This window comes from Pseudovibrio sp. POLY-S9, assembly GCF_001431305.1.
GTDB lineage: Bacteria > Pseudomonadota > Alphaproteobacteria > Rhizobiales > Stappiaceae > Pseudovibrio.
In genome coordinates this window covers 104316-161986 of the sequence record NZ_LCWX01000166.1, presented here as the reverse complement: position 1 = coordinate 161986, position 57671 = coordinate 104316, and the positions used below count along the sequence as shown (strand labels likewise).

The window sequence follows — 57671 nt, the reverse complement described above, 5'->3', positions numbered from 1 at the left end:
ACATGCTTGGGAATGATGTAATAGCCGCGCCGCATGGAGATGAAGGCCTTCTCCCCCAAGACACCCGCATCACAGGCAATATCACAGCCGGAGTTGCCAGCTCCAATCACCAGAACCCGCTTACCGTCAAACTCACGAATGTTCTTGTAAGTCTGGCTATGGCGGATCTCACCATTAAAGGAGCCTTGCAGCTCCGGCATGTTGGCCTGCCATTGCGAGCCCGTAGCGCAGACCACAGCCTTATATTCGCGGCACTCACCGTTGGAGAGATGAACCTGCCAGCGATCCTTCTCGGTCTTGGTCAGTTTTTCGATCTTAGTTGAGAAGGTAATCTTCTCACGCAGTCCATAAGCCTCTGCGAAGTCGTGCAGGTACTTCAGGATCTCGGTGTGCTTGGGATAATCTGCGAAATGGTCTGGCATCGGAAAATCCGCAAAGCCAGACAAGCTGCGAGAGCTGATAAAATGCGCGCTCTCATAAATGGCTGTACCATCGTGCTTGATGTCCCAGAGACCACCCACATCCGGGTTTGGGTCAAACTGATCCCATTCAATGCCGTTGTGCTGTAATGCCCGGGCCATCACAAGCCCCGCCGGGCCTGCACCAACAATGCAGACCGCGTCACCCCTATCTATAATCTCCACCGTTCCCTCCCCGAACTGTGAAAATCTTACCCTACGGCAAGAGGAGGCAAGTTTAGAAGGACATATACGGACGTAGGGCGGACAAATTCGGTCATATCTTGCGGTCACTCCCGTGTTTCCGTAGCATGACTGCATTGGGAGAGGGCATGCATTCTGAATTTGGCCAGTTGGCACCGCCAGAAGTGGCGCAGCATTCAAAGGTTCCACCGCACCTGTTGCGCTATCTGTTGCAGGAGCTGGAGCAGCGCGGCATCGCCGCAGGAAAGGTGCTGCCTCATACATTCCTGGGCCAGAATACTGACCCTTCGGTGTTTCTGTCTCACGAGGCCCGCCTGACCTATCAGCAAAGCCGCCTCATCATCCTCAAAGCACTGGCGTTGACGGGAGATGAAAGCCTCGGCCTTGCTGTCGGCTACCGTCAGTCCATCACCTCTCTCGGGCTCGTCAGCCTTGGCGTTATGGCAAGTGCAACGGGAAGAGCAGCCCTTGAGTTCGGCATCAAGTACCACCGCCTGACCGGAAGCATGCTGGAGATTGATCTGGAACCTGCAGCCGATAATGCGCTCACAATGATCGCGCGCAGTCGGTTCCATGAGCCAGTATTGCTCACGTTCTTCGTGCAGGAACTGTTTGCCGCCATGGTAGGCGTTGTCCGCTTCACAACAGGAAGCAAGCAAGCCATTCAGCGTATTGAGATTATGCAGGCACCACCAGCAAAGAAAAGCCTCTATCAGGAGGCACTTGGATCATCTGTCAGGTTTGATGCGTCACGAAATGCAATATTTTTTGACGCAGAGCACCTGCAACGTCCACTGGCAACCGCAGACAGGTTTGTTGTGCAGGAAGTTGAAACACTTTTGGCAGGCATGATGCAGGAAGAAAGCAACCGTCTGGGCTTCCTTAAAACCGTGGAGGAAGAAGTCCGCCGTGGCCTGAAAAACAACCCATCTATCGAAGAAATTGCGGGTGGGTTCTCCATGAGTGAGCGCAGTTTTCGGCGAAAACTAGCCGCTTTTCAAGTCTCCTTCCGCGATATCCTCTCGCAGATCCGCCAGTCGCAAGCCATGGAGCTGCTCTTATGGTCGCGCTTGTCATCCGAACAGATCGCAGCAGAGCTTGGCTACTCGGATCCAAGGGTGTTTCGAAGGGCATTTAAGCAATGGACAGGGGAGACACCTAGCCAGTTTAGAAAGTCCGCAACTCAACTGTGAATGGTACATACCGCACCAAAAGTCCCATTGGGTATCTCAACGTTATTTTATATTCTCCGAAAATTCCTTATAAAGGCGCAGGAAGCACATGTTGCGCTGCGCAATTCCGAAAGACAAAGAGTGGCTTTCGGTGAGGTCGCGCAAAGACATAAGTCTGAAAGCACAGGCACAGATCAAAAACCAATAATAATAGGCGTACGCCGGTTTGATGCTGAACGGACTGGCAATGAGTGCGCGGAATAACAAAGAATGAAGGCAGTTGGATTGCTCCAGACAAAGGGCCAGCTGCTTTGGATGAACGAAACGGGCACCTAAAACAATGTCTCATACATCTGCGACTCGGCGGAAAACCATTAAAGACATCATGAAGGCAAAAGGCCATCACAAGCTGGTCTGCCTCACGGCCTACACTGCACCAATCGCACAGATGCTGGATGAGCACTGCGATCTGCTGCTGGTGGGCGACAGTGTCGGCATGGTGCTCCACGGCTTGCCAGACACGACAGCAGTCACGCTGGACATGATGATCATGCACGGCAAAGCCGTTATGCGTGGCTCTCAAAACGCACTTGTTGTCGTTGATATGCCTTTCGGCTCCTTTGAAGAAAGCCCACAGGCCGCATACCGCAATGCATTGCGTGTGATGCAGGAAACCGGCTGTCAGGCCGTCAAGCTGGAATACAATTCCGCAGCGTCAGAAACCATCCGCTTTCTCGTAGACCGCGGTATTCCCGTGGTGGCTCACATCGGCCTGCGCCCGCAGTACCTGCATGTGGAAGGCGGCTATAAGGTTGCTGGCAAAAGCGAAGAAAGCCGCAAAGAACAGCTGGAATGCGCACGTCAGGTGGCCGATGCAGGTGCATTCTGTGTTGTCGTTGAAGGCACTAAAGACGAAGTCGCCCGCGAAATTTCTGACAGCGTGCCAATCCCGACCATCGGTATCGGTGCTTCTGTTGACTGCGACGGCCAGATCCTTGTCACCGATGACATGCTTGGGATGTTCGACAAGACGCCAAAATTCGTACGCAAGTACGCTGAACTGAAATCTCAGATCGAGCAAGGTGTAAAGGCGTTTGCAAATGACGTTCGCCGCGAGCAATTTCCGGCTGAGAACGAAACTTACTAAGATCGAAGACCGCCGTCGGTACCAATAGCACCAGCTGGATTGTGTGCAGGTCCTGACGGCTTTGCTCCCCAAAATTTGGAAATGTCAGACCCCCTCAGCAGCATGATATGGTGTGGGAACTGGCATGTCTTGGCTTGGGGGAGCAAACGGTGCTTATTCTGGTTTTAGGAGCTTTACTTTGCGTGGCAGCACTTGCTGCCTATACCTTTTGGGGTGTCCTCAACATTCAAACGCCAACCAACGGCCCGTCGATCATGTTCGAAGGCCGCAGAGGCACTGCGCTGCTGGTGATTGATGTTCAAGTGACTTCACCAAGAAAACAAGCTCTCGAAGTTGGGAGCCCGACTATTTGCAAGCCCGCCTCAACTACATAAACGCGCTTGGTGAGCTGGCACAGCAAAAAGGCTGGCCCGTCATCTCCATCCGGCAAGTTTACAAGGGATGGTACACCAACCTTCTGGTCCGCCTGTTGGGAGGAGGTTTGGGGGCAAAAGGCTCTGATGGCCTAAAGATGGATCCACGCATAACTATTGAGCCAGATCTGGATCTCGTGAAATCAAAGAGTGACGCTTTTGGCGAGCCGGCACTCTCTGAGTTCCTGAGAGATCATGAAATTGACCACCTGATCATGACAGGTCTGGACGGTAATGCCTGCGTCAAGAATACAACAATCGGTGCGCTTAACAGAGGGTACCGCGTCGAACTTTGCGACCCCGCCATTCTCGCCCAAAATCAGAAGGCATGGAAACTGCTGAAGGAGGCACTGCAGGAAATGGGCGCTGCCGTCTCATGGAATATTGTTGAGAATGAAGCTAATCTCATAACTGAGAAAGACCCAGCCTAATCAATCAGTTTGCCATCCTTATCAAAGAATGGGTGTTGACCACCAAAACCGCCGATAAAACTCAAATGGTTGATCAGTTCGCCCTCGGACCAGCGGAACACACGCACCGCTGGTGGGTCCATAACAAAGCCAGGTTCCCCGTCCGGATCCAGATCAAGCGTGACCTGATGGCCTGAAGCAGGGCAGATGCTCACCGGAATGCCGCTCTTGAAGACCTCGATTGCCCGGTGAACATGACCACAAGCAATCTGTCGGATTTGCGACTGCCCTGTAACCACAGGCCAGAAATCCTCGTCAGCGCGCATCAGCATGATGTTATCCATGTGCTGAATACCAGTCTTGAACGGCGGGTGATGCATGAACACCAAAGTCGGCTGATCTTTATGTGCGTCCAGTTCATCACGCAACCACGCTTGCTTATCAGCATCAAAATGGCCGTCATGCTTGCCCGGAATGGTCGTATCCAACCCGATAATGCGCAGGCCGTCTTTCTCAATGGAAAACTGAAGTGCACCCTCTGAAGTCAGGTAGTCATGATCCGCAAACGCATCCCGCATTGCATCCCGGTGATCGTGATTACCGGGGATCACATAAAACGGCATATCCAGCTGGTCGATCTCTTGCCGGAACAGCTCATACTCATCCGTATTGCCCAAATCCACTAAATCGCCGCTGATCACCACAAAATCAAGTCGTGGACGAAACGCGTTGAGGTGCGAAACGGCCTGACGCAAATGAGAAAGCGTATCAACACAGTTGTAGGCGAATTTTCCGCCAGCCTTGATGTGAATGTCGGTAAGCTGCGCGAAGATCATGTGTGGTACCCCAAAAAATAGGCTGCAAGTCAGAATAAACTCTAAGCGATGAATAAGCCTGCATCAGCGGAAATTGCGCTGCTGACTAATCCGTCTGACCTCAAACAACAAGTGAACTTTTCATGACAGGGGAATGGTTGCAAGACATCACTCCGAACAATCTGAAGGAGCGGGCAGGCGTCAGGCGCAATACAACCAAAGGCCGTCCACATATTAGCATTGCCTTGATTTGCTCATTTTCGCCAGTTTTAGGCAATAAAATCGCCTAACTGCGGGTTTTGACGCATTGAAAGGATTTTTAAAACATATCACAGTACACCCCTGAAATATGAGAGGCGAATTTTCGGGAGATATTCGGCTCCGGATAGTTTCGAGCCGTAGCGGAGGAGGAACCGCGAGCGGTTCATTGGGAGAAGGGCGTGCTATGGGGATAGCACGCCCTTATTTTTGCTGGGTCTGTTAAATGATCAGACTTCTTAAGGCGTAAGAGACCACTGCGATGGAGGCAACGCCTGCCACCCAAAGGGCTGCAAACCAAAGCAACCGCTTCCATAAAGGTTGGTCAATTTCGCCGGTTTTATCGAGGCTCATTAGTGATACCCTTCCGTTGATTTGATCTTGCCACGGAACACGTAGTACGCGTAGGCCGTATAGGCGAGGATCATCGGGATGAGGATGACCGCTCCCACAAGCAGGAATTTCAGACTGCTGTCAGGCGCAGCTGCTTCCCAAAGGGTGTAAACATTTGGCACCACATACGGGAAGATGTTGATCCCCAGCCCCACATAAGTCAGCAGGAAGATCACAAGTGACGCGAGGAATGGCGTGTAATCCGCATCGCTCATCAAAGCCCGCCACAACACCAGTGTGGTGACCGCAACAAGAAGCGGAACCGGGAATGTGTAAAGCAGATACGGGAAGCTGAACCACTTCTCCATAATGCTCTCATTGATGAACGGCATCCACATGCTGACCAGCAGAAGAAAACCAATCAGGACAAGAGCGGCATATTTTGAGACGCGGCGGAAATGAGCTTGCGGCATACCTTCCAGCTTCATCACCAGCCATGTGGCCCCAAGCAGGGCATAGCCGGAGATTACGGCAAAACCGGTCATGACAGAAAATGGTGTCAGCCAGTCCCACCAGCCGCCAGCATAAGTCCGGTCAACCACTTCAATGCCTTGCACAAGCGTTCCAAGCACCAGTCCCTGACAGAACGCAGCAACGATAGACCCTGCAAAGAAGGATATATCCCAGAACGGTCTGCGCTCGACAGATGATTTAAAGCGGAACTCAAAGGCGACGCCTCTGAAGATCAACCCGATCAACATGCCGATAATCGGTGCGTAGACTGCAGGCATGATGACTGAATAGGCGAGCGGGAACACGGCAAACAAACCACCGCCACCAAGGACGAGCCAGGTTTCATTGCCATCCCAGACGGGAGCAACACTGTTCATCATCAATGTGCGTTCATCAGCGTCTTTGGTGGTCGGGTATAAGATCCCGATACCAAGATCAAAGCCATCCAAAATCACATAGGCGAAGATCGCGACTGCAATGAGAAAACCCCAAATGAGTGGATAATCAAGAATCATGGGAACGATCTCCCTCATGTGGTTGAAGGGCCTGTGCAGGAGTGATGCCTGCGGTTCTGACAGGTACGCCTTCCTCAACGCCCTGGCTCGCATCCGGAGACTTCGCCATGGACCGGAAGATGTAGAAGATACCAACGCCAAAGACGATACAGTACACCGCTACAAAGATGACCAGCGAGGCCCAGACGGCAGGTGCTTCAACGGGTGAAACGGATTCTGACGTCTTGAGCAACCCGTACACGGTGTAAGGTTGGCGACCAACTTCCGTTGTTGTCCAGCCTGCGATGACAGCGACGAAACCAGCTGGCCCCATAACAATGGAAGCTCGCTGAAGCCATTCACTCTCATGAAGCCGGCCACGGATCCGAGACCATAGGCCCCAAACGCCAACCAGCAACATCAAGACACCAATACCAACCATGATGCGGAATGACACAAACACGATGGCTGCCGGTGGCCAGTCTTCCCGTGGGAATTCATTCAAACCAGGGACAACACCATCGAGGCTGTGGGTCAGAATAATGCTCGAGAGATAAGGGACCTCAATCTTGTACTTTGTTTCTCCAGCTTCCACATCCGGCCATCCAAAGAGGATGAGCGGGGCAGGGCCTTGGGAATCAAAGTGCCCCTCCATAGCAGCAACCTTGGCAGGCTGATGCTCCAGAGTGTTGAGACCGTGATAGTCCCCGGCAAGCATCTGGATTGGCGTGACCACAATCATCATCCACATGGCCATGGAGAACATCACCTGCGCCGCCGCATTAAAACGGTTCTTCAGCAGATGATAGGCACCCACGGCACCAACCACGAAGGCTGTGGTCAGGTAAGCTGCCAGCACCATGTGCACGAGCCGGTAGGGGAAGGAGGGGTTGAAGATAATCGCCCACCAATCCGCAGGTACAAACTGGCCCACGTCATTCATTGCGTAGCCTGTTGGTGTCTGCATCCAGCTGTTGACGGAAAGGATCCAGAAAGCGGAAAGAGCGGTGCCAATGGCAACAACCACAGTGGCAAAGAAGTGCAACTTCTTGCCCACGCGGTTCATACCAAACAGCATAATGCCGAGGAAACCTGCTTCCAGGAAGAAGGCCGTGAGCACCTCATACCCCATGAGCGGTCCAATGACCGATCCGGTTTTGTCTGCAAAGGCAGACCAGTTGGTGCCGAATTGATAAGCCATGACGATGCCGGAAACGACACCCATAGCGAAGGAAAGTGCGAAGATTACGAGCCAGAACTTGAAGACCCGCAAGTATACATCACGTCCTGTCCATAGCCATAAGCCTTCAAGGACAGCAAGAAAACTTGCCAGACCTATAGTAAAAGCCGGAAATATGATATGGAACGCGATTGTAAAAGCAAATTGGAATCGAGCTAGATCAACTGCTAAACTGTCCATGTGACCACCTGTCGATGGGATGTGCTAATTTTAAATCATGGAATTCCGTAGCGGAACACTGTTAATAATTATGTTTTTTCCGCGATCCATGACCAGTGCACCCCAAAAGATAGGGCACTTGTCTTTGCTGTAGTAACTGTTTCCTTGAAAAAGTGAGTTGCATTAGGAGCTATGCGCTATGCAAAGTGTCGCATAATTTCTGCTTATGCCCGATCCGACACGGCACTATCCAGTTTGTATTAATTCTAATTCTAATATTTCGTTTTGCCATGGAATGGTGGCTGCACAAACCAGTAAAGCAGCAACAAACCGCCTAGAATCGGTATGAAAGCGATGAGCAGCCAGAAGCCGGATCGATTGATGTCATGCAGTCGCCGTACGGCCACGGCCAGATTAGGCAAGAAGAATGCGATGTTCAAGATGGAGCTTAACGGAGCACCATCCTGCACACTCCCCGTGGGCAATCCCAGAGTAGGGGCGATCACAAAGTTATCGATAAGGTAAGCTGCGATCATCACTATGAGCACGAAGAGTACCCACCACCAAAACTCGGAGCGAGGCGCACGCCCAGTGAACTGCACATACTTCTTGAAACAGGTTCTGATGGCGCTTTGAAAACTAACCACGCTACTCTCCAAGTTTTTGTAGGGACGTTAGACCGCACATGCTGACCAGAACGTCGAGGTTGGCTGTCTAACGATGTGCCAGAGAGCAAAGAACTGAGGTCTGTGCTCCTGTTTTGCGTGCGTACCTTTTGCCTTAGCTGAGTTTGAGTGTTTACTCGTAATTGGCGTTGACGGTTTGCCTTGAAGGAAGCAGATGCCAGTACAATAGAAGCAATGCCCCAAAAAACGGGATCACCGTAATGAACACCCAGAAGCCGGAACGATCAACATCGTGAAGACGACGAACGGCTACCGTTAGTGTTGGTAACAACAGGAAAAGCGTAACAATCATTGTGAGGATGTTGGGCAGGAACATACCGACTGCCACTGCAGTTCCAGAAGTACCTGATGATTGCTGAAGCTCTGAGATGCCCAAAATAAGACCACTCATAACCAGAATATCAAAAAGAACAGCTACGGTGATGACAAGCGCATTGAACAAAAACCACCACCAGTATTCAGCGCGTGATGCACGACCATAAAAGTTAAAGTAGTTCTTCAGGCATGAGATGATGGCATCTTTGAAACTAAGTTCATCTTGTGAGTGCATGTAGGCCATTGAGCGCTCCTTTTGCAGGAAAGGCTAGAGCGCGCTTTCTCACCAGAAAGTTGAGGGCATAGGCTAAATGCAAAACAGGAGAGCAAAGAACGGGTCTTTACTCTCCTGTTTGTGTTTATTTGCTTAAGCAGAGCTTATTGTTTGAGCTGATACTGAACCGTCGGCGCAAAGCTGCATCCCCCACAGGAGCTTGCACAGCTACTGGAGGCGGAGCTTGAAGAGCATCCCACTTCCTCAATGCGCCCCAATGCTTTGAGTTGGGAGACCATCGCCATGGCAAAGTCACTTGAGATGTTCATATCCTGAGCGATCTCGCCAACAGTGGCACCGCCACGCTTTGCCAAAACACCTTCGATCTGCTGCAACATTTTATTCTGCGGCCTCCAGTGCTGCCTGATGCGCAATGGTGCTCTCTGCTTTCTGGCGCATGAAGACCAACACACTGACAATTGCAGCCAGCAGCCCAATGATCCAGAGCGCAGAAGATGTTGGGTGGCGAGCGAAGGTGCCAATCTGATAAGCCAGAGAAGCGCCGGAGTAGGCCAGTAAAGTGGTCCAGCCTGCCGCAAACAGAGCCCAGTTGCGCCCAACCTCTCGCCAGATCGTGGCCAAAGCTGCAGTGCATGGAATGTAAAGCAGGACTGCAATCATGTAGGCAAATGCGCCTACTTTTCCGTCAAAGTGCGCCGCAAGTGCGGTGAACAGGCCCACCTCAACCTCTTGCTCTTCAGCAGCCACGTTATAGCTGGAGGTATCACCAATATCGATGCCAAGTGGATCAAGCATCTGCGAGGTCAGATCCACAATGCTGGTCGTGAAGATATTGATGGCCTCTTGTGCAGTCTCCAGCGGCGCAGGAGCCCCACCTTCTTCATCAGTGGTGACGTAAAGCGTCTGCAAGGTACCAACCACGGCTTCTTTCGCAAAGATGCCAGTGACCAGACCAACCGTGGCAGGCCAGTCATCTTCACTCAGGCCCATAGGAGCGAAGATTGGTGTCACTTGTTTGGAAACAACAGCCAAAACAGAGTTGCCATTGGCCTCGTTGCCAACGTTTCCTTCAAAATCAACGGAGTTCAAAATAGTCAGAACAGCCACCACCGTGACAATAATCTTACCAGCGCCAAACAGGAAGATCTTCAGGCGCGTCCAGACCAGCTTCATCACCTGGGCAAACTGCGGCATCTGGTAGGTCGGCAGCTCAATAGCAAGGCTGGTGGATTGCCCTTTGTAGAAGGAATTGGACAGCGCCCAGCCTGTAAAGATAGCCACGCCAACGCCAAGCAGATAAAGCGCAAACACAATGTTCTGGCCGTTGACCGGGAAGAACGCCGCTGCAAACAATGCATACACTGGCAGGCGTGCGCCGCAGGACATGAACGGCGCCATCATGGATGTCACCACTCGCTCGCGTTCCGTCTCCAGCGTACGGGTCGCCACAACAGCGGGCACAGTACAACCAAAGCCCAGAATAAGCGGCAGAAAGGCACGACCGGGCAGTCCGATCCGGCGCATCAAGCCATCTGCAACCACCGCTGCACGAGCCATGTAACCGCTCTGTTCAAGGAAAATCTGACAGAGGAAAAGCAAACCGACGATAGGGGCGAACGTACCGACAGTCTGTAAACCTCCGCCAAGCGCTGTGATCAGCATTTCCAGTGCACCGCCCTCAAGCCCAACTGCATAAAGCAGGCTCAGGGGTGCCTGAATAAACAAGGCATCTCCCAATCCATCAAACAGATCGATGAAGTAGGAGGAAACATTAATCGCGATGAAGAACATCGCATACATCGCGCCAAGGAACACAAACGGGCCAGCCCACTTGGAAAGCACAAAGCGGTCAATCTTATCTGAGAAGCTGCGCACATCCTGTGGCTCAGGCAGTTCCATCAGTTGCGCGAGGGAATAAGCCCGATTGAAGTAACTCGTCGCCATCACCAACTCAGTTGGGTCTTGCAGGCGAAGCTCACATCTATTGGAAACGGCTTGAGCCTTCTTCAGCACAGCAGCAGGCACCATCTCACGCGCCAGCTTGTCTCCTTCCATCAATCGATGCGCCAATGGCATGGATTGATCTGACAAGGCCGGAGCCAGTCTGGCGATCTCATCTGCGAGTTCTTTGACAGGCTCAATCAGATCAAACGGATCTGTCAGCAAACGGGAGGGGACATCTGGTGAGCGAACAGCAGTTGACAATTCATCACGCAAACCAGCCAGAGAATGCTCATCGTGCACGGAAGTTGCGATCACCGGCATAGCAAGCGCAGCTGAGAGGCGATCCGCAGCAGCCTGCAAAACTCCGGCAGGCCACAAATCTGCTTTGGTCATCACCGCTACAATCGGCACATCAAATGCGAGTGCTTGCAACAAAATAGCGAGAGAACGCTCCAGCGCAATCGGATCAAGCACAACGGCCAGTGCAGCCGGGCGATCAGACAAAAGCGCCTGACGGGTAATGCGTTCGTCAATGCGGTCATCTTCAGGAGAGGAAAGCGTTGCAACGCCGGGCAAGTCCAGCAGTGCCAGTGCGGTGGTCTGCGTTTCACAAATGCCAGTCTTGCGGTCAACAGTAACACCCGGCCAGTTGCCGATAACCTGACTGCGGCCAGTCAGCTTGTTAAACAGGCTGGATTTGCCGGAGTTGGCAGTTCCAAGCAAATGGACTTGGGGTTTGTCTTCACAGCGGCAAGAGCCAGTGTCGTGGCAGCTCATTGGCTAACCTCTTCCACCAGAATAGTGTCAGCCAAGTCAACACCAACAGCCACGCGCTGAGAGCCGATAGAAAGGATACGTGCCCGTGATCCGCTGCCTTCAAAAATGGAAAGCGGACGATCACTGGTCAAACCAAGAGAACGCAGCTTCAGGGCATCTGCCCGGTTGCGTCCAAGGCGAACAACCTTCAGCTCAACACCTGCACGTGCTTCTGTCAGCGGCATAGCCTGTACAGGTGGAACGAATGTTTCGCGATAAGGTGCGAAGACTTCTTTGTGGGGTGCTTGCTCGAATGTTTCTCTGGCTAGCAAAGACATCAACGTCTCCAAAAATCTTATTTCTTGAAGACATAAAACTGCAACTGCGAATGACTTGCAATGACGGGAATCAAACAAAAAAGGAACATTGCTGCGTTATAGAGTACTGCTATCACTTTGGAATTATTATAAAAAATGGAATACTACTGTAACTGAGACAGCCCTGTCACTCTACGTGCTTGTTCTAAAACAGCTTCTTTGGATTTAGCGCTATCCAGCCTAACCCAGTGAATCTCGCCCAGGTCGTAACTTTGCTGCATCCGCACCACCTTAGAGTCTGCATCTGATGCGTCGCCGTGTCGCGCATCAACACGGTTGATAAGCGTCTCAACGTCAGCCTCCAGCCAGATCCCCTGAAATTCTGCACCTGTCTTTACGGCAAGTTGCTCAACCGAGTCTCTTTCTGCCGGCTTGCTATAAACCCCATCGATAATGACGGAGTGCCCGGCTGCCAGCACCACTTCAGCCCGATCCAGCAACTCAGCGTAGACCTTGGCTGAAAACTCTGGCGTGTACGTTTCCTTGCCAGCGGTTTCGACCTCACCGAGATCCAGCATCTCCTTACGCAAAACATCTGTGCGCAGATGTATGGCCCCTGGCATGCGTCCCAGTAAAGGTGCTAGTCCTTGAGCGAGTGTGGTTTTACCAGTGCCGGAAAGGCCACCAATCACACAAAGCACGGGCGGAGTTGGCTCAAGTGCTCTCCGGCAAACCTTAAAATACTCTTGTGCCTGATACTCGGTCTTCCGCCGTGTTTCACCCTCTTGGTGCAATGACGCCGCTGCCCCGATCTTGGCGCGGATCGCAGCTCGCATCATCAGGTAGAACCTTAATACGCGGAGGTCTTCCAGATGCTTTGGCTGTCGCGCCAACTGGAGATAGGTATTGAGCACCACATTAGCTGCTTCAGGCTCTTTCCGTTCACATAGGTCTAGGAGCAAAAAAGCGAGATCATAAAGAACATCTCCCGTCGCGATTGCATCATCAAACTCAACCGCATCAAACAGAAGCGGTTTCCCGTCATGCATCACTATATTGGCAAGGTGAGCATCGCCATGATTTAGACGCACGAGCCCCAACTCGCCGCGGTCCCGGATCATGCCCTCGATATGCTCGTGCTCTTTGCGGGCGGCTTCGTCCAGCGCCAACACTTGGTCACTGGGAAAGAACTGCGGGAACTCCTGAAATGCCTCAAGGTTTTGGTTGGTGTAATTGAGCAGATCATCTATCCACGGCTGGGCTTCCCGCTGTGTTGTCCGGCTATGGGCGTCTACCATCAGTTTCGCTAAGTCTACCGCCAGCTCTCTGCTGATACCCTTTTCCTCAGCAACTCTGTCCAGCCCGAGGTGCTCGTTAAAGCGGTTCATATGGACCACCCATTCAACGACAGCGCCATGACCGGCGAGCTCCAAAGAGCCATCCCGCTCCAACGTGATGGGCAGGGTGCTGCGGTAAATCTGCGGGGCATACTGACTGTTGAGCTTGATCTCGGCTTCACAAGCCGTTTTCCGCTTTTCTAGCGTGGAATAGTCAAGGAATGGAAACTTCACATCCCGCTTCATCTTGTAGGCATCATTTCCAACCAGAAAGGCAATATTCGCATGTGTGTCGATGCGCTTGACCTCTTGCCCCCGGTGCGCCTCCGGAGAGGTGAAAAAGCTGATGATGTCGCTTTGGGTCAGAGTATCCACGTCAAAACTGGCGGCGGTCATGGGTCCATCCATCGAAACTACGCAAAAGCAGAAATACCTGGAGATGTTGTGCACCTTCAAGCTGCAATTGCCAATCTATCAATCGGGCTTAGGACTTATTCTAGGGCGAGAGACTTTGCCTTGCAGTGAAAAACAAGGGTAACTCAACAAACTACTCAATCTGTCATGCAGGCTTCATCATTCACACTGTGTTTTGCCCAGTTCATTCCATTTAGGAATAATAAAGAGAAATACTGCAGATTTTCACGAGAGCATAATCCGCGTATCTTCGCCTCAATCGAATTAAGACTGGAGTGAGGGATGAGCCAGACAATGCGGACCGGTGGTCAGTTAATCGTGGATGCGCTGGAAGATCAGGGCGCCGAACGTGTCTTCTGTGTGCCGGGTGAGAGCTATCTTGCTGTTCTGGACGCACTTTATGATGCTTCCGTTCCAATCACCCTGTGCCGTCAGGAAGGCGGCGCGGCCATGATGGCAGAAGCTTGGGGTAAAATGACCGGCAGGCCGGGCATCTGCATGGTGACACGCGGTCCGGGCGCAACCAACGCATCTGCCGGCGTGCACATTGCGCAGCAGGATTCCACACCGATGATCCTGTTTGTTGGCCAGATTGCCCGCGATATGCGCGAGCGTGATGCCTTTCAGGAAGTCAACTACCGTCAGATGTTTGGCAGCATCGCCAAATGGGTGGCTGAGATTGATCAGGCTGACCGCATCCCGGAAATGGTCTCTCGCGCTTACCATGTCGCAACATCAGGCCGTCCCGGTCCTGTCGTTTTGGCCCTGCCAGAAGATATGCTGATCGAGCTGGCAGAAGCGCAACGTGTTCCGGCTATGCGCCCAATTGAAACTCATCCGTCCAATCATCAGATGGAAGAGTTCCAAGAGCTGCTGGAAGGTGCAGAACGCCCATTCTTCATTCTGGGTGGTTCCCGCTGGTCAGAAGAGACCTGCGACACCTTTAAGGCGTTTGCTGAAAAGACTGGTTTGCCAGTTGGCGTGTCGTTCCGTCGCCAAATGCTGTTTGACAACGTCCATGCTTGCTACGCTGGTGATGTTGGCATTGGCATCAACCCGAAACTCAAAGCACATATTGAGAACTCGGACCTTATTGTCCTGCTCGGCGATATTCTCTCCGAGATGCCAAGCCAGTCTTATTCCATGCTGAACATTCCAGTACCGGCACAAAAGGTCGTTCACATCCATCCGGGAGCAGAGGAACTTGGGCGCATGTACCTGCCAACGCTGGGCATCAACGCCAGCCCTGTTGGTTTCTGCAAAGCTCTGGCAGAGTTAGACATAAAGCAGCAAACTGGCTGGAAAGCCCAGGTTGAAGAAGCGCATGCTGATTATCTGGCATGGTCAGGCGCTCGCCCAATTGTGACGGGTGATCTACAAATGGCTGAAGTGATGAAGTGGATTGAGAACAACCTCGACGACACCACCATCTTCACTAATGGCGCAGGCAACTACGCCACATGGGTGCACCGCTTCCATCGCTTCCGCAAATACAACACGCAGCTGGCCCCAACCTCCGGCTCCATGGGCTACGGCCTGCCAGCCGCTGTTGCAGCAAAGCTGAAATTCCCAGAGCGTGATGTGGTTTGTTTTGCGGGTGACGGATGTCTGCAGATGACCATTCAGGAGCTGGGCACTGCAGCTCAGGATGGTGCGAACATCATTGTGGTCGTTGTCGACAACGGCATCTACGGCACAATCCGCATGCATCAGGAACGTGAGTATCCAGGGCGCATCAGCGCAACCACGTTGCACAATCCAAACTTCGCTGATGTTGCAAAAGCCTATGGCTTCCACTCAAGCACAGTGAAAACGGCTGATGAGTTCGGTCCCGCCTTTGACGCCGCAAAAGCAAGCGGCAAGCCAGCTCTGTTGCATCTGCATCTGGACCCAGAGGCGATTACGCCAATCCGTTCGCTGTCACAGATCCGCGAAGCCTCTATGGCGACGAGTTAAGCGAAATATTGCGGAGGCGATGGCTTAGCTCATCGTCTCCCGATCAAGGGTTGTGACGTCCAGAACAACATCAGCAAGCGCATCGTCATCAGGAGAGCGCTTTACGCGGAACCCGAGGCTGCGGCACATATCCAGCATGGTGGTGTTCTCGCGCAAAACCTCACCTTTGACGGTCTGGATGCCGTCCACCTTCGCATAACGGATAATCAACTTCATCAGAACCCAACCAAGACCCATGCCTTTAAGGTTGGACTGAACCATCACCGCATACTCACCCTCGGTGTGGTCCGGATTTGCATGCAGTCGAACCACTCCCAGAATATCGCCTGTTTCAGGATCAATAGCCGAAAATGCCATGGCCCGCGCGTAGTCCAGCTGCACGAGCCGAGCTAGAAACGTATGCGAAAACTCTTTGACGGGAGCAAAGAACCTTAGCCGCAAGTCTTCAACCGAAACCTTCTCAAAAAAGTTTTTCAACTTGCCTTGGTCTTCAGGTCGGATTGGTCGGATCAGGATCGTCTTGCCGTCCTTCAGCTTATGTGTGTGTTCCCATTCAACAGGGTAGGGCACGATAGACAGGCGAGACGCGCCTTGCCGTCCAGGTCGTTTATCTGGAGCACTGATTGCGACACGCGCATCAAGCACCACGATGCCATTTTCATCGACCACTACTGGATTCAGATCCAGCTCTCGCACTTCCGGGAAGTCAACGGCAATCTGTGAGAGCTTCACCAGCAGATGCTCGACCTCTGCAACATTGGCAGATGGACGATTACGGAACCCCTTCAACAGCTTGGCTGTGCTGGTGCGGGAGATCATCGCCTTGGCGAGGTTAAGATCAATCGGCACCAGATCAATCGCCCGGTCACCAACCACCTCAACGGATGTACCGCCTTTGCCAAACACGACCACAGGTCCAAACACCGGATCATCTGCAAGGCCAGCATAGGTTTCTAATCCAAACCTGCGTGTCACCATTGGCTGGATTTCAACACCGGTAATGTCAGCGTGCGGGTAGGAGTGTTTCACATTGCCAAGGATCTTCTCAAAAGTTGCTTTCACACCTGCAACACTGTCAACGCCAAGATGCACGCCGCCAACATCAGACTTGAAGGTCAAATCAGGGCTGCTGACTTTAAGAACAAGCTGATCGTGTTTGTCGAACAAAACCTCAGCAACCTTGGCAGCTTCCTCAAGGGTTTTGACCAGATGCAATTCGACTTGATTGACTGAATAGGCTCGCAGAAGTTCCCGCGTCTGCAACGGTGTAAGCCACTTCTGCCCGTTCTCCAGCGCAACGCGGATCGTCTCTTTCGCCAGCCGCAAGTTCGGCTTATAATCGCTAGGCAAACTGTCCGGCACAGCGGAAAGGTGATCCTTCGCTTCCTTGTATCGAACCAGGTGCATAAAGGAGCGGATTGCGCCAGACGGGCTTGGATAACAAGGCACACGTGCTTCATCCAGAACCTGTCGCGGAATATTGGCACCACCAGCCAGCGTAGTCACAAAAGCCTGATGCTTGCCAAGGCGTTTGCGGTCTTCCTGACCGGCCTCAGCAAAGGCTTTTGCAACCTGAGAGAAATCTTCAAAAGCTGTTGGTGCAGCAATGGCCAGCACACCGTCGGAATTCGGGTCTCTCAATAAAGCGCTGATGCCTTCTTTGAACTCCTCAGGACTCGCAGCTTCAGACAAGACCAATGGATTGTCCGCCCGCGCATCAGTCCGGGTCAAAGAGCAAAGCTTCTCTTTGGTTTCCTCACTGATAGGAGCCAGCTTGCCACCAACCTTCGCAAGGCGGTCAGCAGCCAGCGTTGCCAGACTACGACCATTCGCGATGATAGAAAGACGCCGCCCCGCTGATGGAGCAACGCGGGTGACAGTCTCTGCGGCTTCAAACATCTCATCAAGGTCGTAAACACGAAGCACGCCAGCACGCTGCAAAGCGGCATCATAAACAGAATCGCGCGTTGCCAGACGGCTGGAGTGGGCGGTGCCTGAAATATGTTGGTCACGGCTCGCACCACTGCGAATAACGATCACGGGCTTTGAGCGTGCCGCTGCCCGTGCAGCTGACATAAACTTGCGCGGGTTTGCAATGGTCTCAAGGTGCACAAGGATCGCTTTGGTCCGATAATCCTGCGCATACCAGTCCAGCAGATCAGAAACATCAACATCCAAGCGGCGACCAAGAGAAACAACGCCGGAGAATCCGATGGAGTTGGCTTTGGCCCAGGACAATGTGGTGTTGAAGATGGTGCCGGAGCGGGAAATAAGCGCCAGTTCCCCTTTCAAAGCTTGCTCACTTGTCAGGAGCGTAGAGAGCTTGGAATGTGGGGAAGCGATCCCGAGACTACCCGGGCCGAGAATTCGAATATTGTACGGATGTGCTGCTTTCAACAGCGCATCAAGGTGTTCATCCCGCCAGCTGTCAAAGCCGCTTGCGGGAGTAACCACTGCGCGTGTGCCTTGCTCGCCGAGAAGCCTGATGTCATCTGCTGCTGTAGTATGGTCTCCCAGCAAAATGGCAAGATCTGCTTTGCCATCCACCTCTGGAATTGAAGCGATACTCCTAAATCCATCTGCTGAAGTTCCGGGCAAGTTAATAAACGCTTTAGGGCCAGAAAACCCGCAACCGACAAGGCTGTCGATGAGACGCTGCAGGACCACCTCCTGCTTGCTGTTTGGGCCAACAATGGCAATGGAGCGTGGAGAGGTCAAACCCTCTAGATTGCAGATCGTCATAGCGCATTTCCCGTCAAACTCTGTTGAGTTTTAGGTGCTGTTACTAAGGTATTCAATTCAGACCAATGCCCCTCACAATGGAGCTGAAGGGCGTTCGATCTTCAAAATAGAAGAGAGGTGCGACAGCAAAGCGACACCTCTCTCCCTTTCAAAATGGGCAAGGATCGGGAGACAAAATGGGACGTCCCCCGACTAAATTAGTGAGCCATCAGAACTGGAATAGTCATGGAATGCAGAATGTCGCGGGTCGCTCCACCTACGAGATATTCACGCATGCGGCTATGACCGTAACCACCCATAACAAGCAGGTCTGTTCCATTTTCTGAGACATAGTTGAGAAGCGCATCGCCAACACCAATTGGTGGGTTGTTGATCACATCAACGTTGATCTCCAGGTCGTGGCGGGCAAGGTACGTTGCAATGTCGGAACCTGGCTCACCTTCAAGAGGCAGACCTTTGTTCACGATCACGATTGTAACATGCTCTGCCATTTCCAGAATTGGAAGCGCTGCATGCACTGCACGTGCTGCTGTCGCGCTGCCATCCCAAGCCAAAACAACTTTCTTCGGCTTAAAATCACCTTTGGAGATGAATGGAACGATCAGCGTAGGTACGCCAGATTCGAACAGCAGACCTTCGATCAGCATTTCGCGCATTGGCTCAGGTGCTTCAGGGTTGTCCTGACCAATCACAACCATGTCGCTCAAGCGGCAGTGACCCATGATGGATTCAAGGCTGCCACCGGTGACGATCTCTTCCACACGAGTTTCAGTGGAGATACCAGCGAGTTCTGCATAGCCTTTGAATTTCTCAGTAGAAGTCTTGGCAGCATCGATGGCCTGATTTTTAGCAACCTGCAAATAATCGGTTGGCATTGGTGCAGCCAGAAAACCGGGCACGATTGGCTCGAATGCCAGCGCAAGCCCCGTCGCATGTGCACCTGCCTGACGGGCAAATTCAACAGCAACCTTAGATGCTGTTTGATCGCCGTTCAGGTCTGTAATGGTGAGAATGTCCTTGATTGCCATAAGCCTTGTCTCCTTGCCCTCTATTTCTTAGCGGTACGGGAGGTTGTCCCTCGCCTGAAATATTAGGTCAGCATTGCAATAGCTGCTTTGATCCTTGTCAACCTTAATCATTGGGATAAGGTTTTGAAAAATAATGCAGTTTCACTATTATTATAAGTTAGGGAGTGTAAGGTAGCCCAGTTTCGACCCAAATAGGTATACTTAAAGTCTTTATACTTTAGGCAAAGAAGAACTCATTGGCTGAATAAAAGCAGAGTTTTTATACACTTGCACCCTGCAAATATATTTTAAACGAATGAACCTAGGGGCATGTGAATAGTCATTAAATCTTCGAATTACTAAGGTTTATTACTGAGAAAATTGTGATATTTCTATATCTGACGAAATTCAGGGAGGGGCTGGATTTGCGCCTATTGCAAGGACGGCCAATTTATTTTCGGGAGTTTATAAATGAAAAATCTTAAGGTTGCGACAGCTGCGCTCGCAGCAACAATGGGCTCCGCATTTGTGGGCGAAGCTCTGGCTGCAGATGTGACCTGGAATGTCTCGTTGTGGGGCAAACGACGCGCATTTACCGAGCACGTTGAAAAGCTATCGAAAGAAGTGGCAGTACGCACAAACGGTAAATTCGAAATCAAGCTGCATTACGGTGGAGCGCTCTCCAAATCTCGCGAAAACCTTGACGGTATCTCCATCGGTGCGTTCGAGATGGCGCAGTTCTGCGCATCTTACCATGCAGACAAAAACCCGACATTGACCACCACCGATCTGCCATTCCTCGGCGTGCCGGATCTCGAAACTCAGGTAAAGGTAGATTTTGCGCTCTACAATCACCCTGCAGTTCAAAAAGATCTTGGTCGTTGGAATGCAAAGCTGTTGATGCCATCTCCAATGCCGCAGTACAACCTGCTGGGTAAAGGCGATGCACCTGCAAAGCTGGCTGACTTTGAAGGCATGCGTGTGCGTGCTCTTGGTGGCGTTGGTAATGCGATGAAGACCATTGGCGCTGTTCCAACAACCGTGACAGCTTCTGAGGCGTATCAGGCGATTGATTCTGGCACCGTGCAGGCAGTTGCTTTTGCGCCTCATGCACACCTGTCATTCAAAACAGTTGAAGCTGGCAGCTGGTGGACCAACAACCTGAACCCAGGCACCGTGAGTTGTCCGGTTGTCGTCAGCACAGATGCCTACGACATGCTGTCACCTGAATTCCAAAAGGCACTGGATGAAAGCGTAGCTCCTGCAGTTCAGCACTACCTGGACACCTACGCAAAGGTCTACGACAAGTTCTATCCAGCTCTGGAAGCAAACGGTGTGAAGCAAATCTCCTTTACCGAAGAAGAGCTTGAAGGTTTCAAGGCTGTTGCCGGTAAGCCTATCTGGGACAAGTGGGTTGAAGACATGTCTGCAAAGGGTCTTCCAGCAGCAGAACTGCTCACGCTCGTACAAAACACAATTGCAGGTAAGTAAATTCCTATCAAAAGGCGCACTTTGTTTGGTGCGCCTTTTTTAATCCGATGGGGCTGCTCATCGGAGGTTTATTTAAGAGCCTGCTCGAATGTACTCGCTCAGAGCAGGGCACAACATTTCTCTTAAAATCGGGCTGATAACATGTCCAAATCAAACGGCCCCGCATATCCCAAGTCGGATATGGCCTATCTCCGCTTTAACGGCGTGTTGGGGAAAATCGAAAACCTGTTCAACCTTATTGCAGCAACATCCATCCTCGTCTTGATGTTGCTGGCTGTCGTTCAGGTCGCTGGACGCAACTTGTTCAACCAGCCCGTACCCGGTTTTATTGATATTACAGAGCAAGCCATGGCCGTGTTTGCGTTCATGGGCATCGCTTATTGTCAGCGTGTTGGCGGCCATATCCGTATGGAGTTGGTAATCGGCGTCTTCAGAGGTCGTACTCAGTGGATTGCAGAGTTCCTCGGTGTGCTGGCAATCCTCCTCGTTGTATCGGTGTTGATGTATGGCTCCTTCCTGCACTTTGATCGTGCATGGACCTTTGGGGACAGCACGATGGATATTTCCATCCCGACCTGGCCATCCAAGTTTATTGTTCCACTTGCATTGTCTTTGTTGTGGCTTCGCCTGGTTCTTCAGCTGTTTGGCTACTCCCGCCTGATCATCAATCCGTCAGCCTCAGTTTTGGATTTACCGCACGTGATGGATGCTGCTCAGCATGCAAAAGCTGAGATTGAGGAGACATTCCATTCCGCCGATAACGGAGAAGAAGGGCCTGAAATGAGAACACCTGCCCATGGAGGTGCATCATGACCCCGTTTGATATCGGTCTCATCATGACCGGGATGCTCTTGCTTCTTGTCATCATTGGTGTTCGCGTTGCCTTTGCGGCAGCGTTCGTTGGCATTATGGGCATGGTCGCGATCTTTTCCATGCGCCTCGGGTTTGAACGCGGTGTCATGACTGCTGCAAAAATGGCTGGCACGATCCCGCATTCTAAATCTGTAACCTATGCACTGTCCGTTTTGCCCACCTTCATCCTGATCGGCTTTCTGGCCTATTACGCTGGCCTGACAAAGCAGCTGTTTGAAGCCTCAAAACGCTGGCTAGGTTGGCTTCCAGGTGGCTTGGCAATCGGCACCGTTTTCGCCACAGCAGGTTTTGCAGCTGTATCAGGTGCATCGACAGCAACCTCTGCCGTGTTCGCCCGTGTCGCGATCCCGGAAATGTTGGAAGCAGGCTATTCCAAACGCCTGTCTGCCGCAGTGGTTGCGGCTGGTGGAACACTGGCCTCGCTTATCCCACCAAGTGCGATCCTCGTGATCTACGCCATTTTGGTGGAAGAGAGCGTTGGTAAACTCCTCATGGCAGGTTTCTTGCCCGGTGTTGTTTCCGTTCTCATCTATGCAGCCATCATTTACGTCATCGCTGCATGGCAGGGCGGAGCACCTGCAATTGGCGGCTACAGCTGGAAAGAGCGCTTTGAATCTGTACCCGGCACGTTCCCTATCATTGGCGTGATACTGATCATCTTCAGCAGCCTCTATTTCGGCTTTGCAACACCAACAGAAGCGGGTGCGTGTGGCGCGTTCGTGGTGCTATTGGCTGCGTTTTACAAAGGCATGCGTACCAAGCAGCTTTTCCTGGCTCTTCACGAAACGGCGAAGCTGACTGTGATGATCTTCACCCTCATCTGGGGTGTACTCGTCTATGTACGTTTCCTCGGTTTTGCAGGCCTTCCGGACGCATTCCGCGAGTTTATCGTCGCACTCGATTATCCACCAATGATGATCATTGTTTGCATTCTGCTTGGGTATGCTGTGCTTGGCATGTTCATGGATGCAATCGGTATGCTGGTTTTGACACTTCCAGTGGTCTTCCCGGCGATCATGGCACTGAATGGTGGTCTCGATGTCAGCGCGGCAGAAAGCACACTCGGCATGTCCGGTGCAGCATGTGCAATCTGGTTCGGCATCATCGTTGTGAAGATGGCCGAGCTCTGCCTGATTACACCGCCCATTGGCTTGAACTGCTTCGTGGTCTCCGGTGTGCGTCCAGACATCCCGGTTCAGGAAGTCTTCCGCGGTGCGACACCGTTCTTTGTAGCGGATGTGGTGACCGTAGCTGTCTTGGTGGCCTTCCCGGCAATCATCACCTTCTTGCCATCCTTGATGTAACATAGATGATCAATTGAGATAATGTGAAACCCCGGTCAGTGGACCGGGGTTTTTTGTTGCGCCATACTCTGTGGTTTCCAACAAAGAGCATTGCCATGAAAATCAAAAAATTATCCAATCAACATCAAGAGGTAGTTTGGTCGTTCTTGATGAAACACGTCTACAGCTCAATGTTCCTGCTCAACAACATCGAAAAAGCAGGTCTTGAGTACACGAGTGAGCTCTACTCGGGAGAATATTGGGGCGCTTACGATGAAGCTGATGAGTTAAAGGGTGTTTTGGCACAGTTCTGGAACGGTAACTTGATGTCTCAGGCACCTGACTTGAACGCTCTGGAAACTCTCACCACGCACTTCCGTGAAGTTGCTAATCGCCCGGTTGCCGGAATGGTTGGTGATGGCGAGCAAGCCAGTTTTGTGTTGAACAAACTGAACTTTCCCGCAAATGCCTACAATACCAACCGCAGCGAAGGCCTCTATCAACTGGCCTTGGAAGACCTGCAACTCTCTGAGAAAGCAACTAGCGATCAGTTCAGTCTGATCCCAACGTCAGAAGCTGATACGTTATTACTGTTCGATTGGCTAAAAGCGTATGAGTTGGAAGCCTTTGACGGTGAAGCCAGCGAAGAGCATGACAAACACATCACAAACCGCGTAATGGAAATGCAAAAAAGCGGCAATGCATGGGTCTTGCTGGATAGAGAGCAACCTGTTGCGCTGAGTGGGTTTAATGCAACCCTCGCAGAAATCGTACAAGTTGGCCCTGTCTGGACACCACCTGAGCATCGCAACAATGGATATGCCAGAGCCACCGTTGCACTCACACTGGATCTTGTGAAGCAACAAGGCGTACGGAGATCGGTTTTGTTCACCGATAATCCAGCGGCAGCAAAAGCTTATGAGGCTATCGGTTTCAAGCAAAACGGAAGCTTCCATCTTGCCTTGCTTAAGGAGCCTGTTGAATTATCGAGTGTCTCCGCCTGATCTGCTTTTATCTCGCTTGGGCCACACTCTCTTGGATAGTGATTACTACCGAGGTTCGATAGCATCCAGAAACCCATCTCCTTTGCAAAGCAGCAGCGTGAGCCAGTCCACGCAATCGGAGAGATTAAGCACTCCGATCGTAGCAATGCCTGGTGAAGGAGGTGGTAGATGGATGAAGCTTGAACTTAAGTTCAAAATAGAAAAAGCACGGAACAGACTGGTACTCTGGTTCCGTGCAATTCTAAAATAAGCCATCGTGAAAGGGGGCAGTAGCTCCCTTTCTCTTCCTCAATATAGTCCTGATCTCTTAATCACGCAATAATGAGGATATAGAGGGAATTCCTCCGTAATCACTTCTAAAACAAGCTGCCTTGTGCGTCTGGATCAACCACATTTTTCTTCTTTCTCGGAGAAGGCTTAGCCTGCTTTGCTTTTGTCTGAGCCACATGCTCTTCCAAGTTCTTTGGAGGAGAAGTCGGCTCCGCAGTAGCCTCAACGACAGGTTTTGACACTTGCCTTACTGCTCGTGGCGGTGTTGGTGTTACACCACCTCCATCAGCCACAGCACCAACAGTACCACCCTTCATCTCCAGCTTCAGGGCTTGCCCTGCCTGAACATCCTGCGCGCTAGCCAGTGGAACACCAGCCTCATCACGCACAACCGCGTACCCGCGCTCGATCACCCGCTCATAGCTTAGCGATCCTAAAAGTCCGGCAGAGTTGGTGAGACGTAAACGCTGTCGTTGTACCTGGTTAGAAAACGCTGCAACAGCTCGACCTTTCAGTACCTGAAGGCGTTCTCGTCCTTGCGCAACCTGACGCTCAAGCGTGATTGGGCGCAATCCAGAAGAAACTGCTGTCAGAGAGTTACGGTGGATTTGCGTGTTCATCTTAAGGCCGTGTTCTAGACGGCCCGCCACCATATCAAAGCGCTGGCGTGGAAGAGCAAGAAGGTCTCGTGGGGCTGGAAGCGCGGCACTTGCTGCCCGCAGTTCTGTCCGGCGTGTTTGGATCAAGCGCAACAGGCCCGTTGAGAGACGACGAGATAAATCGTCCACCTGGGCGGTCATCTCAGCCTTTACCGGAACTGCAAACTCAGCCGCACCAGTTGGTGTTGGTGCACGCACATCGGCGGCCAAATCAATCAGTGTCCAGTCTGTCTCGTGGCCAACAGCTGAAATCAGTGGGATTTGAGAGTCTGCCGCCGCACGAACCACAGCTTCATCATTAAAGCCCCAGAGGTCTTCAATCGAGCCACCACCACGCGCAACGATCAGAACATCAGGGCGTGGGATCGCTCCGTTGACCTCAAGTGCGTTAAAACCGCGAATACCAGCTGCAACTTCGGAGCCGCAACTCTCACCCTGAACGCGAACAGGCCAAACCAAAACATGCAAAGGAAAGCGGTCACTGATGCGGTGCAGGATGTCGCGAATAACCGCGCCAGTTGGGGACGTAACAACCCCAATCACGCGTGGCATACGTGGTAAGGCAACCTTGCGCTCTTCTGCAAACAAACCTTCTGCAGCCAGTTTGCGCTTGCGTTCTTCCAATAGAGCCATCAGCGCTCCAGCGCCTGCTGGCTCAAGGCTATCAATCACCATCTGGTACTTGGATTGCCCGGGAAAGGTGGTGATTTTACCCGTTGCAATGACTTCAAGACCTTGCTCTGGCTGAACTTTGAGCCGTGAAGCATTACCACGCCAGATAATGCCGGAAAGCACGGACTTATCGTCTTTTACATCCAGATAGATATGCCCTGAAGCTGGTTTGCTCACACGACCCAACTCGCCCCGCACACGGATATAACCAAACTTGTCCTCAAGCTCGCGTTTGATATCACCGGAAATCTCGGAGACGGTATATTCAGCAATGTTGGAGCGTTCAGACAATGTCAGACTTCTTTCATATGCGGCAAAAAGTAAACCATTCTCTCTTAGTGTAGCCCGTGACAATTGCAAAGGGGAACCGTGAGAAGCGCTTCCACCTGTGGAGACATTGAGTTCTCACCAGCAAATCTTTAAGCGCAAAGTGGTATCTGCCGTGTGCTTGGCATATGGTGCCCCCATGTCCCGCTATGAGTTTCGCATGCAACGCTTATTTGTCGATCAAGATCTCCGCGCAGGCCTTCAATTGGAGGCAGACCGCGCACAGGCCAACTACCTTCTGAATGTCCTTCGCATGAAGGAGGGAGGCGATGTGCTCGTCTTCAACGGCAAGCATGGAGAGTGGCGGGCTCAGATACTGCCGACGGGGCGTAAGTCCTGTCACCTGATTGTGACTGAGCAGTTGCGTGAGCAGACACCGATGCCAGACTTGGACTATCTGTTTGCACCGTTGAAACTGGCGCGTCTGGATTACATGGTTCAAAAGGCCGTGGAGATGGGAGCAGGGCGCTTACGCCCGGTGCTCACCCAGTTCACCCAAAACCCAAAAGTGAAGCTGGAGCGCATGGAATCCAATGCGCTTGAAGCCTGTGAACAGTGCGGCGTGCTTTCAATCCCCTCCGTAATGGAGCCGCAGCAACTTAAGAAACTTCTTTCTACGTGGGAGCAAGAGGAAGGTGATCGTCAGATTATCTTCTGTGACGAAGGCCATGGGACGCACAATCCGTTGGATGCACTGAAAGATGTTCCTAAAGGACCTCTGGCCGTATTAATTGGCCCGGAAGGCGGTTTCTCCGAGGAAGAGCGAGCGCTTTTGCATAGCAAACCATTTGTACATGCTATCCCGCTTGGCCCACGGATTTTAAGAGCAGACACAGCTGCCGTCGCGGCTTTGGCCGTTGTTCAGGCAAAATTGGGAGATTGGTTCTAAGGTACCTCCAAATGGAGGCCTGAATGGACCTGAATAACAAGACTGCTGACGCTGAAAAGCAGCCCCAAAAAGAGAGCTCAAAAAAGAAAGACCGCAAGAGATGGCGCCTGTCCATCTCCGCCGTCTTCAGCATTGGTGCGGCGATGCTGCTGGCCTTAATTGGCGGTTCCATGCTCCTTTATGTATCTGATGCCACAAACCGTCAGACAACCGTCATTATGCGCGAAACCGGGGCTCTCATTGTCGAACGTGGTCTTGAGGTTGTTGAAGATTTCTTCCGCAACGAAGAGCGGATGGGGCTGTTGGCGGCCGAAGTCCTGTCAGATCCACTGATCTACAACGCGCCTGTAGCTTTACGTGAGCAGTTGATTTCCATCCTATCACGCCAGACCAATATTAAGCGGATTTCCTACACTTTCCCGACAGGGCGGCGGATCTCGGTTCAGTTAGATCACGCGAGCCAGCCGGTTCAGCAGATGGTGGTCATGCCTCCTAATGAACAGGATATGGAAGTCGGCGATCATCGCTGGGCTCCGCCGTATTATGATGAGGGCATAGGCGAAACGTTTATGCAGTTTGCCGTCTACATCAGAAATCCGGTCGACAATACAATCTCTAAACTCACGTTGGATTATCCAATATCTCTACTCGGTCAACTGATGGCTCGCATTAAGTGGCGGGCTTCTCAGATTCCGTTTATCCTTTATGGGCGAGATCAAGTGCTGGCGAGCTCAGAGCAAGCGTTTCTGAGCTTCAAGCCGAGTAAGGCAAAGCCGATCCCATTAATCTCAGATCTGCAGGACACACCTCTGAGCAATATCTGGTCCGAAAATGCCAACCGCAGGTCTCTCAACACCAATTATAAAGCCCACATCGACACAACCACCCATGGCACCTATCTGTATCTTTATGACGATTTGAGAAACGGAAATCGCTTCCCCATAATCATCGGAAGCTATGTATTAGCGTCTGAGTTCAGTGTTCCCTTCGAGAACCTGCACAAGATCTTTGTTGCAGCCACGGCTTTTCTGGCTGTCGGTGTGCTTCTTATGTTTTTGATTGGCCGAAGACTTGCAGGACCGTTTGTGGCTCTCGGAACCCAAGCAAATGCTATCCGTAAACTTAATATGGAAGGGTTGAGTGCGCTGCCAAGATCGCGGCTTAAAGAGGTAGATCAAGCCAACCAGGCCTTCAACTCAGCAGGCGTGGCTCTGAGTGCATTCTCCAGATATGTGCCTAAGGACCTTGTCAGAGTGTTGCTGGAACGAGAATTTGAAGGTCTCAACAGCACGGAGCTTCGCGAGATGACAATCCTGTTCTCTGATATCGCAGGGTTCACTGGTGTCGCCTCAAAGCTGACAGCAGAAGAGACCACGTCCTTACTCAACACGCATTTTCAGGAGCTTGCCGATTGCATAAGCCACACCCATGGAACCATCGACAAATATATTGGTGATGGTTGTATGGCGTTTTGGGGAGCTCCGGAAACCATGGAAAACCACGCGCAAGCAGCTATTGATGCAGTACATCTCATTGCGCAAAGGCTGGAGACAGAGCTTAAAAACGAGGAGGGCGCGACTGAAAAGCCACGATTGCGTATAGGAGTTCACACAGGAACTGTTGTTGTCGGCAACATCGGAGCTATTGAGCGGATGAACTATACTGTCGTTGGGGATGCAGTGAATGTGGCTGCACGTCTACAGGAGCTTGGCAAAACGGTGGATCCTGATGCCAGAGTGATTGCCCTTGCCAGCAACGCGACGGTGGACCATCTCAGAGATAAATCTCATACGAAACATTTGGGAGATTATCAGTTGCGTGGGCGTGACGAGGCCGTTGATGTCTACCGGATTGTTTAGAGTGGACATCACTATTGAACCCAATTCAATCAAATTTCGTCTCTTAGACATAATATTTGCAGAATACTACATCCAAAATTAGGGAACTGACGTTACGTCTGATGAGTGATTAAATAGCCGAGAGAAGCTTACGAGGGGAAAACCTCATGTTACGACATCCCAATAACAATATGTTTTCCCTTATGGAAATGCTCAGCCAAAACTATGCAAAAGCCTATAAGGACTACTGTGAGACTAGCCACGGTTTTATGCCCTTCATGCAGAAAGAGGAAACGCCCTCTGGAAAGTCGGGTGCAAAATCTGCAGGTGTTCCTGAGTTCCCATACATGAATTGGGCTGATCCGTCTAAATGGCAAGGTATGACCGGATTGCCACAGCAGGCTATGCTCTCTCAAGTCATGAGCATGTTCAGTGGTGATAAAAACATCAGCGCAGCCATGCAGCGTCACCTCAGTCGCAAAGATGCCATGAATGTTGAAAGTTGGATGGAGCTAATGCCCATTTTACTGATGCTTTCCTATGGCAACATGATGAAGAATTATCTGGCAGGACCTCAGCGCACTATGATGGAGGCCTACTTGCAAGGCTTCGCAAAAGGATGTCCAGAGTTACATCAGGACACGGATGCTGCGCGTAACCCAATCTTGGATGCACGGGAAGCTTTCTGGTCGCAGATGATGCCATTAGAAAATCCGATGCTTGAATTCTGGAGAAATGCTCTGCAAGGCACGAGCTCAACTTCTGATGAGCACAATGAGTCACCAAAAGAATCTACAACGCAAAACACACAAGCCAAGAAGCCATCGTCTCCGGGGAACGGATCAGGCCGTAAGGCGCATCAATCCACTGCGAAGGAATCGGGTGTGCCATCCTTGTCTGGAGGTTTGGCAGCAATGCAACAAGCTCAGGGCGAGGCTTGGCAGCAATATTGCGACGTTTTTTGGCCAACTCGATCTCATAGGTAACAATATTTCACATATACCTGAGGATAACTTTTTGTGATGAAGATCACTAATTGAGGAAGTTGTTTACTGCAATTTCCTCCGTTTCCGTTCAGACCGAGAGTTCAGAACTAGCCTGATCGTCCAAGCTAATGCAAACCGACATGAATTAATCTAGCATAACTCTCTATCTCAGAGAGAATTACTAGGTGTTTTTTATATCGTAACTCCAAGTCGATTGATCTCTTTCGGATTTTATTTTGACTATTGGATTCTTTCGAGAGTCTAACCCAGAATAAGAGCAAGTTTGATTATATGAAATATTGTGATGAATCGTCTTAAGCTCCCTAAAAGAGGGAAACGACTGCGATAATAAAGTATTATATTCCAACTCTCGGTTTTCTTTCCACCAGTTTGCTGTATATTCATATCAAATTGTTATGGATTGGGGACATGACAGCACTATTAGACTTAGATTCTCTGCGAACTCTGGTAATGATTGCGGATACTGGGAGCTTCACAAGAGCAGCAGAAGAACTTGATAAAACGCAATCAGCGATTTCCATGCAAATGCGTCGCATGGAAGATAAGCTTGAGCGCACGGTCTTCCGGAGAGAAGGGCGGCACTCGAAACTGACAGAGGATGGTGAGCTACTGTTGCGCCATGCCCGTCAGATGCTGCGTTTGAATGACGAGACATTAGCTATGTTCTCGGAGCGCGAAGTGACCGGTAAGGTTCGTCTTGGTCTTGCGGAAGGCATTGACGAAACCAGAACCGCAAAGATTATCTTCGAGTTCTCTAAGAACAATCCAAAAGCTGAAGCATCCATCGTCTGCGCACCGGCAGCAGATCTTCGTAAGGCTTTGGGAGAAGGCAAACTGGATCTTGCCATCATCGGCAGCCTTGCAGATGAAGCTGAAGCTGGTGAGGGGAGTGTTCTTTCCAGCGAGCGCCTCGTCTGGGCAGCTGGCAGCAATTTCAAACTTGCCAGTGAAAGAGAATTGCCACTGGCTGTTGGTTTGGAGCAGTGTCGCATCCGAAAAGCTGCTGTTGAAGCGCTTGAGGATGATGAACGCGCATTCCGTATCCAATACAGTTCAAGCAATCCAGGTCTTGTTGAAATGACAGCAGCAAGCGGTATGGCGATCACAATTCAGCCGCGCTCATCTCTTGTTGCATCGGATGCTGGGCTGCTGGAACTTGAAGGCCTGCCGCAGCTACCAAACTACGTGGTCAAGCTGGTTCGCGGTAAGGAAAGCCATTTCAAAGCAGCAAACGCTTTGAGTGATTATCTGGCGAAGTCCTTTGAGAAAACCGCAGTCTCTGCCTGAGTGGTTTGCAAAGAATAAGTCCGAGTTATCGGAAAAGAAAAAGGGCCTGCGCAATGCAGGCCCTTTTCATGTGTGGGTGATGAATTTTTGGCGGTTCAATTAGGGGTAGAGCCGCCAATTGAGGCTCCCACAAAATTATGCGCGTTGGCGGCGCTTTTCCATTTCGGCGCAGCGGCGTTCACTGGCGCGAATACGCAAATGCCAGCTTGGGTCTTTACCATCACCAGCAGAAAGCGCGCTGAAAACGTCATCGCGGGTAATGCCGATGTCGTCCAGCATACGGTCTTCCAAGCGTGCAAGCTCAACCATTGCGCGACGATCCTGGTAGTGTTTCCAGAGCTTTAGAGGCAAAGCTGTCAGCAGGTGCAAAGTGTGAGCCAGCGTCAGTGGTTCAAAGGTGCCTGCATTAGCGCGATTTGGGTTGCGATATTCAGAAGGGGTAGGGAATGCAAGCGTCATGGTATCACTCTCCCGTTTGGATAAGCTGCTCTGGCCATCCATTGGAACTGGTATAAGGGGTTATAAAAAGAGGGAACGGTGTCGTTCGATGCGTCAAATATCACCGAAAAGTTGTAGACAAACAAGAGAATGTTTTCGATTGAAATCCATTCAAGATCGTGATTGATTGATCATCGTCAAATGGGAGGGAGCCCATGCCTTATTCGATCGATGTTGATCAATTGAGAACATTTCTGGCCGTTGCAGAATTGGGAAGTTTTACCAAGGCTGGCGATGCCGTACATAAAACTCAGTCCGCTGTTTCCATGCAAATGAAGAAGCTTGAGGAGCGTATCGGACAACCAATATTTGTGAAAGACGGACGTAACTCTAGGATAACAGAACACGGAAGACGTCTTGTTGAATATGCGCGGCGCATGGTTGCTTTAAATGATGAAACGCTCTCTGCGTTTCATGAACCTGAGATCGCCGGACGAATCCGGTTAGGTTTACCTGATGACTACGCAGAACGACTTTTGCCACAAGTACTTGCAGCATTTAATCGGCTGAACCCTTGCATCAATTTGGATGTGGAATGTTCCAGCTCTAACGAAATTGGGCGACGAATCCAAAAGGGTGACCTGGATGTGGGAATCGTCACAAGCGGTGACTGTACCAGTGTGCCGGGACAGATTGTGCGCCGTGAGCCTCTACAATGGATTGGCTCTCGTGAGCATATCGTTCATGACCAGCGCCCATTGCGCCTTGCGGTTGGTCCAACAACTTGTTCATGGAGACAAGCAGGGGTTGCTGCGCTTGATCATCTGAATGTTCAGCATCAGGTGGTTTATACGAGCGCCAGCGCCGCAGCTCTTGCTGGTGCCGTGAATGCCGGATTGGCCATCGCGATCCTGCCAGCCAGTGCGTTGCGTCAGGGACAGCGTATTCTTGGAGAAAAAGAAGGCCTGCCGCCACTGCCACCTTGCGATATCACTATCATCAGATCTCAAATGGCAATTGAGCCAGTTCATGATGCGCTTTGCCATCACATCGTAGCGTCCATTGGCAACGTCACGATGGAGTATAACGGAATGGAAACAGAAGCCGCTGAATAAGCGACTTCTCTACTGAAGAGCTTTAAGTCCGGTGGTTCAACACCCCGGGCTTATTTTTTGGCAGAACGGCTGAGCACGATCCAGTTCCCACCCAGCGCAAACATCAAGCCAAGAATGGATGTTGCAGTCCAGGTGTAACCTTCCATCGCGGTGGAAACGCCAAGCGCCACAATCGGGAACATCACTGTCGCATAGCCTGCGCGTGCAGAACCGATCCGGCCCAGCAATGTCAGATAAGCCCCAAAGGCAACGATGGAGCCGATGACCACCATATAAAGGAAGCTCCAGATAAACTCCGGCGTAAACGGAACCTCAAAGCTCGCACCTTGTAACAGCCCGTTCACACCAAGAAGAACAGTGCCGTACACCATCCCCCATGCACTGGCTGAGATAACCGAGATCTGTTTGGCAGTCGCACGTGCAGAGACGATGTTGCCAAAACAGAAGCTCAAAGTCCCCAGAGCACACAGACCAAGCCCGCCCAACGCTGCGATATTCCAGGTACTGCCTGCAATCTCTTGATAAAACATCAGACAGATACCAGAGAAACCAAGAACAGCCCCAACCACAAGCGCACGGCTTACTTTCTGTTTGAATAAAACGAAGCCAAGGACGATGTTGAACACGGATGCAAGCGAAAACACCACCGACAGCAAACCTGATGGTAGCTCTCGTGAGCCATGATAAAACAAAAGGAAGTTGGTTGAAAACAGCAGCAGACCAAGCCCCGCAAAGCTCAGATGAGCCCGCAGCGGAAAGGCCATCTTATGGCCACAAAAAATGGCCCAGCCCCACATTAAGACTGTTGCAAACAGAAACCGCCAGAAAAGTGCAATCTCAGGAGTAATGACCGCCTGCAACTTCAAGGCGTACCAGCTGAAGCCCCACGCAAATACGGTTGTGCCATAAAGGGCGAGATCGAACATACTAAGTGCTTGAGGCTTTTGAGAAATAGCAATGCCTGCATCAACGTCGCTAGCACTTGTCATGAAATATTCCTGCCAATTCAAAGTGTTCCAAGCAACTTCCTGCATGAAATCGCGAGATGAAACAAATGAATAAACGTCATCTATTCATTTGAAAAACGAATGCTTTAGAGGTCTATAGGTCAGTATTAGAGATTAAAGATGCCCCATTTCGGGCTGTAGCCATCTCTCAGGATCGCAATGATCTGTGGCGGCGTAATAAGAGTAACGTCCTCGGGCAACTCCCGGGCAGCCGCCGTGTATCCCTCAAAACTCCAGCTCCACCATTTACGGTTCCTCAGAGCATAAAACTTGTCGCCACAATGAACCACAGTACCTTCCGGCCAATTCTCGTGCGGATTGATCTGCGGAAGGGAAGCCGGTGATTTCTTGTGGCCGCACCGTTGCGAATGCAAAACCAGATCCATTTCGTCAGAGCTTGGCGGCACCTCTAATCCTTCGCAGCACTTCCAATGCTCTGCAAAGCGCCGTGCATCCTCCTTGCGGCAAAAGAAACAAGGCCGATGGCCTGCGGCCAGCGCAGTCACCTCGTCAAAGAAGAAGAGTTCCGTATAAAACTTGCCCCAGACATCACGGTGCCAGTCTTTATAGGTGGTAGAGCAACACAGCCACCTGCGAGAGGCATGCGTTCGGCCAGTCAGCCTCTGCGTTTCTGGATCATGAATACGGCCACCACGATTGCCCATGAACATGCCACGGGCAGGGACAGCACACAGCTCACCATTGGGAGCAACACGGTTTTGCAAAGGCATAACAACAAGCTCATGTAAATAGAGAGCAGCTTTTGGCACACGAAAGAGCACAGCGCTGCAATAAGGAAAGATGACTGGAGCTAGGTTATCTGCTCAGTAGGAAGATGCCAAGAGCGGGGATCAAAAAGAAAATACCGACCACATAACTGGCGGCAACTACAAACCGACGGGCACCCAAGTCACCAACAAACTCGGCAAGGCGTACGGGCAAATAGCGCGTGAATGGCAAACTGTAGATCAACACAACACCCAGTACGTTATAGACCAGATGAACAATCGCGATCTCAAACGCCAGCTCTCGCTGACCAGTCACAGCAAATGCAGCCAGAATTGCTGTTAAACAAGTGCCAATATTTGCGCCAAGTGTGAACGGATAAACCTGCTTTGTTGTCAGAACACCAGAACCCGCCAGCGGCACAATAAGACTGGTTGTTGCTGAAGATGACTGCAGCAGCAAGGTCGCGATCAGCCCTGTGAAAATGCCGGAGGACGGAGCGACAGACGTCATCGTCTCAGCCAGACGACGTGCATGTCCGGCAAGCAATAGCTTGAGCAGCTGGCTCACAAACGTGATGCTGATAACAATCATCACAAAACCAATTGCCGCAATCACGAGGCCGTTCCACGGTTGCGCCAGCCCATAGGCTAGCTCACGGATTTCTCCAATGACGGGCTCGGTTAAGTAATTGACGAAGTTGAAGTTTGCGGTGATCAGATTGTCGGCAGGATCGAGCGCCGTAAAGAATTCACCAACAGCCATAGCGATCTTCTGCAAAAAGCCAAAGGCCAACTCCAGCGGGAGAAAGATCAGCAGGCAAATCAGGTTGAACGCATCGTGAACCGTCGCCGCACTAAAGGCGCGCCGGAAATCTGCACGATCCCGCGCATAACCAAGGCTCACGAATGTGTTTGTGAGTGTCGTTCCAAAGTTGGCCCCAATCACAATAGGAATAGCAATGGAGATCGGCATTCCTGCTGCAACTAAGCCAACCACAATAGACGTGGTGACAGAAGAACTCTGCACTAAAGATGTGGTGAGAACGCCAACCAGCACGCCTGCAATTGGATTGGTAGCATAGGAAAAAATCTGCTCGGCTGTCTGATGACCAATAGCAACAAAGCCCGCTTCAATAAGGCCTACAGCACAAAGAAGAAAATAGATCAGGAATCCGACAGAGATCCAGTTGAGCAAACTTATGCCCAGTGGCATGTGGTGCTCATCCTCAAGATAGGGCTCGTCGTTGTTCAGGGGATCTTTTTGCACCGACATATCCGTCTATAAAAGTTCACCACGACATTTAGCCGTATCTTCTAACACCAGTAGCACAACCTAGGAAATCACCAGGGCTTTCGTTGACCGCCTCTGCATTTGCGGGGTAAATACTCAATCTAACTACGGTATTTTACAGGTCAATCACCTGCATCCTATTGCTCACAGATCGGCTAACTGTCAACATCTGCCGGGTGTGATTCTGCCAGATTTTTCTACGTGGTGGCCAAATTTTCCTTGGAGGGGACATACCCGATGATGAAGAAATTTAAACTAGCATTAGCAACTCTTGCTCTTTCTGTCGGTTTCGGAGCAGCAGCTTCCGCAACGGATCTGCCAGATCTGAAGGGCCGCACCGTTGTTGCAGTAACCGAAAATGCATACACACCTTTGAACTTTGCAGACCCCAAGACCGGTGAAGGCATCGGCTGGGAATATGACGCGTTCAATGAAATTGCAAAACGCCTCAACATGAAGGTCGACTGGCGCTTGGCCTCATGGGACAGCATGATTGAAGCTGTTCGTCAGGGCCAGTTTGATGTGGGCATGGATGGTATCACCATCAACGAAGAGCGTGAAAAGCAGATCGACTTCACCGATCCTTACATGACCTCCGAGATGTTCATGCTGGTGCGGGCAAATGAAGACCGCTTCGACAACTCAAAAGCTTTTGCTGACGATCCGGGCTTGTTGGTTGGCGCGCAGCCGGGCACCACAAACTTCTACACCGCTGTTTATGCTGTGTTGGATGGCGATGAAAACAACAAGCGCATCCAGCTGTTCGAAACCTTTGGTGCTTCTGTTCAGGCATTGCGTGCTGATGATGTCGATATGGTGCTGATGGATGCAATAGCAGCAGCAGGCTACATGGGTGCATCACCAGACAGCTTTAAAGTGGTTGGCGGTCCAATCGGCTCTGAAGACTTCGGCTTCATTCTAACACCGGGTTCTGATCTGCGCGAGCCGATCAACGCAGCACTCAACTCCATGCGCGAAGACGGCACTTTGGATACCCTGAACCAAAAATGGTTCTTCGACTATAAGTCCAAGAACTAACAATAACCTGGTTGATTTTGGCGGGTACTTGCGACCCGCCATTTTGTGTCTGGGTATTGCAGGAGCGTCGAAAGCGATTTTCGCATGCAAATACACCCAGCAATCTGCTTCTGGCATGACTACGGATTTCCGCATCTCTTCAGGAAATTCAAACGAGATTTAAAGGAAACGCGATGGGCATGCGTTCTGCCACAAGATCCCGGTTGAACAAGCTTCCATGGTGGTTGCTCGCATCATTTGTTCTCGCAGTTTTCTTTCTCTGGCTCATCGCCGCCAACGGTGATTATCGCCAGATCTTTGAGACCCTTCTCAGAGGTGTCGGCATTACCCTGTTTGTCACCTTTGTCTCTTTCATCATCGCCAGCATTGTAGGACTCGCCATCGCATTAGGGCGAGGGTCTAAACACCGCGCTATCCGCGAGTTGTGTTCGTTCTATACCGAGATTATGCGCGGCGTACCAATGCTGGTGCTGCTCTTCTACATTGCCTTTGTCGGTGCCCCACAAATGGTTGCAGCTTACAACTGGCTCATGGGGCCGCTGATTGAATGGGAGATTGTCGACAAGCTGCGGGTGCGCGATCTTTCCATGCTTTGGCGTGCGATCATTGCGCTGTCCATCGGCTACTCTGCCTTCATTGCGGAGATTTTTCGTGCAGGTATTGAGAGCGTGGATGACGGTCAGTTGGAAGCAGGCCAGGCACTTGGCCTTTCCAGATGGCATACGTTCCGCTTCATCATCTGGCCGCAAGCACTCAAGAACATCCTGCCGCCACTTGGAAATGACTTCATCGCACTCATAAAGGAAAGTGCGCTGGTCTCCGTGCTTGGTGTGCAAGACATCACTCAGCTTGGCAAAATCTATTCTGCCTCCACATTTCAGTTCTTTGAAACTTACAATGTGGTTGCGTATCTCTACCTCATCATGACAGTCTCGCTGTCTCTGGTCGTTCGCGGTTTGGAACAACGCATGAAGCGAGCCTTTGAAAACGAAGCTTAGAGCCTGTCCCTAAAAAGCCCGCAGAGGTTTTAGGTCGGGTTTCTACCAAACAATGATAAATGCAGCATGCCCAATAAAGAAGGCACAGCTGCTTATGACAGGAAGTTGGAATGACCGTTCTCGTTATTGAAAACTGCGAAAACGTAACGCTTGGCCTGCTGGGACAGGCACTGGATGAAGCGAAAATGCCGATCGATCTGCGTGTCATGGCAGAAAGTGATCCTCTGCCATCAGACATCTCCAAGTTCAGCGGGCTGGTTGTTCTGGGTGGTTTGCAGCATGCCAGAGCAGATGAGGAGTTCCCATTCCTGAAAAGCGTTTGCGACACGATCCTTGCATTTCACGAAGCTGATAAGCCGGTGATGGGCATCTGCCTCGGAAGTCAGTTGATCGCACGCACATTCGGCGGCGAGAATATTTTGGGCAATCCGGTGGAAGCTGGCTGGCTACCACTGCAAGTCTCAGAGCAAGGCAAACAAGATCCGGTCATCTCCGCCTTCGAGGAAGACGACCACATCTTCATCCTGCACACGGATACTTACACTCTGCCAAAAGACGCCGTACATCTGGCATCCAGCGAGATGACACCCAATCAGGCCTTCAAAATGGGCCGCGCTACATACGCCATCCAGTTCCATTTCGAGTGCTCTGTCGATCAGGTGAACCATTGGAACGGCTGCTTCCATGGCCCAATCAATGAACTGGTGCCGCACTGGAACGAAATTCTGGAAGAGCAAGGACCAAAATTCGGCCCAAGAGCCGACGCGTTGGGACTGGAAATCTCCCGCCGCTGGATTGCTCTTTTGTAAGAAAGGCAAGTAGCAAGAAAAGCGCTTGTGCCTCAGTAAGCTCAATTAGAAAACAATGACAGGAAAGCCCCCGCAGAAAACTGCGAGGGCTTGAAGCCTTCGATTATTCAGCAGGCCATTTCATCTCGCCCATCACCACCTTGGCTCCAAGAGCAAGGTCACTGGTTCTGCGTTCTTCCAGTGCTGGAAACTCTGTCTTCATGAGCATCACCAGTTCATCAGAGTTTGTCGCAAGAGCAGCACTTTTCTCAACCGCAGCCACATAGGCCTTGGTAAAGGCGATAGAACCCACCGTCTGGCTGTTGGTGTTACCAAGAAAATGCCCAGGGATCACACGTTTCGGGTTCAGAGCAAGAAGAACATCAAGACTCTTCTGCCAATCCTTACGCTTCTCTGAAGTCGGATTATCAGCCTGCCATATATGAGAGTTGTCATAGACCAGCACACCGCCAACCACAGTACGCTCTGAAGGAACCCAAAGACTGGTGTGGGACGGGTCGTGTCCATCAAGACCAACAATCTCAACTGGAGTTCCATCCACCTCAAAGCTGTTGCCATCAATGACCTCAGGAACGATCAACTCCTGCGGTGCATCACCCTTCAGGATCGGTCCCCAATAAGCAAACTTACCCTCAATTGTGGCTTTGATCTTCTCTACCGTCGGCTGCGTGGCAACGATCTTCGCATCAGGAAAGGCCGCATGAAGCGCATCCAGACCGAAATAGTAATCAGGATCACCATGACTGATGTAAATCGATGTCAGCGTCTTGCCACTTTCCTTAATGATTGAAATTAAGTTCCGGGCATCACGGCGCTGAAACTGCGCATCCACCAAAACAGCTTCCCTTGGGCCTTCAATCAACACTGAGGTAACTGGGAATAAACCCTCATCACCTGGATTGTAGACCTCAAAGGTGAGGACAGCAGTATCCTGAGCATAGGTTGCAACAGGCGTAAGAGTAGCGGTTGCTGCAAGGCTTGCAGCAAGAGCAAAAGACTTTATCATTTGTTTTCCTTGGGGTTAAAGAGCAGGAGAGTCCTGCTGAATGCTGTGGGAGAAGTTGTTCAAAGCTTCCGTAAGTTGCTCGTAAGAGCCATAAAGCAGATCAGTGGGCAGCAGCACGCGCTCACCGAACATGTCTGCAACAAGTGTTGGCACACCACGTGCACCCATCTGGTTTAAAACCACCTGTCCATAAGCAACGCGCTGTGAAGTCTCCGCCTCAACAGACGTCATATGGTCTTGAAGCAGAGTGGCAGCATCTACAAAACCTGCACCGGAAAGCAGATCCAACAGGATGGACAGGTCGGTGATGTCTTTGCCTTCCACATACCGGGCATCTTGGATGAGCTTCAGCGCCTCTGGCCCTCTCGCTGGTTCCACGATTGAGCATGCTGTCATGGCAAGTGTCGCAAATGTTGAGTCTAGCGTTTGTCTCTCACCATTTAGAATCTGGCTTTGATAGGCCCGGCTAAATGTCTGTCCTGTCAGCCTCGCAATCTTCTGGTCACTGGCCCACGCATAAGATGCAAAAGAATGGTCCAGAGGACGAGCGCCAGCACCGCTAAACAAGCCTGCTGGTAACATCTCAACCTCGTAGTCCTTCGCCAAGTCCGCCAGTCTGGGAGCTGCGCCGTAACACCACCCACATAGCGGATCGTAGATGTAGAGGAATGAGTGCGTCATAAGTTTCTCCTTGTTGCAGGGGAACCTAGGACAGCTTGACTATCTGTAAAATACAGATAATTTCGACATACTGTCTGCAAAATAGAGACAATTATATGAGCCTCTACAATCTCAACCGCCTCCGCCATTTTGTTGAAGTCGTCGAAAGTGGTTCCTTCACCGCAGCAGCGAAAAAGCTCGGCCTGGGAAAAGCCATCGTCAGTCACCAAGTCGCAAAACTGGAAGAAGAGCTCGGCGCAGCCCTACTGGTGCGCACAACACGCTCTCTTCAAGTGACAGGAGCAGGGCAGCGGTTTTATGAAAACGCCGCAGAAATTCTCGATCAGGCAGAACGAGCGGTGCAGGAACTCCAGCATGAACAAGAGGTTCCCAACGGTTTGCTCACAGTGACAGCGCCAGAAGATTATGGCCAGTGCGTCGTCGCCAAAGCGCTCATGCGATTGAGGGTAAAATATCCAAAAATCAGGGTCAATGCGGTCTTCACGGATGAAAAGTTGGACCAGCTTAAAGAGAAAATAGATGTCTCCATCCGCGTTGGTTGGTTGGAAGACAGCTCTGCTATCGCAAGGAAAATAGGCAGTTTCCAGCAGTTTACTGTGGCCTCACCGCAATATGTTGAAGCGATGGGGCCGATCTCAACACCAACCGATCTGCAAGATAAAGACTGGATCTACCACTGCAAGCTGCCTGCGGGAATATCGTGGCAATCAGCTGAAGGGGAGGAGGTGCAATTTGTACTCCAAAATCCGCCGATCACAGTCTGGAACACACTAACTTCGCATGCATGTGCTCTCAGTCACGGCGGTCTGTGTCTCCTCCCGTCCTTTCAGGTCCGCGAAGATCTGGCATCAGGTCGCTTGCAACGGGTTTTGCCGGACTGGCACCATAAGGAAGGCGGAATTTACGCGCTCTTCCCAAACAGCCGCTTTCGCCCAGCCAAGACCAGGGTGTTTGTAGAAGAGCTGATAAAGGCGCACAAAGAGGCTCGCGATGTATTTTGAGAAGGTCGCTGACGCTAAACCCAAGTCTTCTGGTGCAGCTGGCACATCCGGTTGATCAACCACTTACAGGCAGGGGCTTGCGCTTGCTGTTTGCCCCAGACAAGAGAGACCTTGTTGAGAATAGCATTCTGCTGAAAATCATAGGAAAGCTCTTTCAGCGCACCAGCCTTCACCTCATCATCCACCATCTGCGCAGGCAACTCAGCCCAGCCCACACCGCCATGCACCATGGTGTGTGCCACGCGCGGATTATCTGTAATCAGCAGATGCGGCCCTTTCTGGCGTGAAAACTCAGGTGAGTTTCGGTCAGTCTCTGTCCCAGAAATAATCTGTCTGTATCCGCGCAAGTCCACCAACCGGACTTCCTTCAGTTCGGCGAGAGGATGGTCCTTGTGGCAAACCGGAATCCGGCGCTCAAATCCAAGCCCACGGAAGTGGTAGCCTTCCTTGTAGGGGTGCCGCTCGATAATAATCCCCAGTTGAGCGCTCTCTTCCGTCAGTCTGGAAAAGACATCACCAAAAGAGGTGGTTTGGACATGCAACTCTACCTTCGGAAACTGCTTGTCGAAATCATGAAAAACCTGATTAATCTCAGAAACATAGGTCCCATACTCAAACACCACTTTGAGGCTGCCTTCCGCCCCTTCACAAAGGGCGCCAGCCTTCACAAGCAAGTCCTGCCTGCTCTGCAAAATGGATCTTGCATAATCCAGTAAGGAAACACCCGAGACAGTCAGCTCTGCACGGTAACTGCTGCGATCAAAAAGATCGGAGCCAAGATCAATCTCCAGATTGGAAATCGCAGCACTTACAGCGGATTGAGCCTTACCCAACCGTCGTGCAGCAGCAGAAAATGACCCTAACTCAGCGGCAGTCACAAACGCTTCCAACTGGTCAACACTGGGCATCCAACCTCAACACGATCTGAAATTCTGATGGAGTTCAACTTTACTGCATAGGTCAAACTGATCTTTATGTCACCCAAATTTGCAAACTGAGAGGAATGACCATGCGAAAAATAATCGGGCTGGCAACCGCAACAATGATTGGCTCACTCATGACGTCAGGGCTCGCCATGGCAGAAACGATGCCGTGCGAAACCAAACTGCCAATTGACATCCCCTCCAATTGCGATGCCATCAAGGTTATTAAACCAATCGAAAAACTGGAGAGCTTTCGCCCACTAACCACGCCGAAAAATGGCCCGGCTTTAAAGCCGCAAACAGTCTTTCGCTCTGACCAACTGGACAACCTGACAAAAGCTGATCAGGAAAAACTCAGCGCATTGGGCATTGAGACCATTGTGGATTTGCGTGCTCCGGATGAACTGGAGAAACACCCGAACAAACATATTTCAACAGTAGACTTCAACATCAATCTGCCAATTGGCTCAGACCCGGCAGACGTAAAAAAAATCATGCCTTTAGATGTTGCCTCGCAAATTGGCCCTTTATGGTTCAGCGGCAAGTTTGATGAGATTGACCAACTGCTGAAAGACCATAATGTAGACCTCTACAACACCCGGATTGATCGCTATAAGGACTTCGCACGTAAGTTCACACCGCAGATCTCCCGCTTTATGCATGTGTTGTTGGAAGAACAGAACTACCCATTGGTGTTCCACTGCGCAGGCGGCAAAGACCGCACCGGTTATGTGGCAGCCGTACTGATGTTGTCTCTGGGTTTTTCTGAAGAAGACGTCATGCGCGACTACCTCACCACCAATCTCTACACTTATGATGAACTGAGCAAGTTAGTCGCAGACGGCCCGCATTCTCTCCGCCCGGCTTTCGGTGCACATAAAGAGCAGATCACGGCTGCTCTAAAAGCGGTGAAAGAAGACTACGGCAGCTTTGACACCTACCGCCGCGAAGCATTAGGCATTTCTGATGAAGAGCTGGCCCTCATCAAAAAGAACCTGCTGGCAGACCTAACCTAAGGCCTCCCAGCACCCCTCGTGCTGCCTTCCCCCAACGTTGGTGGCACGAGGTTCCTCAAGCAAGTTCTACGAGAGGCTCATTTGCGCCAGAAGGCATATCCAGCCTAAACTTCCCTTATGTTTTAGGGGAATTTCATGACTGTATTATCTTCAGCAATTGAACGCGGATATCTGGGATTTGCTTCCTACGAAGCCAAATATAACTCACCTGTTTATGAAGAATGGGCGACTCATGTAGCCAGCTCGCCAATCTTCCACGATTTCCTGATGGTTTTGCCAGAAGCCAAACAGCAACCCAACCTCCTCTTCGCAGCCATAAGATGGGTCACAGGACGCGTTCCTGAAGTGACAGAGCTGGATGAGACGCTGAAGCTTCATGGAACAGCAATCAAGCATGAGATGATGAATCGCAGCACGCAGACCAACGAGTCCGGTCGCTGCGCAACGCTCCTCCCACTGCTCGCCCGCCTCCCACAACCTCTTTCATTGATCGAAGTCGGCGCCTCCGCTGGTCTTTGCTTGCTGCCGGACCACTACGCCTACGACTACAATAACGGTGCACACACACTAGCGCCTGGGACGAACACATCCGATACACCAGTGTTGCACTGTCAGGCGACCGGCAATGTTCCTCTGCCAACCAAGCTGCCAGAAGTTGTCTGGCGTGCAGGGCTAGAACTGAACCCGTTGAATCTTCAGGATGAGGACACCGCAGCATGGCTCCAAACGCTCGTCTGGCCGGGGCAGGAGGACCGCTTACACCGCCTGCAAAAAGCAATTGCAGTAGCAAAGCAGCAGAAAGTCCAACTGGTTAAAGGAAACCTTCTCGAAGACTTGCCAGCCTTGTTGGAACAAATTCCAGCGGGCACCACACCCGTGGTCTTCCATAGTGCTGTTCTCGTCTACATCCGCGACATTAGCAAGCGAGAAGCTTTCGTCGATCTGATGCTCAACTCCAACGCCCACTGGATCTCCAACGAAGCACGCAGCGTTATCCCGCAGTTTGCCGAAAAGGTTGCGGGGCCGCACCCAACTGGCAAATTCCTCCTCTGCGAAAACGGCACCCCCCGCGCCTGGACCGGCCCACACGGACAGTCAGTTGATTGGATCGAGTAGAGGCTTGCTAAAAGCCTCTGCACACCATCACAGCATTTAGCTCCAGTTTGAGGGAAAGTACGTAAATTCCAGAAAGCATTCATTTGAGAGGACGTAGTACTTTGCGCAATGCATGAGAGAGACAGGTGCTTGCTTCATTAAATATATGGTGGAAGGGCAGGCGCTTATGTTTTGGAGATGATCTATGCCCCTGCAATCATTGAGCAAAGAAGAGCACAAATGGGCGAACGACATGGCTCGCCGACTAAACTTGACCTTTGCTGAAGAGGAGGGCGAGCAGGTCGGGCAACATCACCAAGCCGACGTTGTGAACGCTCCTACAAGTCTACTGGAAAAACTTGCGTCCATGGAGAAAGCGGCAGATGCTCTGTACGCAAACACGGAGTTGATCAAGAACCAAAGCGCTGTTTTCTCACCTTTCAAAAAAGCAGGTCTGTCTGCACGCTCGGGTATTGCAGCTGCACGAAAAGAGCTGAAAGGCCGAAAGCCCCAAAACGCGGAGGCGAGGCTTTCCAAAATTCAAGAGAACGTTTCCTCTATGGAGCAGCTCATTGCTGTTGCTCAATCCAATCATAAAGGTTTGGAAGCGCAGATACCCTGGGTGAAGGAAGACCTCGTTCAGTTGGCGATTGAATTACCAGTTGTTGACAGCCTTGCCATTGCTAAGAAAATCCCGAGCAAAAAGCACAAGAAATTCCTCAGTCTTGACCAGGAAGCCAACGGTCTGATCAGTGAAGCACAGACCCTTTGTGAGAACCTTCAGGTGGATGCTGCGAACAAGGTCTTGAAGAAGCTCAATAAGACACTTCAGAGCTATCAAAAGGAAGTTGATTGGCTGCACGCTCTGCCCGAAGTTACTGGTGTCGGAGCTGGCGAAAGCCCACGTGTGTCCAAGCTCGACAAACTTGCTGCTGCATTTATGCGAAAAAAGACTCAGGAGCATAAAGTTGAGCTGGTCAAAGCTGAGCCGGATGAGAAGACGAAGGCTTTTCTTAAGACTTGGAACAGAGAAAATTTCTCTGATCCTTCCGAAAGGCTCGACCTCCAAAAAAGAGGCGGCTGCAAAGCACCTTTCAAGTTCATCGTTCGAACAGGTTCAATGGATGATTTTATCAATCAAAAGGGCTGTTTTTCTGCTCAGGGAACCGAGTATCTAGAGAATAAGGATGCCATTTGTACGTCCGTTGTGACTGATGAAAAATGCTTTGTCTACGGAGCCTTTGGCGTCATCTTGGATGTCCTGCCACAAAACGTGCTGGTCTCCAGTCCCGATGATCTCATGAGCGAGCTTAACATTGGCCGCAAAGACAAAAAAGACAGAATGGTCAATGTCACACAAGAGCAAAACGAAAAGCTTCTCGATGTGCCAGACCATGTTCGCAACGGTTACTTGAAGAATGAGCTGGACAGATACCAGTACGACAAACGTCAGCAGAACGTTGATGATTTGATGGACAACACCTACTATGCGCATAACGAAGTGATTGTTTCATCCAAGGACGGCATTCAGCATAAGCAAGGCGTAGACGCAACCGAGCCCATCAAGATCAATGGAATCTTTCTCATAGACGCTGAACCCTCTCCCGACACCATCGCGTTTCAGGAGTTTGAAGGCAAAAAGGCCCTGACCAAGGAAGAAAAATACCAGATTTTCATGGAACACGCCGAAAAAGTAGCCAAAAACCTCGGTGTACCGATCCTGTTTTTAGATGGTGAGAGCACGATGGCTTAATCAGCTTAGAACAGGTTAACTACTAGATGTTGGCTCTGCCAGCACCCACAGTACGGTGTAACCTTCCACGAAACGTAATGCACTGCGTCCCAGCATAAGTGGACAAACAAAAAAAGCCCGACGCGTCTGCACCGGGCTCTTCAATCTTATAAAATCTAGTCAGCTTACTGGCAGAGGCTCTTGCCAACGCAGTTCAGGTCTTCGCAAGCTTCTTTCAGGCGTTCAACAATGCCCAGCTCACCTTCACGCAGCCATTTGCGTGGGTCGTAAGCCTTCTTCGTTGGGGCACCAGTTTCCGGGTCGATCTGGTATTTGAAAGCATTTGCGTTTGCTTCCACGTACGCACCAACCTTTTCAGAGAAGGCGAACTGTGTATCGGTGTCGATGTTCATCTTGAACACGCCGTAGTTCAGGCTCTCTGTGATCTTGGACTTCTCAGAACCGGATCCACCGTGGAACACAAGCGCCAGCGGGTTTGCACCAAGGCTGTGAGTTTCGCTGACCAGCTTCTGACTTTCACGCAGAATTTCAGGGCGCAGCTTCACGTTGCCCGGCTTGTAAACGCCGTGCACGTTACCAAAGGACGCAGCAACGGAGAAATGGCCAAGCGGGTTCAGACGGTCATAAGCCTGCAGAACGTCTTCAGGCTGGGTGTAGAGCTTCGGATTGTCTGCACCGATGTCATCATCAGAACCGATACCGTCTTCTTCACCTCCAGTCACGCCCAGCTCAATCTCAAGGCTCATTTCCAGCGGAGCCATCATCTTCAGCAGGCGTTCGCTTTCAGACAGGTTAAACTCGATGTCTTCTGCGGAAAGATCCAGCATGTGAGAGGAGAACAGTGGCTTGCCATTTGCCTTGTAGAATGCTTCACCGTGTTTGATGAGCTCTTCCAGCCAAGGGATCAGGCTCTTGTCTGCATGGTCGGTGTGCAACACAACGCCAACACCGTAATGCTCTGCCAGAAGGTGCACGTGCTGAGCTGCAGCAACTGCCCCAAGCACTTTTGCTTGGAAGCTGTCCTTGATGCCTTTACCGGCATAGAACTGCGCACCACCGTTGGAGAGCTGAACGATAATATCTGTATTGTTTGCAGCTGCTGCTTCAAGAACTGCGTTGATGGAATCCGTTCCAACAACGTTGACCGCAGGCAAGGCGAACTTACCTTGGCGGCATGCTTCAATCAGGGTTTTATAGTCTTCACCAAAGATGACGCCCGGCTTGAGCTTTCCCATTTTTATAGGCTCCTGTGTAACAGCAGATAGGGGAGACAAAGTGCCTCACACTGTGAACTGGCAACAAAGCCGGACCATGGCCTTGGCCAGTTGCCGCGCACACTACTCAGCAATACGCAGAACTACAACATTTGTAAGGGCATTCTGAGGAATTTAATGGATTTAAGAGGCAAATCACTGGCCTTAAGCAGTATTTCCCGTCATGCAGAATTTGTGTTTTTCACAAGCAGCACCGGGAACCACAATCCCTGCGCAAGTTTCAGCGACGACCTAGGGGAATCAGAGGATGGACTGACCTGCCATCACACGGGCACTCAAGCCAATCGGCATGGATTGAGTATCACCTGCCAGAACCTCCAAAACAGGTCTGAGTTCAATAGCCGAGCCATAGCGGCGCAAATGGGTGGAAAGCTCCATCAGGAGCGCCAGATCTGTTGAGACAAGCGTACCAGCCCCACAGGAGCGCACCGCATGCAGCAAACCGCTCAAATCACCTGGACCCAGTTCAGGGGAGATCGTTCCCTCTGGAGCGCCTTTGACCTGAGAGGCACAGATCTGCGGCAAATCAACAACGCTCACCTGCTCCATCTGACCCAGCAGAGTGCGGGAAGCGACCTGACTGCCAAACAGATTTGGCGCGTCTGACACATCTAGAAACGCGACCTTACCTGCAAAGCCTTGCAAGCTCTGCCCAAACTCCGGCGCAGCCAGCAACAGGTCAGAGACTTCAAAGCACTTACGCGTAAACTTGGCGGTGATCTTCGTGAGTTCTTCAGACTGCTCGGAAAGCAGTGGCGCATAGGCCCGTTCAAACACCTTGGCACAAAAAGGAGAAAGCACAGCCACATAGTCGTAATGACCAAACTGAGAAATCACCTCCTTCGCCAAATCCCGTGCATCATCAAGTTCATTAGAACGTAGCGACACAAGTCCGCAACAACTCTGAATGCTGGGCGCTTCAACCTCATAACCAGCTCTGTCGAGCAAATGAACTGCAGCTTTTATGAGAGACGGGCGAAAGAGATTGGTAGTGCAGGAAACAAACAATCCGACCCGGGCATCCTTCTTGTATTTGGGGCGTCTTGGTCGGGCCATAAGAGGAGAAGTCCTGCAGTTTCTGAGCAATGCATAAATGAAATCGCTACAACCTGCCTGCCACAATTCAAAGGGGACTTCAATGCTTAAAAGGATTGCTTAGGTTTGGGAAACCACCCTAAATTTACTATCAGCCGTATGGCACGTCGGGTAAGCTCTAAGACCACAATTTTGCATCAGCAATTTCAATTATTCATTATGTGAAGGCATCTGAATGGTCCTCCAGTCGAACTCTAAGCTTATCTTTGAAGATAATTTTGATGGTCCTGCTCTCGATATAAACAAATGGTTGCCCAACTACCTCCCTCACTGGAGTTCCTTGGAGTTATCTGCGGCGAGTTATGAGATAAAGGACAAAAAGCTTCGTTTGTTCATCTCTGAAAATTAGCAATGCTGGTCGCCAGAATTTGATGGAGAAAACAAGGTATCGGGAATCCAGACTGGGCATTTTGCAGGACCTCTCAATAGCCCTCATGGGCAACACAGGTTCCGTGATGGGCTTACTGTAAAGTCTGAGGTTCCTGAAATGCAGTTGTTCTTGCCGCAATATTGTAGGTTGGACATACGTGTTCGTGCAAAATTGAAACCATGGAATTTAGCAGCGCTTTGGCTGATCGGTTTTGAAGATCAGCCGGATCATTCCGGAGAAATTACAGTTTTTGAGATTTTTGGCAGGAGTGCGACTGCAAATGAAGCTCAAGTCGGGCGTGGAATAAAACGTATTAACGATCCTCTCCTCAAAGATGAATTTGACGACAGCATTTTACCCTTGGATGTTACTGACTGGCACGTCTATTCGATGGACTGGTCTCCAAGTCAGATTGATTTTTTCGCTGATGGCGAACTGGTTACAACAACCTCTCAATCTCCAAATTATCCGATGCAGCTCATGTTGAACTTTTATGAGTTCCCTCACCGTGCCCCAAAGACACCAGAACAAGATGCCTGGATGGAAGTAGACTTCATTCGATGCTTTGCGCAATCAGAATAATATCCACGCTTCTGATCTTGATAGGAGGAAGGTAGCGCCTCGGCTAAGTGGAATAACTCTATCGGATGTCGGACACGGAGCTTGCAGTATACATTTTGTGCCTATGTGCATTTTCTGTGCGTACTTGCTAAGAAAAAACTAATGGTTATCTTCCGGTCAGAACATCACTTAAATAAGAAACTGGAAAATGAGCATGAACCTGAAAGACGTCGCGCTGAGCCGCTATTCCACCAAGGAATTTGATCCATCAAAGCAGATTTCCGCAGAGCAGTTTGATCATATTAAATCCCTGCTTCGCTTCAGCCCATCAAGTGTGAACTCACAACCTTGGCACTTTATCATTGCAGATACCCCAGAAGGGCGTGAGCGCGTTTCAAAGGGAACGCAGGGCATGTTCTCCTTCAATAACGGCAAGGTGCTCAACTCCTCCCACGTCGTCGTCTTTTGCGTCAGAACGGACATCTCTGATGAGTATCTGGACCGTTTGCTGGAAGCAGAAGAACAAGACAAACGCTTTGCTGACCCAGCTGTAAAAGAGACAGTCAAAGCAGGCCGTGCCACCTTTGTCGGTATTCATCGTGACCAGCTCAAAGACGCTGACCATTGGATGGAAAAACAGGTCTACCTCAACATGGGAACCATCCTGCTGGGCGCAGGCGCGCTGGGCATTGATGCTGTGCCGATTGAAGGCGTAGACGTTGACGCGCTTAACGAAGAGTTTGGCCTTCAGAAAAAAGGCTACCGCGCAGTTGCTCTGATTGCCCTCGGCCACCGTCACGAAAGCGACTTCAACGCCGCCCTCCCCAAATCCCGCCTCCCGGAAGGCGAGATTTTCACAGAACTTTCTTAATCAGCTTTACAGTCGACGCCAAAAGGGGATGCCTAGTGCATCCCCTTTTACATGAAATGACTGAGTTTTATTCTGCATTTTGACTGTACTAAACTACGATCAAAAGCGGGCGCACAAAGTCACCTCAATTGCCTGCCATCAAAAGATGAGGGAATCGAAAAACATGTATACTTAGAAAGAGTTGAATGATGATCAGACCGTATCGGGACGCGGACCTTCCAGCTGTGCTAGACATTTACGCAAAGTCCAAACTTGATGAGTTTGCCTATGAAGATAAGCAGTTTGAATTACTCCCGCTTGATCAGGACCCCAAGCGGTATACGAGTCTAATCACGTCGCAAATCTCAGTTTATGAAGAAGAGAAAATGCTGGCTTATGCAGCTCAGGACGGAGCTGATCTCAGGTCATTGTTCGTCCACCCGCAAGGCAGAGGCAAGGGTATCGGTAGAACGCTCATGCAACACATGCTGGATAGGGCTGAGGGGGAGGCCACACTTTACGTCGCCAAATCCAACCTGCCGGCCAAGCGGCTCTATGAGCAATTTGGCTTTGTCATTACCAGCGAGTTCATGACCGATTATAACGGCATTCCGATCCTTGCAAACAAGATGGTGCGCAAGGCTTAAGCCACTCACCAACATAGCAGCAATAAAAAAGGGCCGCAGAACTGCGACCCCCGATCTTTAGAATCTCTGGAATCCAATTATTTCTTGGAGCCGTCTTTATTGAACTGAGCGAGGTACGCAATAACGTCCTGACGCTGAGTTTCTTTCTTAAGACCAGCGAAAGCCATCTTACCTTTCGGGATAACTTTCTTCGGTTTTGTAAGGTATGCGTCCAGGGTAGCTGCGTCCCAAGCTTTACCTTCTTCTTTACCTGCCAGAAGAGGCTTGGAATACTTGTAGCCTTCGACTTCACCCCAACCAGCATCGATGATGCCGTTGAGTTTAGGTCCTACCTTGTTCTTGGCTTTTTCACCAACAGCATGACAAGCCTTACATTTTTTGAAAACTTTTGCGCCCTTAGCAACATCGCCTTCAGCGAATGCCGCACCGGAACTCAACAGCAATGCAAGCGCTGCAACGACGCCAAACTGCTTCATATTTTATCCTTCCCACTATATCCTAAGAGATAACCGCGAATAGAGAACAACATAGTCTAACTCATGGGGCAGTTCCCACAGATTCGACGTTACCTTCGTATATATTGTTACGGCATATTGTCGCGGACGGAATTGATCATAAGCATAAACGACTGAAAATAACTTGCTTTGAGTCAAACTCACCAAAAACTGAAGCCGTTGTTTTGTGGGCGACAATAGACTTAATGCGGCTTTTATCTTTGCAAAAATTATGAGAGTCTCATCTATTGTATTCAGTAAGTACGGTTGGGTTGGTGGCTTGGAAATATAGTTTCAAACCACAACTCAAGAGGGAGGCCTGATGGCAGCGATCGCAATGCCAAAACCGTCACAGGAAACACTAAAAAAGCGCTCCAAAATCGTCGCTGATTTGAAAAAAATCGTGCGTGGAGAAGGTGTTATCTGCGATGAGATCGAGATGCGTCCCTATGAGACGGATGCCTTGACGGCATACCGCCAGCTGCCGCTTGTTGTGGTCTTACCTGAGACCGTAGATCAGGTCTCGCAAGTGCTCAAGTACTGCTACGACAATGATGTAAAAGTGGTACCTCGTGGTGCCGGAACTTCCCTGTCTGGCGGTGCATTGCCGTTGGAAGACGGCGTTTTGCTGTCCATGATGAAATTTAATCGGATTTTGGAAATAGATCTGGAAAACCGGGCAGTTGTGACCCAGCCGGGTGTAACCAACCTGGGGATTACGACAGCCGTACAGCAGGATGGCTTCTATTATGCTCCTGATCCGTCCTCCCAAATCGCCTGTTCCATTGGCGGTAATATCGCAGAAAACTCCGGCGGCGTGCACTCCCTCAAATACGGTTTGACCACCAACAACCTGTTGGGACTGGAAATTGTCCTTATCACCGGAGAGGTGATCCGCCTCGGCGGCAAACATCTGGATTCTGAGGCCTACGACTTGATGGCCCTGCTCACAGGCTCCGAAGGATTGCTCGCAGTTGTCACTGAAGTCACTGTCCGCGTTCTACAAAAACCGGAAACAGCCCGTGCAGCACTGATCGGCTTTCCAACCTCAGAGGAAGCTGGCAAGTGCGTGGCTGAAATTATCGGAGCGGGCATCATCCCCGGTGGCATGGAGCTCATGGACAAGCTCGCAATTGATGCTGCTGAAGACTTCGTACATGCCGGATATCCGCTGGATGTAGACGCCCTCATGATCGTGGAACTGGACGGCCCTGAAGCTGAAGTCGATGACTTGCTTAAGCGCGTCAGCGCAATCGCAGAAAAGAACGGCTCATCTTACTTGCGCGTCTCTCAGTCAGAAGAAGAGCGCAATACATTCTGGGCAGGGCGCAAGGCTGCGTTTCCGGCGGTAGGCCGCATCTCGCCGGACTATTTGTGCATGGATGGCACCATTCCGCGCGCAGCTCTGCCACAAGTCCTGCAGGAAATGCAGGAGCTGAGCGAAAAACACGGATTACGTGTCGCTAACGTGTTTCACGCAGGTGATGGAAACTTGCATCCACTCATCCTTTATGACGCCAACAAACCGGGTGAACTGGCCGCAGCTGAAGCCTTTGGAGCAGACATCCTGCGTCTTTGCGTAAAAGTAGGCGGCGTCCTCACGGGAGAACATGGTGTCGGCATTGAGAAACGCGATCTCATGCCGGAAATGTACTCTGAGGATGACCTGAAACAGCAGCAACGCGTGAAGTGTGCGTTTGATGAAAAGCAGCTTCTCAATCCGGGCAAGATGTTCCCGGTCCTACACCGTTGTGCAGAGCTTGGCTTCATGCACGTTCATCAGGGCCAACTGCCATTCCCGGATATTCCACGCTTCTAGAGCGTGATCCTAAGACAAGAGAACAGGACGAAACCATGGGAGAGGGTTTCCACCCAACAACAGCTGATGAGCTGGAGGCGGTCGTCAAATGGGCCTCCGCCGAGCGAACACCGCTGGAAGTAATCGGAAGCGGCTCCAAGCGCAACTGGGGTAGGGCGGTGCAGTCCGCGCATACTCTGCGCGTTGACGGCATCTCCGGCGTGATCGACTATGAGCCGGCAGAACTTGTGCTCACTGTGAAGGCAGGCACGCCACTGAGGGACGTTCAGACCCTCTTGAAGGAACACAATCAGGAACTCCCCTTTGAACCAGCAGACCTAAGTGCAGTTCTGGGTGGCCCAAATCAGGCAGGCACCATTGGTGGTGTTCTGGCAACAAACCTGTCCGGTCCGCGCCGTCTCAAAGCGGGTGCAGCACGCGATCATGTACTTGGTCTGGAAGCTGTTTCTGGCCGTGGCGAGATCTTCAAGGCAGGCGGACGCGTGGTGAAAAACGTGACGGGTTATGATCTGTCCCGGGGCTTCTGCTCCTCCTGGGGTACTCTTGCTGTTGCCACAAGTTTCTCCATCAAAGTTCTCCCTCGAGCAGCCAAAGAATGCACCTTCGTATTGCTGGGCCTGACCCCGCAAGAAGCATCCAGTGCTATGTCAGAAGCTATGGGGTCTTCCGCAGAGGTTTCCTCTGCAGCTCATCTGCCCAAAGGCTTCTGCCCACTCTCACAAGAACACCCCATCACTTTGCTCAGATTGGAAGGCATCCCAGTTTCCATCGACTACCGCTTGAACAAACTGCGCAGCATCCTGAAGCGCTTTCCATCACAAGAGCTCATCGAAGGTCAGGCCTCCCGCAAAACATGGGGTGATCTGCGTGACCTCATTCCGTTCGCCGGAAGTGACAAGCCGCTCTGGAAGCTCTCAGTAAGCCCGACTGCTGGTCAACAGATGATTGCCGAGCTGGAAAAGCGCTTTGCAATCCGCTGGATGATGGACTGGGCAGGTGGTCTGGTCTGGGTGGAGATGCAAGGCGTAGAGCCTCACGATGTTCCGCTCCGCCGTCTGATTGCTGAAAATGGTGGTGGTCACGCTACGCTCCTGCGCGCAAGTGCTGAGCTGCGTACGAGCGTGGATGTGTTCCAGCCCTTGTCGGAGACATTGATGGGGCTTTCTAAGCGCTTGAAAGCTCAGTTTGATCCGCACAACATCCTCAACCCGGGCCGAATGTACGCGGGGATCTAGGTCATGCAAACCAACTTTACACCAGAGCAACTCAAAGACAGCGCCACAGCAGTTTCCGAACAGATCCTGCGCAAATGCGTGCACTGCGGATTTTGTACTGCAACGTGCCCAACCTTCGCGCTGCTGGGAGATGAGCTGGACAGTCCACGTGGCCGCATCTACCTCATCAAAGAGATGCTGGAAAATGACCGGCCTGCGGATGCCAAAACCGTCAAGCATATCGACCGCTGCCTGTCCTGTTTGTCTTGCATGACCACATGCCCTTCGGGTGTGAACTACATGCATCTTGTAGATCACGCTCGCATCCATATCGAACGCACCTACAAACGTCCGTTGCAAGACCGGATGCTCAGAGCAGTGCTACAGGCCATTCTGCCCAAACCGGGCCGTTTCCGTCTTGCAATCGCAGCCGCCTTCTATGGTCGCCCACTTGCAGGGCTCATGAAGAAATGCGGTGGTACGCTTGCAAAACTGGGTACCCTGCTGGCGTTGGCTCCGACCAAATCAGCAATGCCTTCTCAGTTCGCAGGGCAGGAAACCATTGCCCCGAAAGTGCAGAAGAAGGGCCGCGTCGCTATCTTGAAAGGTTGCGCACAAAGTGTCCTTGCCCCGTCCATCAACGATGCAGCGACCCGCTTACTTACACGCACCGGTTACGAAGTGGTCTTCCCGAAAGGTGAGGGCTGTTGCGGTGCGCTCGTTCATCATATGGGCAAGGAAGAAGCCTCTAACGAACAGGCCAAAGCCAACATTGATGCGTGGATGAGAGAGATGGACGGTGAGGGGCTCGATGCCGTCATCATCACTGCGTCTGGCTGCGGTACCACCATCAAAGATTATGGCTTCATGCTGCGCGACGACCCGCAATACGCGGCGAAAGCTCAACAAATCTCGCAGATGTCCAAGGATATCGTTGAGTTTCTGATTGAACAGGATTTAGGCGAAGCACAGCCGCACGAAGAGCTGACCATCGCCTACCACTCTGCCTGCTCCATGCAGCATGGCCAAAAGATCACCTGGCAACCTATGAAGCTGCTGCAAAATGCTGGCTTTACAGTCAAAGAACCTCTGGAAGGGCACCTTTGCTGTGGCTCAGCTGGTACCTACAACATCATGCAGCCCAAAATTGCCACTGCTCTGCGAGACCGCAAAGTAAGCAATCTGGAAGCTACCCAGCCAGACCTCGTCGCCACCGGCAACATCGGCTGCATCACCCAAATCTCCAGCGGCACCCAAATCCCGATCATCCATAGCATCGAGCTTCTGGATTGGGCCTATGGTGGTCCAAAGCCGATGCTGCTGGACAAGGCGATTTAAGCTGCTTTACACAAACCCCTCTCAAATAAGATTGAGGGGGGGTGGAGGTTATACGCCGCCTCCACGACGCATAACGTTCTCCTGATGAGCTTTCTCATCATCAGCATATTGCTTCCGAATATGTGAGAGATCGCCGACAGGTGTATTAGGGTTTGCTGGGTTTGTTGGCTTAAGCTCAACGAGAACTGGGTTCGGCTTGTGATTGAGCATCGCACCGGTATACGCGTCCACACCTACGCCAATCACACCTCCGATCAGGGCATTGCCTGCCATAGCTGCTGCACCGCTTCCTGCAACTTCAGTGGTGACATGTACTTTCTGCGTTTTATAACCTTCTTTGGAAACGGTGACGTTGAACTTTTCTTTGCGTGAAACCTTGAGTGTACAAGGCGAGGAACTGCAGGTCATCCCTATGTCCGTCGAGATCTGTGCATCCTCTGGAGAGGTATAGATTTTGACTTTTTCACTCATACCGCGTGTGACACTGGCGCACCCTGAAAGGACAAAACCTGCTGAAATAAATGACGCAAACAAAAATGTAGTCTTCATCTCAAAATTCCCGCCTTAGAAAACTGAACCGATACCCTCGGCATCGTGGGGGACATGCAACGGTGAAAAATTTGATTCCCAATGCATTTATGAGTCTGATTTTGTGCCTTTCGCAGCTTCAGGCAATTCCTGAAAATGAATATGTTAAACTGATGGTTTTAGGGGTAAAAATCTATTGAGTTCAAACCCACCCTCAATCCCGTGGATTAATTACAGAACGTCTCAAACACTGACAGTCTAAAACCTGAAAGCTGCGCGAGCTTAATTGAGATCGACATCCAAAATGCCGGCGTACTGCAGTTCATCCAAACGCAGACTAGATATTTGGGGTGAGGAGTGAGCTACATGAAGCCTTCTGCCATTTACTCAGCGAGGATATGCTCATCGGAGTGAATTATGCAGCTGACTTTCCCGCCAAGTTCACCTTCTATTTGTCGTAGCTCCGCTGCAATTTCTGGTGGGATCTGATCTTCGTCAATCGTTGGAGGCGGAACAGCGATGACTTGGGTATGCCAATCTCCGGCAAACACCAAACCAGTCTCATGCGCAAGCAACAACAAGCTCAGTATACTGGCGAAACAACCAAGCAGGATGGCTGCAAGCGTATACCGGTTGAGTGATGGTCCTTGGTCTTTCAGGCAATCCTCCAGAACACCGCGGATCTGGGTGATGTCTTCAGAGTTCAAAGGCTCATCCAACAGCTCAATGGGTGAGCGTTCCTCGCTCGTGTGTTGTGAGAGAGAGGCGTTGCTCTCTTCATCAGCCCCGTCAACAACGGGTCGTAGACACTCAAATACAGGTACATAGCCCATGTCTGGCAACCGGATCTGCATGTGATGCACATCAGGGTGTGCGTCGTTGTAACCCCGCAGAAGAGACCGCAAGCGCGAGATGTTGACCCGCACAATCGGGTTTTCACGCGGATTAAACCCCTCAGGTAAATTGAAGACCCTCTGTCCAATAACTTGCTCTTTGAGGTCTTCTTCCTGTTTGGAGAGTTTACGCTCGACGAGAAACGTCAGGAGGGCAGTTAGTTTCGGGCTTCGCCTGAAGTTGGGGCTGGACAAAATACTGGAAAGAGTTGCAACCACTTCGTCCTTGCTGATGACTAGTCCATTCTTCTTGGCACACATACGCGGCACTCCCAAAACACACAGATGTGGCCTGGGGGAAAAGTCCCTCAATCAGATGGTCAGCAACGGCACATTCACACAATAAGCCTGTTTAAAGACAGACCTTTATTTTTTGATGCTTTGCCGTTGTCTGGGGTACGGCAAGCAATTTGAAGTTGTTGCCTTATCATAGGTTCCTGTACCCAAGATTGCAACAAACGTGCATGCCTAGCGCACATAGACCTTTGCGCCAACCGGAACCATATTATACAGCTCCGCCACATCTTCGTTTCTCATACGAATGCAGCCGGAAGAAACCGCCTGGCCAATCGTCCATGGTTCATTCGACCCATGAATACGGTAAAGCGTTGAACCCAGATAAAGTGCACGTGCGCCCAATGGGTTACGCGGCCCGCCCGGCATGTAACGGGGAAGGCTTGGTTGCCGTTTCAGCATCTCTGCAGGTGGCCGCCAGTCTGGCCACTCGCGCTTACGGGTGACTTTGTGAACGCCAGCCCATTCAA

The 57671-nt window shown here is 51.1% G+C and carries 54 protein-coding genes (1 of these 54 only partly in view); 27 read left to right on the top strand and 27 right to left on the bottom strand.

What is annotated here, in order from left to right; genetic code table 11:
• Positions 1-644 carry the 5' portion of an NAD(P)-binding domain-containing protein gene (locus PPL9_RS16855; RefSeq protein ID WP_057463790.1) on the bottom strand. 739 nt of this gene lie to the left of the window's left edge, so 644 of the gene's 1383 nt are visible here — the first part of the coding sequence; it begins with the start codon at positions 642-644; its stop codon lies beyond the left edge, outside the window.
• 146 nt (positions 645-790) lie between these two features.
• Between PPL9_RS16855 and PPL9_RS16850 the strand changes: the two genes are divergently transcribed.
• The 4 genes from PPL9_RS16850 (at position 791) to PPL9_RS16835 (ending at position 3825) form a co-directional block, all read left to right on the top strand.
• Positions 791-1855, top strand: a complete 1065-nt coding sequence (locus tag PPL9_RS16850) for an AraC family transcriptional regulator (RefSeq protein ID WP_082596921.1) — start codon at positions 791-793, stop codon at positions 1853-1855.
• Positions 1856-2174: 319 nt separating this feature from the next.
• A complete protein-coding gene (panB, locus tag PPL9_RS16840) occupies positions 2175-2981 on the top strand; it encodes a 3-methyl-2-oxobutanoate hydroxymethyltransferase (RefSeq protein WP_057463787.1) in 807 nt (268 codons plus the stop codon).
• Positions 2982-3088: 107 nt separating this feature from the next.
• Positions 3089-3355, top strand: a complete 267-nt coding sequence (locus tag PPL9_RS33395; RefSeq protein ID WP_208989433.1) for a hypothetical protein — start codon at positions 3089-3091, stop codon at positions 3353-3355.
• Positions 3331-3825 carry an isochorismatase family cysteine hydrolase gene (locus PPL9_RS16835; RefSeq protein WP_208989432.1) on the top strand — a complete coding sequence of 165 codons (495 nt, stop codon included), beginning with the start codon at positions 3331-3333 and terminating at the stop codon, positions 3823-3825. Before PPL9_RS33395 ends, PPL9_RS16835 begins: the two co-directional genes overlap by 25 nt.
• Here PPL9_RS16835 and PPL9_RS16830 read toward each other — a convergent pair.
• From PPL9_RS16830 to PPL9_RS16790, 10 genes are all read right to left on the bottom strand, one after another.
• The gene (locus tag PPL9_RS16830; RefSeq protein WP_057463786.1) at positions 3822-4640 is read right to left on the bottom strand and encodes a phosphodiesterase; all 819 of its coding nucleotides are present in this window, start codon (positions 4638-4640) and stop codon (positions 3822-3824) included. The two genes, PPL9_RS16835 and PPL9_RS16830, sit on opposite strands and share 4 nt — an antisense overlap.
• A gap of 459 nt (positions 4641-5099) precedes the next feature.
• Positions 5100-5231 (bottom strand): DUF2474 family protein, encoded by a 132-nt coding sequence (locus tag PPL9_RS32025; protein WP_152986720.1) that lies wholly within the window; start codon positions 5229-5231, stop codon positions 5100-5102.
• Positions 5231-6238: a cytochrome d ubiquinol oxidase subunit II gene (cydB, locus tag PPL9_RS16825; protein ID WP_057463785.1), complete on the bottom strand. Its 1008-nt coding sequence runs from the start codon at positions 6236-6238 to the stop codon at positions 5231-5233. Before cydB ends, PPL9_RS32025 begins: the two co-directional genes overlap by 1 nt.
• On the bottom strand, positions 6228-7637 hold the full coding sequence (locus PPL9_RS16820; protein WP_082596919.1) for a cytochrome ubiquinol oxidase subunit I: 1410 nt from the start codon (positions 7635-7637) through the stop codon (positions 6228-6230). Before PPL9_RS16820 ends, cydB begins: the two co-directional genes overlap by 11 nt.
• Before the next feature lie 251 nt (positions 7638-7888).
• Complete coding sequence (locus PPL9_RS16815) at positions 7889-8263, bottom strand: DUF805 domain-containing protein (protein ID WP_057463784.1); 375 nt, start codon at positions 8261-8263, stop codon at positions 7889-7891.
• A 151-nt stretch (positions 8264-8414) separates the two neighbouring features.
• Complete coding sequence (locus PPL9_RS16810) at positions 8415-8861, bottom strand: DUF805 domain-containing protein (protein WP_057463783.1); 447 nt, start codon at positions 8859-8861, stop codon at positions 8415-8417.
• A 134-nt stretch (positions 8862-8995) separates the two neighbouring features.
• Complete coding sequence (locus tag PPL9_RS16805) at positions 8996-9229, bottom strand: FeoC-like transcriptional regulator (RefSeq protein WP_057463782.1); 234 nt, start codon at positions 9227-9229, stop codon at positions 8996-8998.
• 1 nt (position 9230) lies between these two features.
• Positions 9231-11573, bottom strand: a complete 2343-nt coding sequence (gene feoB / locus PPL9_RS16800; protein WP_057463781.1) for a ferrous iron transport protein B — start codon at positions 11571-11573, stop codon at positions 9231-9233.
• Complete coding sequence (locus tag PPL9_RS16795) at positions 11570-11890, bottom strand: FeoA family protein (protein ID WP_057463780.1); 321 nt, start codon at positions 11888-11890, stop codon at positions 11570-11572. Before PPL9_RS16795 ends, feoB begins: the two co-directional genes overlap by 4 nt.
• A 143-nt stretch (positions 11891-12033) precedes the next feature.
• Positions 12034-13602, bottom strand: coding sequence for a bifunctional aminoglycoside phosphotransferase/ATP-binding protein (locus PPL9_RS16790; protein WP_208980510.1), 1569 nt, complete (start codon positions 13600-13602; stop codon positions 12034-12036).
• A 300-nt stretch (positions 13603-13902) separates the two neighbouring features.
• On the opposite strand from PPL9_RS16790, the gene PPL9_RS16785 reads away from it, so the two are divergent.
• Entirely contained in the window at positions 13903-15576 is a 1674-nt protein-coding gene (locus tag PPL9_RS16785) for a thiamine pyrophosphate-binding protein (RefSeq protein ID WP_057463778.1), read from the top strand.
• A gap of 24 nt (positions 15577-15600) precedes the next feature.
• Here the strand turns inward: PPL9_RS16785 and PPL9_RS16780 are convergent, their stop codons facing one another.
• Together PPL9_RS16780 and PPL9_RS16775 are read right to left on the bottom strand one after the other, a co-directional pair.
• Positions 15601-18318: a bifunctional acetate--CoA ligase family protein/GNAT family N-acetyltransferase gene (locus PPL9_RS16780; RefSeq protein ID WP_057463777.1), complete on the bottom strand. Its 2718-nt coding sequence runs from the start codon at positions 18316-18318 to the stop codon at positions 15601-15603.
• A 197-nt stretch (positions 18319-18515) separates the two neighbouring features.
• The gene (locus tag PPL9_RS16775; protein WP_057463776.1) at positions 18516-19346 is read right to left on the bottom strand and encodes a universal stress protein; all 831 of its coding nucleotides are present in this window, start codon (positions 19344-19346) and stop codon (positions 18516-18518) included.
• 450 nt (positions 19347-19796) lie between these two features.
• Here PPL9_RS16775 and PPL9_RS16770 point away from each other — a divergent pair, with 450 nt between their 5' ends.
• From PPL9_RS16770 to PPL9_RS16755, 4 genes are all read left to right on the top strand, one after another.
• Positions 19797-20816, top strand: coding sequence for a C4-dicarboxylate TRAP transporter substrate-binding protein (locus PPL9_RS16770; protein WP_057463775.1), 1020 nt, complete (start codon positions 19797-19799; stop codon positions 20814-20816).
• 141 nt (positions 20817-20957) lie between these two features.
• On the top strand, positions 20958-21629 hold the full coding sequence (locus PPL9_RS16765; RefSeq protein ID WP_057463774.1) for a TRAP transporter small permease: 672 nt from the start codon (positions 20958-20960) through the stop codon (positions 21627-21629).
• A complete protein-coding gene (locus tag PPL9_RS16760; RefSeq protein WP_057463773.1) occupies positions 21626-22993 on the top strand; it encodes a TRAP transporter large permease in 1368 nt (455 codons plus the stop codon). The genes PPL9_RS16765 and PPL9_RS16760 overlap by 4 nt, the downstream gene beginning before the upstream one ends.
• Before the next feature lie 95 nt (positions 22994-23088).
• Positions 23089-23976, top strand: coding sequence for a GNAT family N-acetyltransferase (locus tag PPL9_RS16755; protein ID WP_057463852.1), 888 nt, complete (start codon positions 23089-23091; stop codon positions 23974-23976).
• Between the two features lie 356 nt (positions 23977-24332).
• Here the strand turns inward: PPL9_RS16755 and xseA are convergent, their stop codons facing one another.
• A complete protein-coding gene (gene xseA / locus PPL9_RS16750) occupies positions 24333-25868 on the bottom strand; it encodes an exodeoxyribonuclease VII large subunit (protein ID WP_057463772.1) in 1536 nt (511 codons plus the stop codon).
• A gap of 196 nt (positions 25869-26064) precedes the next feature.
• Between xseA and PPL9_RS16745 the strand changes: the two genes are divergently transcribed.
• The 4 genes from PPL9_RS16745 (at position 26065) to PPL9_RS16730 (ending at position 30925) form a co-directional block, all read left to right on the top strand.
• The gene (locus tag PPL9_RS16745) at positions 26065-26793 is read left to right on the top strand and encodes a 16S rRNA (uracil(1498)-N(3))-methyltransferase (RefSeq protein WP_082596932.1); all 729 of its coding nucleotides are present in this window, start codon (positions 26065-26067) and stop codon (positions 26791-26793) included.
• 23 nt (positions 26794-26816) lie between these two features.
• Positions 26817-28652 carry an adenylate/guanylate cyclase domain-containing protein gene (locus PPL9_RS16740; RefSeq protein WP_057463771.1) on the top strand — a complete coding sequence of 612 codons (1836 nt, stop codon included), beginning with the start codon at positions 26817-26819 and terminating at the stop codon, positions 28650-28652.
• A gap of 146 nt (positions 28653-28798) precedes the next feature.
• Positions 28799-29617, top strand: coding sequence for a hypothetical protein (locus PPL9_RS16735; RefSeq protein WP_208989431.1), 819 nt, complete (start codon positions 28799-28801; stop codon positions 29615-29617).
• Positions 29618-30046: 429 nt separating this feature from the next.
• A complete protein-coding gene (locus PPL9_RS16730) occupies positions 30047-30925 on the top strand; it encodes a LysR family transcriptional regulator (protein ID WP_057463769.1) in 879 nt (292 codons plus the stop codon).
• Between the two features lie 135 nt (positions 30926-31060).
• Here the strand turns inward: PPL9_RS16730 and PPL9_RS16725 are convergent, their stop codons facing one another.
• Complete coding sequence (locus tag PPL9_RS16725) at positions 31061-31384, bottom strand: DUF1127 domain-containing protein (protein ID WP_057463768.1); 324 nt, start codon at positions 31382-31384, stop codon at positions 31061-31063.
• A gap of 194 nt (positions 31385-31578) precedes the next feature.
• Between PPL9_RS16725 and PPL9_RS16720 the strand changes: the two genes are divergently transcribed.
• Positions 31579-32478, top strand: a complete 900-nt coding sequence (locus PPL9_RS16720; RefSeq protein WP_057463767.1) for a LysR substrate-binding domain-containing protein — start codon at positions 31579-31581, stop codon at positions 32476-32478.
• 50 nt (positions 32479-32528) lie between these two features.
• Here the strand turns inward: PPL9_RS16720 and PPL9_RS16715 are convergent, their stop codons facing one another.
• The 3 genes from PPL9_RS16715 to PPL9_RS16705 all read right to left on the bottom strand — a co-directional run bounded on the left by PPL9_RS16715 (position 32529) and on the right by PPL9_RS16705 (position 35486).
• Complete coding sequence (locus PPL9_RS16715; protein ID WP_057463766.1) at positions 32529-33467, bottom strand: EamA family transporter; 939 nt, start codon at positions 33465-33467, stop codon at positions 32529-32531.
• 125 nt (positions 33468-33592) lie between these two features.
• Positions 33593-34216, bottom strand: a complete 624-nt coding sequence (locus PPL9_RS16710) for a hypothetical protein (protein ID WP_057463850.1) — start codon at positions 34214-34216, stop codon at positions 33593-33595.
• A gap of 85 nt (positions 34217-34301) precedes the next feature.
• On the bottom strand, positions 34302-35486 hold the full coding sequence (locus PPL9_RS16705; protein ID WP_057463765.1) for a Na/Pi symporter: 1185 nt from the start codon (positions 35484-35486) through the stop codon (positions 34302-34304).
• 255 nt (positions 35487-35741) lie between these two features.
• On the opposite strand from PPL9_RS16705, the gene PPL9_RS16700 reads away from it, so the two are divergent.
• From PPL9_RS16700 to PPL9_RS16690, 3 genes are all read left to right on the top strand, one after another.
• Positions 35742-36542, top strand: coding sequence for a transporter substrate-binding domain-containing protein (locus PPL9_RS16700; protein WP_057463764.1), 801 nt, complete (start codon positions 35742-35744; stop codon positions 36540-36542).
• A gap of 173 nt (positions 36543-36715) precedes the next feature.
• Positions 36716-37540 (top strand): amino acid ABC transporter permease, encoded by an 825-nt coding sequence (locus tag PPL9_RS16695; protein ID WP_057463763.1) that lies wholly within the window; start codon positions 36716-36718, stop codon positions 37538-37540.
• Between the two features lie 110 nt (positions 37541-37650).
• A complete protein-coding gene (locus PPL9_RS16690; protein ID WP_057463762.1) occupies positions 37651-38349 on the top strand; it encodes a type 1 glutamine amidotransferase in 699 nt (232 codons plus the stop codon).
• A 103-nt stretch (positions 38350-38452) separates the two neighbouring features.
• Here PPL9_RS16690 and PPL9_RS16685 read toward each other — a convergent pair whose 3' ends face one another.
• Complete coding sequence (locus PPL9_RS16685; RefSeq protein WP_057463761.1) at positions 38453-39355, bottom strand: MBL fold metallo-hydrolase; 903 nt, start codon at positions 39353-39355, stop codon at positions 38453-38455.
• Between the two features lie 15 nt (positions 39356-39370).
• Positions 39371-40036 carry a DsbA family protein gene (locus PPL9_RS16680; protein WP_057463760.1) on the bottom strand — a complete coding sequence of 222 codons (666 nt, stop codon included), beginning with the start codon at positions 40034-40036 and terminating at the stop codon, positions 39371-39373.
• 95 nt (positions 40037-40131) lie between these two features.
• On the opposite strand from PPL9_RS16680, the gene PPL9_RS16675 reads away from it, so the two are divergent.
• On the top strand, positions 40132-41037 hold the full coding sequence (locus PPL9_RS16675; RefSeq protein WP_057463759.1) for a LysR family transcriptional regulator: 906 nt from the start codon (positions 40132-40134) through the stop codon (positions 41035-41037).
• A gap of 14 nt (positions 41038-41051) precedes the next feature.
• On the opposite strand, the gene PPL9_RS16670 is transcribed toward PPL9_RS16675, so the two are convergent.
• On the bottom strand, positions 41052-41945 hold the full coding sequence (locus PPL9_RS16670; RefSeq protein WP_057463758.1) for a LysR family transcriptional regulator: 894 nt from the start codon (positions 41943-41945) through the stop codon (positions 41052-41054).
• A gap of 101 nt (positions 41946-42046) precedes the next feature.
• Here PPL9_RS16670 and PPL9_RS16665 point away from each other — a divergent pair, with 101 nt between their 5' ends.
• The 3 genes from PPL9_RS16665 to PPL9_RS16655 all read left to right on the top strand — a co-directional run bounded on the left by PPL9_RS16665 (position 42047) and on the right by PPL9_RS16655 (position 45824).
• Positions 42047-42976 (top strand): tyrosine-protein phosphatase, encoded by a 930-nt coding sequence (locus PPL9_RS16665; protein ID WP_208989429.1) that lies wholly within the window; start codon positions 42047-42049, stop codon positions 42974-42976.
• A gap of 135 nt (positions 42977-43111) precedes the next feature.
• Positions 43112-44092, top strand: coding sequence for a DUF2332 domain-containing protein (locus PPL9_RS16660; RefSeq protein ID WP_057463756.1), 981 nt, complete (start codon positions 43112-43114; stop codon positions 44090-44092).
• 184 nt (positions 44093-44276) lie between these two features.
• Positions 44277-45824, top strand: a complete 1548-nt coding sequence (locus PPL9_RS16655; RefSeq protein WP_057463755.1) for a hypothetical protein — start codon at positions 44277-44279, stop codon at positions 45822-45824.
• Positions 45825-45988: 164 nt separating this feature from the next.
• Here the strand turns inward: PPL9_RS16655 and fbaA are convergent, their stop codons facing one another.
• Positions 45989-47059, bottom strand: coding sequence for a class II fructose-bisphosphate aldolase (gene fbaA, locus PPL9_RS16650; RefSeq protein ID WP_057463754.1), 1071 nt, complete (start codon positions 47057-47059; stop codon positions 45989-45991).
• Between the two features lie 279 nt (positions 47060-47338).
• A complete protein-coding gene (locus PPL9_RS16645) occupies positions 47339-48154 on the bottom strand; it encodes a (Fe-S)-binding protein (RefSeq protein WP_057463753.1) in 816 nt (271 codons plus the stop codon).
• 526 nt (positions 48155-48680) lie between these two features.
• Between PPL9_RS16645 and PPL9_RS16640 the strand changes: the two genes are divergently transcribed.
• From PPL9_RS16640 to PPL9_RS16630, 3 genes are all read left to right on the top strand, one after another.
• Positions 48681-49145 carry a glycoside hydrolase family 16 protein gene (locus PPL9_RS16640; RefSeq protein ID WP_057463752.1) on the top strand — a complete coding sequence of 155 codons (465 nt, stop codon included), beginning with the start codon at positions 48681-48683 and terminating at the stop codon, positions 49143-49145.
• A gap of 193 nt (positions 49146-49338) precedes the next feature.
• Complete coding sequence (locus PPL9_RS16635; protein ID WP_057463849.1) at positions 49339-49995, top strand: oxygen-insensitive NAD(P)H-dependent nitroreductase NfsB; 657 nt, start codon at positions 49339-49341, stop codon at positions 49993-49995.
• 188 nt (positions 49996-50183) lie between these two features.
• Complete coding sequence (locus PPL9_RS16630; RefSeq protein WP_208989428.1) at positions 50184-50621, top strand: GNAT family N-acetyltransferase; 438 nt, start codon at positions 50184-50186, stop codon at positions 50619-50621.
• 77 nt (positions 50622-50698) lie between these two features.
• Here the strand turns inward: PPL9_RS16630 and PPL9_RS16625 are convergent, their stop codons facing one another.
• On the bottom strand, positions 50699-51097 hold the full coding sequence (locus PPL9_RS16625; RefSeq protein ID WP_057463750.1) for a cytochrome c family protein: 399 nt from the start codon (positions 51095-51097) through the stop codon (positions 50699-50701).
• 340 nt (positions 51098-51437) lie between these two features.
• On the opposite strand from PPL9_RS16625, the gene PPL9_RS16620 reads away from it, so the two are divergent.
• From PPL9_RS16620 to glcF, 3 genes are read left to right on the top strand one after another with little or no spacing between them, the layout of a single operon-like run.
• Positions 51438-52934 (top strand): FAD-linked oxidase C-terminal domain-containing protein, encoded by a 1497-nt coding sequence (locus tag PPL9_RS16620; protein ID WP_057463749.1) that lies wholly within the window; start codon positions 51438-51440, stop codon positions 52932-52934.
• 35 nt (positions 52935-52969) lie between these two features.
• The gene (gene glcE / locus PPL9_RS16615) at positions 52970-54169 is read left to right on the top strand and encodes a glycolate oxidase subunit GlcE (protein ID WP_057463748.1); all 1200 of its coding nucleotides are present in this window, start codon (positions 52970-52972) and stop codon (positions 54167-54169) included.
• A gap of 3 nt (positions 54170-54172) precedes the next feature.
• Positions 54173-55486, top strand: a complete 1314-nt coding sequence (glcF, locus tag PPL9_RS16610; RefSeq protein WP_057463747.1) for a glycolate oxidase subunit GlcF — start codon at positions 54173-54175, stop codon at positions 55484-55486.
• Between the two features lie 48 nt (positions 55487-55534).
• Here glcF and PPL9_RS16605 read toward each other — a convergent pair whose 3' ends face one another.
• The 3 genes from PPL9_RS16605 to PPL9_RS34250 form a co-directional block, all read right to left on the bottom strand.
• Positions 55535-56035 (bottom strand): PEGA domain-containing protein, encoded by a 501-nt coding sequence (locus PPL9_RS16605; protein WP_057463746.1) that lies wholly within the window; start codon positions 56033-56035, stop codon positions 55535-55537.
• Positions 56036-56397: 362 nt separating this feature from the next.
• Complete coding sequence (locus tag PPL9_RS16600) at positions 56398-57168, bottom strand: hypothetical protein (protein WP_057463745.1); 771 nt, start codon at positions 57166-57168, stop codon at positions 56398-56400.
• Between the two features lie 207 nt (positions 57169-57375).
• The coding region (locus PPL9_RS34250) for a L,D-transpeptidase (protein WP_244273408.1) at positions 57376-57671 on the bottom strand (296 nt) is incomplete at its 5' end.

Bases quoted from the DNA above. Each gene is read 5' to 3' on its own strand.
- PPL9_RS16850 (WP_082596921.1), top strand. From the start codon at position 791: ATGCATTCTGAATTTGGCCAGTTGGCACCGCCAGAAGTGGCGCAGCAT.
- panB (WP_057463787.1), top strand. From the start codon at position 2,175: ATGTCTCATACATCTGCGACTCGGCGGAAAACCATTAAAGACATCATG.
- PPL9_RS33395 (WP_208989433.1), top strand. From the start codon at position 3,089: ATGGTGTGGGAACTGGCATGTCTTGGCTTGGGGGAGCAAACGGTGCTT.
- PPL9_RS16830 (WP_057463786.1), bottom strand. From the start codon at position 4,640: ATGATCTTCGCGCAGCTTACCGACATTCACATCAAGGCTGGCGGAAAA.
- PPL9_RS32025 (WP_152986720.1), bottom strand. From the start codon at position 5,231: ATGAGCCTCGATAAAACCGGCGAAATTGACCAACCTTTATGGAAGCGG.
- cydB (WP_057463785.1), bottom strand. From the start codon at position 6,238: ATGATTCTTGATTATCCACTCATTTGGGGTTTTCTCATTGCAGTCGCG.
- PPL9_RS16820 (WP_082596919.1), bottom strand. From the start codon at position 7,637: ATGGACAGTTTAGCAGTTGATCTAGCTCGATTCCAATTTGCTTTTACA.
- PPL9_RS16810 (WP_057463783.1), bottom strand. From the start codon at position 8,861: ATGGCCTACATGCACTCACAAGATGAACTTAGTTTCAAAGATGCCATC.
- PPL9_RS16805 (WP_057463782.1), bottom strand. From the start codon at position 9,229: ATGTTGCAGCAGATCGAAGGTGTTTTGGCAAAGCGTGGCGGTGCCACT.
- feoB (WP_057463781.1), bottom strand. From the start codon at position 11,573: ATGAGCTGCCACGACACTGGCTCTTGCCGCTGTGAAGACAAACCCCAA.
- PPL9_RS16795 (WP_057463780.1), bottom strand. From the start codon at position 11,890: ATGTCTTTGCTAGCCAGAGAAACATTCGAGCAAGCACCCCACAAAGAA.
- PPL9_RS16790 (WP_208980510.1), bottom strand. From the start codon at position 13,602: ATGACCGCCGCCAGTTTTGACGTGGATACTCTGACCCAAAGCGACATC.
- PPL9_RS16785 (WP_057463778.1), top strand. From the start codon at position 13,903: ATGAGCCAGACAATGCGGACCGGTGGTCAGTTAATCGTGGATGCGCTG.
- PPL9_RS16780 (WP_057463777.1), bottom strand. From the start codon at position 18,318: ATGACGATCTGCAATCTAGAGGGTTTGACCTCTCCACGCTCCATTGCC.
- PPL9_RS16775 (WP_057463776.1), bottom strand. From the start codon at position 19,346: ATGGCAATCAAGGACATTCTCACCATTACAGACCTGAACGGCGATCAA.
- PPL9_RS16770 (WP_057463775.1), top strand. From the start codon at position 19,797: ATGAAAAATCTTAAGGTTGCGACAGCTGCGCTCGCAGCAACAATGGGC.
- PPL9_RS16765 (WP_057463774.1), top strand. From the start codon at position 20,958: ATGTCCAAATCAAACGGCCCCGCATATCCCAAGTCGGATATGGCCTAT.
- PPL9_RS16760 (WP_057463773.1), top strand. From the start codon at position 21,626: ATGACCCCGTTTGATATCGGTCTCATCATGACCGGGATGCTCTTGCTT.
- PPL9_RS16755 (WP_057463852.1), top strand. From the start codon at position 23,089: ATGAAAATCAAAAAATTATCCAATCAACATCAAGAGGTAGTTTGGTCG.
- PPL9_RS16745 (WP_082596932.1), top strand. From the start codon at position 26,065: ATGCAACGCTTATTTGTCGATCAAGATCTCCGCGCAGGCCTTCAATTG.
- PPL9_RS16740 (WP_057463771.1), top strand. From the start codon at position 26,817: ATGGACCTGAATAACAAGACTGCTGACGCTGAAAAGCAGCCCCAAAAA.
- PPL9_RS16735 (WP_208989431.1), top strand. From the start codon at position 28,799: ATGTTACGACATCCCAATAACAATATGTTTTCCCTTATGGAAATGCTC.
- PPL9_RS16730 (WP_057463769.1), top strand. From the start codon at position 30,047: ATGACAGCACTATTAGACTTAGATTCTCTGCGAACTCTGGTAATGATT.
- PPL9_RS16725 (WP_057463768.1), bottom strand. From the start codon at position 31,384: ATGACGCTTGCATTCCCTACCCCTTCTGAATATCGCAACCCAAATCGC.
- PPL9_RS16720 (WP_057463767.1), top strand. From the start codon at position 31,579: ATGCCTTATTCGATCGATGTTGATCAATTGAGAACATTTCTGGCCGTT.
- PPL9_RS16715 (WP_057463766.1), bottom strand. From the start codon at position 33,467: ATGACAAGTGCTAGCGACGTTGATGCAGGCATTGCTATTTCTCAAAAG.
- PPL9_RS16710 (WP_057463850.1), bottom strand. From the start codon at position 34,216: ATGCCTTTGCAAAACCGTGTTGCTCCCAATGGTGAGCTGTGTGCTGTC.
- PPL9_RS16705 (WP_057463765.1), bottom strand. From the start codon at position 35,486: ATGTCGGTGCAAAAAGATCCCCTGAACAACGACGAGCCCTATCTTGAG.
- PPL9_RS16700 (WP_057463764.1), top strand. From the start codon at position 35,742: ATGATGAAGAAATTTAAACTAGCATTAGCAACTCTTGCTCTTTCTGTC.
- PPL9_RS16695 (WP_057463763.1), top strand. From the start codon at position 36,716: ATGGGCATGCGTTCTGCCACAAGATCCCGGTTGAACAAGCTTCCATGG.
- PPL9_RS16690 (WP_057463762.1), top strand. From the start codon at position 37,651: ATGACCGTTCTCGTTATTGAAAACTGCGAAAACGTAACGCTTGGCCTG.
- PPL9_RS16685 (WP_057463761.1), bottom strand. From the start codon at position 39,355: ATGATAAAGTCTTTTGCTCTTGCTGCAAGCCTTGCAGCAACCGCTACT.
- PPL9_RS16680 (WP_057463760.1), bottom strand. From the start codon at position 40,036: ATGACGCACTCATTCCTCTACATCTACGATCCGCTATGTGGGTGGTGT.
- PPL9_RS16675 (WP_057463759.1), top strand. From the start codon at position 40,132: ATGAGCCTCTACAATCTCAACCGCCTCCGCCATTTTGTTGAAGTCGTC.
- PPL9_RS16670 (WP_057463758.1), bottom strand. From the start codon at position 41,945: ATGCCCAGTGTTGACCAGTTGGAAGCGTTTGTGACTGCCGCTGAGTTA.
- PPL9_RS16665 (WP_208989429.1), top strand. From the start codon at position 42,047: ATGCGAAAAATAATCGGGCTGGCAACCGCAACAATGATTGGCTCACTC.
- PPL9_RS16660 (WP_057463756.1), top strand. From the start codon at position 43,112: ATGACTGTATTATCTTCAGCAATTGAACGCGGATATCTGGGATTTGCT.
- PPL9_RS16655 (WP_057463755.1), top strand. From the start codon at position 44,277: ATGCCCCTGCAATCATTGAGCAAAGAAGAGCACAAATGGGCGAACGAC.
- fbaA (WP_057463754.1), bottom strand. From the start codon at position 47,059: ATGGGAAAGCTCAAGCCGGGCGTCATCTTTGGTGAAGACTATAAAACC.
- PPL9_RS16645 (WP_057463753.1), bottom strand. From the start codon at position 48,154: ATGGCCCGACCAAGACGCCCCAAATACAAGAAGGATGCCCGGGTCGGA.
- PPL9_RS16640 (WP_057463752.1), top strand. From the start codon at position 48,681: ATGCAGTTGTTCTTGCCGCAATATTGTAGGTTGGACATACGTGTTCGT.
- PPL9_RS16635 (WP_057463849.1), top strand. From the start codon at position 49,339: ATGAACCTGAAAGACGTCGCGCTGAGCCGCTATTCCACCAAGGAATTT.
- PPL9_RS16630 (WP_208989428.1), top strand. From the start codon at position 50,184: ATGATCAGACCGTATCGGGACGCGGACCTTCCAGCTGTGCTAGACATT.
- PPL9_RS16625 (WP_057463750.1), bottom strand. From the start codon at position 51,097: ATGAAGCAGTTTGGCGTCGTTGCAGCGCTTGCATTGCTGTTGAGTTCC.
- PPL9_RS16620 (WP_057463749.1), top strand. From the start codon at position 51,438: ATGGCAGCGATCGCAATGCCAAAACCGTCACAGGAAACACTAAAAAAG.
- glcE (WP_057463748.1), top strand. From the start codon at position 52,970: ATGGGAGAGGGTTTCCACCCAACAACAGCTGATGAGCTGGAGGCGGTC.
- glcF (WP_057463747.1), top strand. From the start codon at position 54,173: ATGCAAACCAACTTTACACCAGAGCAACTCAAAGACAGCGCCACAGCA.
- PPL9_RS16605 (WP_057463746.1), bottom strand. From the start codon at position 56,035: ATGAAGACTACATTTTTGTTTGCGTCATTTATTTCAGCAGGTTTTGTC.
- PPL9_RS16600 (WP_057463745.1), bottom strand. From the start codon at position 57,168: ATGTGTGCCAAGAAGAATGGACTAGTCATCAGCAAGGACGAAGTGGTT.